General features: G+C 46.1%; 66 protein-coding genes (1 of these 66 cut by a window edge). 29 read left to right on the top strand and 37 right to left on the bottom strand.

Translation table 11 applies throughout. From position 1 onward, the window contains the following. The 3 genes from earP to JaK3_RS06085 all read left to right on the top strand — a co-directional run. Nucleotides 1-569, top strand: partial view of an elongation factor P maturation arginine rhamnosyltransferase EarP gene (earP, locus tag JaK3_RS06095; RefSeq protein ID WP_068322162.1) — the 3' portion only. The gene continues 502 nt to the left of window position 1, outside the view; only the last 569 of its 1,071 coding nucleotides appear in the window; its start codon lies off the left edge, out of view; it ends in the stop codon at nt 567-569. A gap of 87 nt (nt 570-656) precedes the next feature. After that, nucleotides 657-1,217 carry an elongation factor P gene (gene efp, locus JaK3_RS06090; RefSeq protein ID WP_068322160.1) on the top strand — a complete coding sequence of 187 codons (561 nt, stop codon included), beginning with the start codon at nt 657-659 and terminating at the stop codon, nt 1,215-1,217. 83 nt (nt 1,218-1,300) lie between these two features. Next, nucleotides 1,301-2,305, top strand: a complete 1,005-nt coding sequence (locus JaK3_RS06085) for a GNAT family N-acetyltransferase (RefSeq protein WP_161484700.1) — start codon at nt 1,301-1,303, stop codon at nt 2,303-2,305. On the opposite strand, the gene nagZ is transcribed toward JaK3_RS06085, so the two are convergent. The 17 genes from nagZ to JaK3_RS06000 form a co-directional block, all read right to left on the bottom strand. After that, nucleotides 2,302-3,375, bottom strand: coding sequence for a beta-N-acetylhexosaminidase (gene nagZ, locus JaK3_RS06080; RefSeq protein WP_068322153.1), 1,074 nt, complete (start codon nt 3,373-3,375; stop codon nt 2,302-2,304). The genes JaK3_RS06085 and nagZ overlap by 4 nt on opposite strands. A 9-nt stretch (nt 3,376-3,384) precedes the next feature. Beyond that, nucleotides 3,385-3,777, bottom strand: a complete 393-nt coding sequence (gene acpS, locus JaK3_RS06075) for a holo-ACP synthase (protein ID WP_068322151.1) — start codon at nt 3,775-3,777, stop codon at nt 3,385-3,387. Between the two features lie 22 nt (nt 3,778-3,799). Next, nucleotides 3,800-4,549, bottom strand: a complete 750-nt coding sequence (gene pdxJ / locus JaK3_RS06070) for a pyridoxine 5'-phosphate synthase (RefSeq protein ID WP_068322146.1) — start codon at nt 4,547-4,549, stop codon at nt 3,800-3,802. 12 nt (nt 4,550-4,561) lie between these two features. Further along, entirely contained in the window at nt 4,562-5,296 is a 735-nt protein-coding gene (gene recO / locus JaK3_RS06065) for a DNA repair protein RecO (protein ID WP_068322142.1), read from the bottom strand. 5 nt (nt 5,297-5,301) lie between these two features. Further along, the gene (era, locus tag JaK3_RS06060) at nt 5,302-6,195 is read right to left on the bottom strand and encodes a GTPase Era (protein ID WP_240480906.1); all 894 of its coding nucleotides are present in this window, start codon (nt 6,193-6,195) and stop codon (nt 5,302-5,304) included. Between the two features lie 44 nt (nt 6,196-6,239). After that, nucleotides 6,240-7,031, bottom strand: a complete 792-nt coding sequence (gene rnc, locus JaK3_RS06055) for a ribonuclease III (protein WP_068322137.1) — start codon at nt 7,029-7,031, stop codon at nt 6,240-6,242. A 5-nt stretch (nt 7,032-7,036) separates the two neighbouring features. Next, complete coding sequence (gene lepB / locus JaK3_RS06050; protein WP_068322132.1) at nt 7,037-7,843, bottom strand: signal peptidase I; 807 nt, start codon at nt 7,841-7,843, stop codon at nt 7,037-7,039. Next, nucleotides 7,843-9,648: a translation elongation factor 4 gene (gene lepA / locus JaK3_RS06045; protein ID WP_068322128.1), complete on the bottom strand. Its 1,806-nt coding sequence runs from the start codon at nt 9,646-9,648 to the stop codon at nt 7,843-7,845. The genes lepB and lepA overlap by 1 nt, the downstream gene beginning before the upstream one ends. Before the next feature lie 136 nt (nt 9,649-9,784). Further along, complete coding sequence (locus JaK3_RS06040; protein WP_205627513.1) at nt 9,785-11,209, bottom strand: DegQ family serine endoprotease; 1,425 nt, start codon at nt 11,207-11,209, stop codon at nt 9,785-9,787. A 74-nt stretch (nt 11,210-11,283) separates the two neighbouring features. Then, entirely contained in the window at nt 11,284-12,531 is a 1,248-nt protein-coding gene (gene fabF, locus JaK3_RS06035) for a beta-ketoacyl-ACP synthase II (RefSeq protein WP_068322121.1), read from the bottom strand. 21 nt (nt 12,532-12,552) lie between these two features. Beyond that, nucleotides 12,553-12,792 carry an acyl carrier protein gene (acpP, locus tag JaK3_RS06030; RefSeq protein WP_028819177.1) on the bottom strand — a complete coding sequence of 80 codons (240 nt, stop codon included), beginning with the start codon at nt 12,790-12,792 and terminating at the stop codon, nt 12,553-12,555. 101 nt (nt 12,793-12,893) lie between these two features. Then, a complete protein-coding gene (fabG, locus tag JaK3_RS06025) occupies nt 12,894-13,637 on the bottom strand; it encodes a 3-oxoacyl-ACP reductase FabG (protein ID WP_068322118.1) in 744 nt (247 codons plus the stop codon). Nucleotides 13,638-13,674: 37 nt separating this feature from the next. After that, on the bottom strand, nt 13,675-14,610 hold the full coding sequence (gene fabD, locus JaK3_RS06020; RefSeq protein ID WP_068322114.1) for an ACP S-malonyltransferase: 936 nt from the start codon (nt 14,608-14,610) through the stop codon (nt 13,675-13,677). A 58-nt stretch (nt 14,611-14,668) separates the two neighbouring features. Then, nucleotides 14,669-15,655, bottom strand: coding sequence for a beta-ketoacyl-ACP synthase III (locus tag JaK3_RS06015; RefSeq protein ID WP_068322111.1), 987 nt, complete (start codon nt 15,653-15,655; stop codon nt 14,669-14,671). Next, on the bottom strand, nt 15,652-16,665 hold the full coding sequence (gene plsX / locus JaK3_RS06010; RefSeq protein ID WP_068322108.1) for a phosphate acyltransferase PlsX: 1,014 nt from the start codon (nt 16,663-16,665) through the stop codon (nt 15,652-15,654). The genes JaK3_RS06015 and plsX overlap by 4 nt, the downstream gene beginning before the upstream one ends. A gap of 82 nt (nt 16,666-16,747) precedes the next feature. Further along, on the bottom strand, nt 16,748-16,927 hold the full coding sequence (gene rpmF / locus JaK3_RS06005) for a 50S ribosomal protein L32 (RefSeq protein ID WP_011902241.1): 180 nt from the start codon (nt 16,925-16,927) through the stop codon (nt 16,748-16,750). Nucleotides 16,928-17,032: 105 nt separating this feature from the next. Beyond that, complete coding sequence (locus JaK3_RS06000; RefSeq protein ID WP_068322105.1) at nt 17,033-17,608, bottom strand: YceD family protein; 576 nt, start codon at nt 17,606-17,608, stop codon at nt 17,033-17,035. A 43-nt stretch (nt 17,609-17,651) separates the two neighbouring features. Here JaK3_RS06000 and JaK3_RS05995 point away from each other — a divergent pair, with 43 nt between their 5' ends. After that, nucleotides 17,652-18,248 carry a Maf family nucleotide pyrophosphatase gene (locus tag JaK3_RS05995; protein WP_068322103.1) on the top strand — a complete coding sequence of 199 codons (597 nt, stop codon included), beginning with the start codon at nt 17,652-17,654 and terminating at the stop codon, nt 18,246-18,248. Nucleotides 18,249-18,273: 25 nt separating this feature from the next. Then, on the top strand, nt 18,274-19,044 hold the full coding sequence (locus JaK3_RS05990) for an SAM-dependent methyltransferase (RefSeq protein WP_068322101.1): 771 nt from the start codon (nt 18,274-18,276) through the stop codon (nt 19,042-19,044). 47 nt (nt 19,045-19,091) lie between these two features. Here the strand turns inward: JaK3_RS05990 and sppA are convergent, their stop codons facing one another. The 3 genes from sppA to JaK3_RS05975 are packed head-to-tail and all read right to left on the bottom strand — an operon-like array spanning nt 19,092 to nt 21,748. Then, nucleotides 19,092-20,039: a signal peptide peptidase SppA gene (gene sppA / locus JaK3_RS05985; protein ID WP_068322096.1), complete on the bottom strand. Its 948-nt coding sequence runs from the start codon at nt 20,037-20,039 to the stop codon at nt 19,092-19,094. Nucleotides 20,040-20,051: 12 nt separating this feature from the next. After that, a complete protein-coding gene (locus JaK3_RS05980) occupies nt 20,052-20,732 on the bottom strand; it encodes an HAD-IA family hydrolase (RefSeq protein WP_068322092.1) in 681 nt (226 codons plus the stop codon). 8 nt (nt 20,733-20,740) lie between these two features. Next, nucleotides 20,741-21,748 (bottom strand): RluA family pseudouridine synthase, encoded by a 1,008-nt coding sequence (locus JaK3_RS05975; protein WP_068322090.1) that lies wholly within the window; start codon nt 21,746-21,748, stop codon nt 20,741-20,743. A gap of 464 nt (nt 21,749-22,212) precedes the next feature. Between JaK3_RS05975 and JaK3_RS05970 the strand changes: the two genes are divergently transcribed. From JaK3_RS05970 to JaK3_RS05950, 5 genes are all read left to right on the top strand, one after another. Then, complete coding sequence (locus JaK3_RS05970) at nt 22,213-24,855, top strand: Rne/Rng family ribonuclease (protein ID WP_068322085.1); 2,643 nt, start codon at nt 22,213-22,215, stop codon at nt 24,853-24,855. Between the two features lie 93 nt (nt 24,856-24,948). Next, nucleotides 24,949-26,076, top strand: a complete 1,128-nt coding sequence (moaA, locus tag JaK3_RS05965) for a GTP 3',8-cyclase MoaA (protein ID WP_068322081.1) — start codon at nt 24,949-24,951, stop codon at nt 26,074-26,076. Beyond that, nucleotides 26,076-26,681, top strand: a complete 606-nt coding sequence (gene mobA / locus JaK3_RS05960; RefSeq protein WP_068322078.1) for a molybdenum cofactor guanylyltransferase MobA — start codon at nt 26,076-26,078, stop codon at nt 26,679-26,681. Before moaA ends, mobA begins: the two co-directional genes overlap by 1 nt. Beyond that, on the top strand, nt 26,678-27,994 hold the full coding sequence (moeA, locus tag JaK3_RS05955) for a molybdopterin molybdotransferase MoeA (protein WP_068322075.1): 1,317 nt from the start codon (nt 26,678-26,680) through the stop codon (nt 27,992-27,994). The genes mobA and moeA overlap by 4 nt, the downstream gene beginning before the upstream one ends. Before the next feature lie 12 nt (nt 27,995-28,006). Further along, nucleotides 28,007-28,300 (top strand): hypothetical protein, encoded by a 294-nt coding sequence (locus tag JaK3_RS05950; RefSeq protein WP_068322073.1) that lies wholly within the window; start codon nt 28,007-28,009, stop codon nt 28,298-28,300. 101 nt (nt 28,301-28,401) lie between these two features. Here the strand turns inward: JaK3_RS05950 and JaK3_RS05945 are convergent, their stop codons facing one another. Continuing rightward, a complete protein-coding gene (locus JaK3_RS05945) occupies nt 28,402-29,385 on the bottom strand; it encodes a 2-hydroxyacid dehydrogenase (RefSeq protein WP_068322543.1) in 984 nt (327 codons plus the stop codon). Between the two features lie 148 nt (nt 29,386-29,533). Between JaK3_RS05945 and fdxA the strand changes: the two genes are divergently transcribed. From fdxA to JaK3_RS05925, 4 genes are read left to right on the top strand one after another with little or no spacing between them, the layout of a single operon-like run. Beyond that, on the top strand, nt 29,534-29,857 hold the full coding sequence (gene fdxA, locus JaK3_RS05940; RefSeq protein ID WP_068322070.1) for a ferredoxin FdxA: 324 nt from the start codon (nt 29,534-29,536) through the stop codon (nt 29,855-29,857). A gap of 19 nt (nt 29,858-29,876) precedes the next feature. Beyond that, complete coding sequence (locus tag JaK3_RS05935) at nt 29,877-30,923, top strand: NAD(P)/FAD-dependent oxidoreductase (RefSeq protein WP_068322067.1); 1,047 nt, start codon at nt 29,877-29,879, stop codon at nt 30,921-30,923. 45 nt (nt 30,924-30,968) lie between these two features. After that, on the top strand, nt 30,969-31,763 hold the full coding sequence (locus tag JaK3_RS05930) for a thymidylate synthase (protein ID WP_068322059.1): 795 nt from the start codon (nt 30,969-30,971) through the stop codon (nt 31,761-31,763). A gap of 11 nt (nt 31,764-31,774) precedes the next feature. Then, nucleotides 31,775-32,263 (top strand): dihydrofolate reductase, encoded by a 489-nt coding sequence (locus tag JaK3_RS05925; protein ID WP_068322056.1) that lies wholly within the window; start codon nt 31,775-31,777, stop codon nt 32,261-32,263. A 75-nt stretch (nt 32,264-32,338) separates the two neighbouring features. Here JaK3_RS05925 and JaK3_RS05920 read toward each other — a convergent pair whose 3' ends face one another. Further along, the gene (locus tag JaK3_RS05920; RefSeq protein WP_068322054.1) at nt 32,339-33,181 is read right to left on the bottom strand and encodes a peptidylprolyl isomerase; all 843 of its coding nucleotides are present in this window, start codon (nt 33,179-33,181) and stop codon (nt 32,339-32,341) included. Nucleotides 33,182-33,265: 84 nt separating this feature from the next. On the opposite strand from JaK3_RS05920, the gene JaK3_RS05915 reads away from it, so the two are divergent. After that, a complete protein-coding gene (locus tag JaK3_RS05915; protein WP_068322052.1) occupies nt 33,266-33,886 on the top strand; it encodes an SOS response-associated peptidase in 621 nt (206 codons plus the stop codon). Here the strand turns inward: JaK3_RS05915 and JaK3_RS05910 are convergent. Then, nucleotides 33,883-34,209 carry a hypothetical protein gene (locus JaK3_RS05910; protein ID WP_240480900.1) on the bottom strand — a complete coding sequence of 109 codons (327 nt, stop codon included), beginning with the start codon at nt 34,207-34,209 and terminating at the stop codon, nt 33,883-33,885. The genes JaK3_RS05915 and JaK3_RS05910 overlap by 4 nt on opposite strands. 58 nt (nt 34,210-34,267) lie before the next feature. Here JaK3_RS05910 and JaK3_RS05905 point away from each other — a divergent pair, with 58 nt between their 5' ends. Next, nucleotides 34,268-35,158 (top strand): transporter, encoded by an 891-nt coding sequence (locus tag JaK3_RS05905; RefSeq protein WP_068322047.1) that lies wholly within the window; start codon nt 34,268-34,270, stop codon nt 35,156-35,158. 13 nt (nt 35,159-35,171) lie between these two features. Here the strand turns inward: JaK3_RS05905 and JaK3_RS05900 are convergent, their stop codons facing one another. Beyond that, on the bottom strand, nt 35,172-35,765 hold the full coding sequence (locus JaK3_RS05900; protein ID WP_068322537.1) for a protein-methionine-sulfoxide reductase heme-binding subunit MsrQ: 594 nt from the start codon (nt 35,763-35,765) through the stop codon (nt 35,172-35,174). A gap of 150 nt (nt 35,766-35,915) precedes the next feature. Between JaK3_RS05900 and JaK3_RS05895 the strand changes: the two genes are divergently transcribed. Then, a complete protein-coding gene (locus JaK3_RS05895; RefSeq protein ID WP_068322043.1) occupies nt 35,916-36,131 on the top strand; it encodes a hypothetical protein in 216 nt (71 codons plus the stop codon). Here JaK3_RS05895 and JaK3_RS05890 read toward each other — a convergent pair whose 3' ends face one another. Both JaK3_RS05890 and JaK3_RS05885 read right to left on the bottom strand, forming a co-directional pair. Then, nucleotides 36,132-36,422 (bottom strand): 4a-hydroxytetrahydrobiopterin dehydratase, encoded by a 291-nt coding sequence (locus tag JaK3_RS05890; protein WP_068322040.1) that lies wholly within the window; start codon nt 36,420-36,422, stop codon nt 36,132-36,134. Nucleotides 36,423-36,433: 11 nt separating this feature from the next. Next, nucleotides 36,434-37,159, bottom strand: a complete 726-nt coding sequence (locus JaK3_RS05885; protein ID WP_068322038.1) for a pseudouridine synthase — start codon at nt 37,157-37,159, stop codon at nt 36,434-36,436. Between the two features lie 91 nt (nt 37,160-37,250). Between JaK3_RS05885 and JaK3_RS05880 the strand changes: the two genes are divergently transcribed. Beyond that, on the top strand, nt 37,251-37,784 hold the full coding sequence (locus JaK3_RS05880; RefSeq protein WP_068322036.1) for a DUF2889 domain-containing protein: 534 nt from the start codon (nt 37,251-37,253) through the stop codon (nt 37,782-37,784). 17 nt (nt 37,785-37,801) lie between these two features. Then, nucleotides 37,802-38,596, top strand: a complete 795-nt coding sequence (locus tag JaK3_RS05875) for a hypothetical protein (RefSeq protein ID WP_240480899.1) — start codon at nt 37,802-37,804, stop codon at nt 38,594-38,596. A 9-nt stretch (nt 38,597-38,605) separates the two neighbouring features. Here JaK3_RS05875 and JaK3_RS05870 read toward each other — a convergent pair whose 3' ends face one another. The 5 genes from JaK3_RS05870 to JaK3_RS05850 form a co-directional block, all read right to left on the bottom strand. Beyond that, nucleotides 38,606-39,529 carry an MBL fold metallo-hydrolase gene (locus tag JaK3_RS05870; protein WP_068322026.1) on the bottom strand — a complete coding sequence of 308 codons (924 nt, stop codon included), beginning with the start codon at nt 39,527-39,529 and terminating at the stop codon, nt 38,606-38,608. Between the two features lie 3 nt (nt 39,530-39,532). Continuing rightward, nucleotides 39,533-40,099, bottom strand: coding sequence for a lipocalin family protein (locus tag JaK3_RS05865; RefSeq protein ID WP_068322025.1), 567 nt, complete (start codon nt 40,097-40,099; stop codon nt 39,533-39,535). A 2-nt stretch (nt 40,100-40,101) separates the two neighbouring features. Then, the gene (gene msrP, locus JaK3_RS05860; RefSeq protein ID WP_068322024.1) at nt 40,102-41,064 is read right to left on the bottom strand and encodes a protein-methionine-sulfoxide reductase catalytic subunit MsrP; all 963 of its coding nucleotides are present in this window, start codon (nt 41,062-41,064) and stop codon (nt 40,102-40,104) included. Between the two features lie 56 nt (nt 41,065-41,120). Next, nucleotides 41,121-41,528 (bottom strand): BLUF domain-containing protein, encoded by a 408-nt coding sequence (locus tag JaK3_RS05855; protein WP_068322023.1) that lies wholly within the window; start codon nt 41,526-41,528, stop codon nt 41,121-41,123. 110 nt (nt 41,529-41,638) lie between these two features. Beyond that, on the bottom strand, nt 41,639-43,873 hold the full coding sequence (locus tag JaK3_RS05850; RefSeq protein WP_068322021.1) for an NADP-dependent isocitrate dehydrogenase: 2,235 nt from the start codon (nt 43,871-43,873) through the stop codon (nt 41,639-41,641). A 236-nt stretch (nt 43,874-44,109) separates the two neighbouring features. Between JaK3_RS05850 and JaK3_RS05845 the strand changes: the two genes are divergently transcribed. Next, a complete protein-coding gene (locus JaK3_RS05845) occupies nt 44,110-45,306 on the top strand; it encodes an MFS transporter (RefSeq protein WP_068322020.1) in 1,197 nt (398 codons plus the stop codon). Here the strand turns inward: JaK3_RS05845 and JaK3_RS05840 are convergent. After that, on the bottom strand, nt 45,303-46,319 hold the full coding sequence (locus JaK3_RS05840) for a DUF6352 family protein (protein ID WP_068322017.1): 1,017 nt from the start codon (nt 46,317-46,319) through the stop codon (nt 45,303-45,305). The two genes, JaK3_RS05845 and JaK3_RS05840, sit on opposite strands and share 4 nt — an antisense overlap. Nucleotides 46,320-46,406: 87 nt before the next feature. Here JaK3_RS05840 and JaK3_RS05835 point away from each other — a divergent pair, with 87 nt between their 5' ends. Further along, nucleotides 46,407-46,754 carry an FKBP-type peptidyl-prolyl cis-trans isomerase gene (locus JaK3_RS05835; RefSeq protein WP_068322009.1) on the top strand — a complete coding sequence of 116 codons (348 nt, stop codon included), beginning with the start codon at nt 46,407-46,409 and terminating at the stop codon, nt 46,752-46,754. A 69-nt stretch (nt 46,755-46,823) separates the two neighbouring features. Here JaK3_RS05835 and JaK3_RS05830 read toward each other — a convergent pair whose 3' ends face one another. Next, nucleotides 46,824-47,783 carry a transglycosylase SLT domain-containing protein gene (locus tag JaK3_RS05830; RefSeq protein WP_240480898.1) on the bottom strand — a complete coding sequence of 320 codons (960 nt, stop codon included), beginning with the start codon at nt 47,781-47,783 and terminating at the stop codon, nt 46,824-46,826. Nucleotides 47,784-48,324: 541 nt separating this feature from the next. On the opposite strand from JaK3_RS05830, the gene JaK3_RS05825 reads away from it, so the two are divergent. After that, on the top strand, nt 48,325-49,350 hold the full coding sequence (locus JaK3_RS05825; protein WP_068321995.1) for a DNA/RNA non-specific endonuclease: 1,026 nt from the start codon (nt 48,325-48,327) through the stop codon (nt 49,348-49,350). Here the strand turns inward: JaK3_RS05825 and JaK3_RS05820 are convergent. Further along, nucleotides 49,342-49,584 carry a DUF3820 family protein gene (locus JaK3_RS05820; protein WP_068321992.1) on the bottom strand — a complete coding sequence of 81 codons (243 nt, stop codon included), beginning with the start codon at nt 49,582-49,584 and terminating at the stop codon, nt 49,342-49,344. The two genes, JaK3_RS05825 and JaK3_RS05820, sit on opposite strands and share 9 nt — an antisense overlap. Nucleotides 49,585-49,735: 151 nt before the next feature. Here JaK3_RS05820 and JaK3_RS05815 point away from each other — a divergent pair, with 151 nt between their 5' ends. From JaK3_RS05815 to JaK3_RS05795, 5 genes are read left to right on the top strand one after another with little or no spacing between them, the layout of a single operon-like run. Then, nucleotides 49,736-50,650: a DUF6662 family protein gene (locus JaK3_RS05815; RefSeq protein ID WP_068321989.1), complete on the top strand. Its 915-nt coding sequence runs from the start codon at nt 49,736-49,738 to the stop codon at nt 50,648-50,650. A 12-nt stretch (nt 50,651-50,662) separates the two neighbouring features. Beyond that, entirely contained in the window at nt 50,663-50,842 is a 180-nt protein-coding gene (locus JaK3_RS05810) for a hypothetical protein (RefSeq protein WP_068321987.1), read from the top strand. An 8-nt stretch (nt 50,843-50,850) separates the two neighbouring features. Next, a complete protein-coding gene (locus JaK3_RS05805) occupies nt 50,851-51,423 on the top strand; it encodes an FMN-binding protein (protein ID WP_068321984.1) in 573 nt (190 codons plus the stop codon). After that, on the top strand, nt 51,420-52,244 hold the full coding sequence (locus JaK3_RS05800) for an FAD:protein FMN transferase (RefSeq protein WP_068321981.1): 825 nt from the start codon (nt 51,420-51,422) through the stop codon (nt 52,242-52,244). Before JaK3_RS05805 ends, JaK3_RS05800 begins: the two co-directional genes overlap by 4 nt. Beyond that, complete coding sequence (locus JaK3_RS05795; RefSeq protein WP_068321978.1) at nt 52,241-52,666, top strand: spermidine synthase family protein; 426 nt, start codon at nt 52,241-52,243, stop codon at nt 52,664-52,666. Before JaK3_RS05800 ends, JaK3_RS05795 begins: the two co-directional genes overlap by 4 nt. 5 nt (nt 52,667-52,671) lie before the next feature. On the opposite strand, the gene JaK3_RS05790 is transcribed toward JaK3_RS05795, so the two are convergent. Continuing rightward, nucleotides 52,672-52,983 carry an ArsR/SmtB family transcription factor gene (locus JaK3_RS05790; RefSeq protein ID WP_068321975.1) on the bottom strand — a complete coding sequence of 104 codons (312 nt, stop codon included), beginning with the start codon at nt 52,981-52,983 and terminating at the stop codon, nt 52,672-52,674. Between the two features lies 1 nt (nt 52,984). Continuing rightward, nucleotides 52,985-53,857, bottom strand: coding sequence for an MBL fold metallo-hydrolase (locus JaK3_RS05785; protein WP_068321972.1), 873 nt, complete (start codon nt 53,855-53,857; stop codon nt 52,985-52,987). Nucleotides 53,858-53,948: 91 nt separating this feature from the next. On the opposite strand from JaK3_RS05785, the gene JaK3_RS05780 reads away from it, so the two are divergent. Both JaK3_RS05780 and JaK3_RS05775 read left to right on the top strand, forming a co-directional pair. Further along, a complete protein-coding gene (locus JaK3_RS05780; protein ID WP_068321969.1) occupies nt 53,949-54,767 on the top strand; it encodes a sulfite exporter TauE/SafE family protein in 819 nt (272 codons plus the stop codon). A gap of 59 nt (nt 54,768-54,826) precedes the next feature. Continuing rightward, complete coding sequence (locus JaK3_RS05775) at nt 54,827-55,327, top strand: hypothetical protein (RefSeq protein ID WP_068321966.1); 501 nt, start codon at nt 54,827-54,829, stop codon at nt 55,325-55,327. A gap of 57 nt (nt 55,328-55,384) precedes the next feature. Here the strand turns inward: JaK3_RS05775 and JaK3_RS10605 are convergent. Further along, nucleotides 55,385-55,492 (bottom strand): ABC transporter ATP-binding protein C-terminal domain-containing protein (locus JaK3_RS10605; protein WP_477742859.1); only part of this gene is annotated, 108 nt, incomplete at its 5' end.

Here is a 55,492-nt window from a genome sequence, read left to right as displayed (position 1 = left end):
TCAAAACTGTCTGGTCTAACTTACGGCCTGGAGCAAAGCGAATCAGTGTTTTTTGCTACCCAGGGGCGCCGCTAAAAAAATGGCTAGAGAACTTAGGTAGCCTTGGTGAAGAGGTTGATATCTTGCTAGCTCATGGTCATGCGGAGCAGCTCAACTTATATGGCGAACAACCTATCTCGCTACCAAGAAACCTACAACTAATCTCCATGCCATTCGTTTCTCAGGATGAATACGACTGGGTGCTTTCACAGTGTGATTTCAACATTGTGCGTGGAGAAGATTCTTTTGTACGTGCACAACTGGCAGGCAAACCATTTATTTGGCACATCTATCCCCAGGAAGATCGCGCTCATGAAGTGAAATTAGCTGCTTTTTTGGATCTCTATCTTGAGGAGGCTAGCCAAGAATTAAGGCTGGCCACTATTGCCGCAATGACCTGGGCAATGCCAAGTGAATGGTTTGGCAAGCTAGGAGTCTGGGATGCGCATGCTAAGCACTGGCGTGCCCATTTACTCGAAAAACAAGCGGATGGCGGCTTGCCAGCACGTTTAATCCGCTTTGTCGCCTAATCCCAAGCAATAAAGGCTTGCGGGCGGTTACAATCTTGTTTTTGATAAAAACCGCAGAAAAATAGCTCTGCCCCCAGGAATAGCAAGATGAAAACAGCACAAGAACTCCGCGTTGGTAACGTAGTAATGATCGGCACTGATGCCCAGGTCGTTTTAAAAGCCGAATATAGCCGCTCTGGCCGCAACTCCTCTGTTGTGAAAATGAAATTTAAAAACTTGTTAACTGGCGCGCCGAACGAAGGCGTTTACAAAGCCGATGACAAATTTGATGTTGTGATTCTCGACAAGAAAGAGTGCACATATTCTTACTTCGCAGATCCAATGTATGTATTTATGGATGGCGACTACAACCAATACGAAGTTGAAGCTGAGTTCATGGGTGACGCATTGAATTACCTCGAAGAAAGCATGCCATGTGAAGTGGTGTTCTACGAAGGTAAAGCTCTTTCAGTAGCAATGCCAAACTCATTGGTTCGTGAAATCATTTACACTGAGCCAGCAGTTAAAGGCGATACCAGCTCTGGCAAAGTATTGAAGACTGCAAAATTAGCAACTGGCTATGAATTGCAAGTTCCATTGTTCTGCAACACTGGCGACAAGATTGAAATCGATACTCGTACAGGCGAATACCGTAGCCGCGCTAACTAATTTTTAACTAGTTAGCTACGATGTTAAAAGCCCGGCTTGCCGGGCTTTTTTATTTTCCGAGTACAAGTCATAATGCTCAGACTATGACCAATGAGATCAACTTTGATATCGCTTCCTTAGGGCCGACAGATATAACGCCGCTAATTGACTGCGTAAGACGGTGCTACGGGGAAAGTTATCCTAACCCAGTGATGTATGACCCATCGAAGCTTAAGGAAGCAATTGATACAAAATTGATGCATTCGGTTATCGCAAAACTCCCCAACGGCGAAATCATTGGCCACTGCGCCCTTACCTTTGATGGCCCCCAAAATACTTCGCCAGAAGCTGGGAAGATGATGGTTGACCCGAATTACCGAGGTCATCAAGTTGCCGAAAAAATGGCTCAGAAACGAATTGAAATTGCACGTACTCTAGCGCTTCCGGGGTTTTGGACTGAGTGCGTAACCAATCACCCCTACAGCCAGCATGAAATGATTGCATTCAATGCGAAAGAAACCGGTCTCTTTATTGGCGATATGCCATCGACCATTGCCATGAAGGGATTGGAAAATCACCCCGATACCAGAATGTCATTGCTCGCTTTTTACCTATCTATTGAGGATCGGCCACATACCATCTACCTCCCAAGCAACCATACGACACATACTCAAGAGCTCGCGCAGGACTTAAATCTAGATCGCAAGGTCTTAGTTTCAAATCAGGCCGGCAAAGGCCAAACCATCATCAATACAGTTGTTAACTCCGGTATTCAAACTGCCAATATTTCTGTAGAACTGATAGGCAACGATTTCCTTCAAGCGGTAGAGAACCAATTAAAGAGTATTCAAGATTTAAATCTTGCCTCTATTTACCTAGACTTACCCATCGAGCAAGAGGCTGCGTCTAAGGCTTTCGAGGACTTAGAAAAGCACGGTTTTTTCTGGGGATCTTGGATGCCAAACTACTCAAGTAAAAGCGATGTAGTGCGCCTGCAAAAAATTAATCAAACGGTTAACGTTGATGAAATTGTTTGCGCAAGACCGCAAGGAGACAGTGTCAAAAGCTATGTTGTCTCAGAATGGAAACGCACCCAGAAGTCCGCTTAAATTAAATTAAGCTGTTCCAGCAACCCCTTGGCATGTTCATACTGGGACTCACTTTGGAGTTCTTGCCAATTTAGGGCAAGAGCTGTTGGCATGAGTTTATTCAATCGCCCTCTTGACTCTTCCAGCTTGGCTTTTGAAACCTTTAACTTACTTAATAACTGATCAGCAAGATCCGGGCGATTACAGATCAGCACTGCATCACAACCAGCATCTAGCGCCAGTTCCGCACCCTTAACTACTGACCCGGCAACACTCGCGCCTTCCATCGAAAGGTCATCGCTAAAGATCACTCCCTCAAAACCCAATTCTTGGCGCAAGATAGAGTGGAGCCAAACTTTAGAGAAGCCAGCTGGGTTCTTATCTACCTTTGGATAAATCACATGCGCCGGCATCACTGAAGCCAAGCTGAGATCAAGCCACTCATAAGGCTTGGCATCATCGTTCAAGATCTCTTTCAAGCTGCGCTCATCCACTGGAATTGCCACATGTGAATCAGCTTCAGCCCAACCATGGCCTGGAAAGTGTTTGCCACAGTTCGCCATACCAGCAAGGCGCAAACCTTCATTCAAACTTTTCGCTAGAGCAAAAACAATTTGTGGATCACGACTAAAAGATCGATCACCGATCACACAGCTTCTACCAAAATCCAAATCCAGAACCGGTGTAAAACTGAAATCTACACCACAGGCACGTAATTCAGCTGCCAGCACATAGCCACAGGCAGTAGCTGCTGCCATAGCGATCGCAGCTGACTCCGCAGCATGAGACGATTTATTTTTAGCGCTCCATAATTCACCCAATTTACGCATTGCTGGAAGATGGGTAAAGCCATCAGTCCTAGCGCGCTGCACTCTACCGCCCTCATGATCAATCGAAATCAAGACATCAGGACGTAGTTTTTTAATAGCGGCGGTAAGTTTTGTGAGCTGCTGACGATTGGCAAAGTTACGACCAAACAATATGACGCCCCCAGTCAGTGGATGCAAAATGCGTCTACGATCTTCAGCATTTAATTCCAAACCAACTACATCTAAAGTGATTGGGCCTGGGGCCATCTTTGACTTACTCATCTTTTCCTCTTATTTTTGAGTAACAATTACATGCGCAATTGCCATATCTTGTTCATCACTTACCGTTACGTGAGCTTCCCAATTTTTTTCTTGCATGAATTGCGCCAGCGCACCTAAATAGCTCGTTACCGGCTTGCCACTTGGCTCATTCAAAGTTTGAAGCGAGCGCCAAGTCATCGGCATTCTCATGCCAAGCCCGATTGCTTTTGAAAAGGCTTCTTTCGCCGCAAAACGCGTAGCTAAAAAGGCAATTCCACGCTTATGATTTCTAGCGAGGCGATGCTGAAATACCAGCATCTCTTCTGGACCCAGAATTTTTTCAGCTAAGCGGCCATTCGTGCGATCGTAAGCCGCTTGTAAGCGCTCAATCTGCAGAATGTCTGTGCCAATACCAATGATCATTTTTTTATTTTGTAGCTATTGATTATTCTTTCGCGAGCGCTCTACCCTGAGCCATCAAGGTTTTCATATCGATGATTGCCTTTTGCCAGCCTTTGAACAGGGCCTCAGCAACAATAGCGTGGCCAATATTGAGCTCGGATAATTCCGCAATTGCTGCGATAGGCTTTACATTCCCCTCATGCAAACCATGACCAGCATTGACTCTCATGCCAATACTTTTTCCAAAGACTGCAGCCTTACGAATACGCTCCAATTCTTTCGCCTGATCGGCGCCCGATAAATCGGCGTAACGACCAGTATGTAACTCAACCACAGTCGCGCCCACATCTTTAGCTGCCTGAATTTGCTTCTCTTCGGGATCAATAAATAATGACACCCGAATGCCGGCATCGACCAATTTCTTTGTGGCTACTTTTACTGCATCGAAATGACCCAAGACATCCAATCCGCCTTCAGTTGTCACTTCTTCACGCTTTTCTGGAACTAAGCAGACATCATGCGGCTTTACTTGGCAGGCGATGTCAATCATCTCAGGAGTGACTGCGCACTCTAAATTCATGCGGGTTTTAATCAGTGGTCGTAAGGCCAGTAAATCAGCATCCTTAATATGACGACGATCTTCACGCAAATGCAATGTAATGAGATCTGCGCCAGCCTCTTCAGCCAAAGCTGCTGCCCTTAATGGATCGGGATAGATCGTCCCACGCGCATTACGCAAAGTGGCGACATGGTCAATATTGATGCCTAGTTCAAGGCTTGGATGGCTGCTCATCTCTGTAGATTACTAGATTTTCTTCAGATCAATCAAAATTTGACGCGTAGTGAGCACTTGATCCTGCAAATGTAAGCCCAACAGAAAACGCATTAACTGCTTACTTTCCGAGAGAGTCTCTGAATCGGAAAAATCACCAACAGCAATCGCCAATAAGGATTTTCCAGTCAGGACTGGCCAGTGCCCCGGATCATCGACCTGGACGGGACGAACACCACGCTCAGGCTGATAAACATACTGCTCATGAGCCAAAGGTGCCTCATTAGTTTCAACGCAGCGATCTAATGCTGCGGCATAACCAGTCTCCTGCAAGAGTGATAACTCAAAAGGACGTAGGATTTCTTCTAAGCCCTTGGACTCAAACTCTAAATTTGATAAGGCATTAATCGTTTCTGCATAGCGGTCATAAAGCTTTTCGTAATCATCTTCACGCGCTAAAAACTTCACAAGCAACTCGTTCAAGTAGAAGCCGCAAAGCAAGGCATCTCCAACTAAAGAGGGCATGCCACCTACCCACTCAGATTTCGTTAAGGTACGCAGCTCAGATTTACCGCTCCAAGAAACCAGCAATGGCTGAAAACGCTGCAATACAGGTCTTAGTGTTGAATGCGGACGTTTAGCACCTTTGGCAATTAAGGCCATACGGCCATATTGCCGTGTAAATACATCCAGAATTAAGCTCGTCTCTTTATAAGGGATGCTGTGTAATACAAAAGCAGGTTCGTCAGCAACTCGAATCGAGGCCATTGAATTTATTCCAGCCCTTGCGCCCGCAATTCGGCGCGATCATCAGCCCAGCCACGCTTGACTTTCACCCAAGTCTCTAGGAAAACTTTTCCATCAAAGAGCTTTTCCATGTCGATACGGGCATCAGTAGAAATCTTTTTCAGACGCTCGCCTTTTTGACCAATGATCATAGCCTTATGACTATCGCGATCTACCAGGATAGTTGCTGCAATACGGCGCATCTTACCGTCCATCTTGAACTGATCGATCACTACCGTGCTGGTGTATGGCAACTCCTCGCCAGTAAAGCGGAATACTTTTTCACGCAAAATCTCAGCAGCCAAGAATCGCTCACTGCGATCGGTGATGGTATCGCCATCGTACACGGCTGGCGCCTCGGGCAGATAGCCCTCAAGCACGTCTAACAATCTCTCAATATCCCCTGGACTCTTTGCACTCATCGGAATAATTTCAGCAAACTCGCATTTTTGGTCTTCGTGACCACCTAATTCACACCAAGGGCGAGCCATATCTTTAATGAAGTTCAATAAGGCCTGATCGCGCTCTGATGGCGTCTGAAAACGGCTATTAAACAAATCCAATTTATTGAGTACCAGCACTACCGGTAAATCATCCGGGAGCAACTTCAAAACTTTTTTGTCATCCTCACCAAAGTAGCCAGCCTCAACCACAAAGCAAGCCACATTCACATCCTGCAATGCAGTCGTTACTGTGCGATTAAGCGCTTTGTTTAAGGTATTCATCAAACGCGTCTGAAAACCTGGCGTATCGATAAATATGAACTGAGCTTCTTCACGATTCTGGATACCCAAAATACGATGGCGCGTAGTTTGCGCTTTACGAGAAGTAATACTGATCTTCTGACCAACCAAGGCGTTGAGCAAGGTTGATTTACCCATATTAGGACGCCCAACAATGGCGATAGTGCCGCATCTAAACACGATTAGCCCTTCAGCTTAAGATTGAACTGCTCTTCGGTCACTTCTTTTTTTGCTGCTTTCTTTTTCGCTGACCGAGTTTTCTTGGGTTTGCGAGATTCTTGTGGCAAGGCTTTAAGCATCGCTATTAAGGCTAATTTAGCTGCAGCCTGCTCAGCAGCGCGACGTGAAGCGCCTTCGCCTTTCACTGCCACCTTATGACTAGGAATTAAACATTCCACCTCAAATTGCTGATTATGCGCAGCGCCAGTAGTGCCAGTAACGTTATATGCTGGTAAAGGCAACTGATAACTCTGTAAACATTCTTGCAAAAGTGTTTTATCGTCTTTGCCCAAGGTTTTTGGATCAACGTGCTCTAGGATGATGGAGTAGAGCTTGCGCAAGCTTGCCTTGGCCGCTTCAAATCCACCATCCATAAAGATGGCGCCAGTAACTGCCTCTAAGGTATCAGCCAAGATTGATGGGCGACGAAATCCACCGCTCTTCAACTCACCCTCACCTAAGCGCAAGTAATCCGATAGGGATAGTGTTTGAGCAATTTCATATAAGGCCTGCTGCTTTACTAAATTCGCACGCACACGAGACAAATCACCTTCATCTAAATCGGAATAACGTTCATATAGCATCTCTGCTACTACGCAATTGAGAATAGAGTCGCCCAGAAACTCTAAACGCTCGTTGTTTTTCTTGCTATGACTGCGATGAGTTAAAGCTTGGTTCAGTAACTCAGGCTTCTTGAAGGTGTAGCCAAGGCGCTCTTGCAGCGGTCCAGTTTCGATAACGGCGCGCGCATTCATGATATTTACTCGAATCCGCCTATGCGACCAAGATTGCCGAGATTAAGCCAAACAAAGAAGGCTTTACCCACAATGTTTTTATCTGGCACAAAGCCCCAATAACGAGAGTCTGCACTGTTATCGCGGTTATCACCCATCGCAAAGTAATGACCTGCCGGTACTTTACAAGTCATGCCTGACTGTTGATATTGGCAGAATTCAGAACCGGGAAAACGTTCAGTGGGAAATACAGTAGCCGGACGATCTGGGTCATTCAGGATCTCATGACGATTGCCGCCTAAGTCCGCAGGAAAAGTTTCCGTGAAACGTTTGGCATAGCGCATATTCTCTGGATCAAGATAAGGCTCGCCACCACTATATTGCAATGGTTGGCCATTGATGGTCAGGCGTTTATTTTCATAAGTGATTTTATCGCCTGGAAGGGCCACTACACGCTTAATGTAATCTACTGACTCATCACGTGGATAGCGAAACACAACAACATCACCACGCTTAGGTGTGCCTAGGTCGACTACCTTTTGATTGAGCACAGGTAGACGAATTCCATAGGTAAATTTATTCACCAAAATGAAATCGCCAATTTGTAAAGTCGGAATCATTGATCCAGATGGAATCTTGAACGGCTCAGCAATGAAAGAACGCAATACAAACACCGCACATATAACCGGGAAGAAGCCTGCGGTGTATTCAAGCCATAAAGGCATGCGATCGTTGCCTGCCAAGCGTCTTTGCGGAGCAAAGTGCAATTTATCAGCAACCCAGGCGATACCAGAAATAATCACCAGGATAAAAAGGACTAGAGCAAAGTTCATTAATCTTCCACCTGCAAAATAGCTAAGAAGGCCTCTTGTGGAATCTCCACATTACCCACCTGCTTCATACGCTTCTTACCTTCTTTTTGCTTCTCTAATAACTTGCGCTTACGGGAGATATCACCGCCATAGCACTTAGCCAGAACGTTCTTACGTAATGCTTTGACGTTTTCACGAGCAACAATATTGCTGCCGATCGCCGCCTGAATAGCCACATCAAACATTTGACGAGGAATGATGCCGCGCATCTTCGCTACAACCTCACGACCGCGATGTTGGCTATTACTACGGTGAACAATGACAGAGAGTGCATCAACGCGTTCGCTATTAATCAGGATGTCGACTTTCACCACGTCAGCTGGACGATATTCTTTGAACTCATAATCCATCGAGGCATAGCCACGTGAGATCGACTTCATTTTGTCAAAGAAGTCCAAAACAATCTCTGCCATTGGTAGTTCATAAGTGAGCTTGACCTGGCGGCCTAGGTAATTCATATCCATCTGTATACCGCGCTTACCAACGCACAAAGTAATAATGGAACCCACATACTCTTGGGGCATGTATAAATTGACTGTCACGATAGGCTCAAGAATCGTATTGATCTTGCTAGCCTCAGGCATCTTCGACGGGTTATCTACAGAGATAATTGAACCGTCCGATTGCTCTACCTGGTACACCACCGTTGGAGCGGTAGTGATGAGATTCATGCCGTACTGACGTTCTAAACGTTCTTGCACAATCTCCATGTGCAACAAACCTAAGAAGCCGCAACGAAAACCAAATCCAAGCGCTTGTGATACCTCTGGCTCATACAAGAGAGAAGCGTCGTTGAGTTGTAGCTTTTCTAAAGACTCGCGTAGCTGATCGTATTCACTCGATTCAACTGGATATAAACCCGCGAATACTTGGGGTTTAACTTCTTTAAATCCAGGCAATGGCTCAGACGCAGGAACACGACCTTGTTGTCCAGGAGAATGTGTGACAGTGTCACCAACCTTAGCAGCCTTTAATTCTTTGATGCCAGCAATCACAAAGCCCACTTGACCGGCAGATAGCTCAGGGCGATCTACTGACTTCGGACTAAACACGCCTACGTGCTCAACTAAATGGCTTGAACCGTTAGCCATTAAAGTAATTTTTTCTTTTGGTTTTAAAGTGCCGTTCACAACGCGCACCAGCATGACAACACCAACATAGTTATCAAACCAAGAGTCAATAATCAAGGCTTGTAATGGATCTGTTGCATTACCTTTTGGCGGAGGCACTCTAGCAATCATTTCTTCGATTACATCCTGAACACCCAGACCTGTCTTGGCTGAACAGGTTACAGCCTCTGAAGCATCTATACCAATCACATCTTCAATTTCTTTTTTAGCGCGCTCAGGATCAGCCTGCGGCAAATCAATCTTATTGAGAACCGGAACAACCTCAACGCCCAACTCAAGAGCCATGTAACAGTTAGCAACTGTTTGCGCTTCAACACCCTGGCTAGCATCAACTACTAATAAAGCACCTTCACAGGCAGATAAAGAGCGGCTAACCTCATAGGAGAAGTCGACGTGACCTGGGGTATCAATCAGGTTAATGTTGTAAGTCTTGCCATCTTTGGCTTTGTAATTTAAAGCAGCGGTTTGCGCCTTAATCGTGATGCCACGCTCACGCTCAATATCCATTGAGTCGAGAACCTGGGCTTCCATTTCGCGATCAGAAAGACCGCCACAGAGTTGAATAATGCGATCAGCAAGCGTCGATTTGCCGTGATCGATATGGGCGATGATAGAAAAATTGCGGATTAAATCCATAGCGTCTTAATAGGTCATTCAAAAAACGCCTTGTCAGAACGCACCACAATGATGCGCTGCAAAAAGTCGTCTTAAATTGATTGTAATGGGTGGCGCCCAAAAGGCGCCAAACCCCATTTCTAAGCCCAAAATAGGGTTATTTAGGTCTTACGGGGACTACCAAAGTGCTATCAGCACGGCGTATAAAGACCGGGACGGCCTTGTTAGCATCCAGGCCCTTAACTAGAGCCTCAAACTGCTTAACGCCCGTAATATCGGCATCTGCAACCCGAATAATGACATCTCCAGGTCGAATTCCAGCCCTGGCCAAGGGACCCTCCCCTAAACCGGTAACCTCAACACCACTCTTGATATTCAAATCCTTCTTTTTGCTATCGGATAGCTCACTTACAGCAACCCCAAGGGCATTTGCGCTATTGCTATTTGGAGCTGGAGCATCCGACTTCTTATTTGCCGCCTGAGTAGATTCGGCATCAGTTACGGTCACGGTTAAATCACGAGTACCGCCCTTTCGCCAAACTTGCACTGGCACTGAAGTACCTGGCTTAGTTTCACCAACCACTCTTGGTAAGTCAGTTGATTTAGCAATATCGCGCCCATTGAAACTCAGAATCACATCACCAGATTCAATTCCACCTGCAGCAGCTGGTCCACCTGGCTCAACGTTACGAACGTATGCGCCACGCGGCTTACCCAAACCTAAACTCTCAGCAACATCTTTGGTCATCTCGCCCAAAGCAACACCAATACGACCGCGGGTCATCTTGCCATTGGTACGCAATTGATCGGCAACACGCATCGCCTCATCAATCGGAATAGCAAATGAAATTCCCATATAGCCACCAGAGCGACTAAAGATTTGTGAGTTGATACCAATTACCTGACCGGCGGTATTTAATAAAGGGCCACCAGAGTTACCTGGGTTAACCGCCACGTCCGTCTGGATGAATGGTAAGTAGTCGCCAGTATCACGACTCTTAGCAGACACAATCCCTGCGGTGACCGTATTCTCAAGACCAAATGGGGAGCCAATCGCTAGAACCCACTCACCCACACGCACTCTTGAAGAATCGCCCAAAGGTAACTTAGGTAAATCACGAGCATCAATTTTGACAACAGCAACATCAGTGCGTTTATCCATACCGAGTAACTTTGCTTTGAACTCGCGCTTATCGGTCAAGGTCACATAAATAGTTGTAGCACCCTCAACCACGTGCGCGTTTGTCAAAATTAATCCATTGGATTCAATAATGAAACCAGAGCCAACACCACGATCTGCTTCTTGCGGCTTACCGGGATTTGGTTGCGCTTGTTTTGGACCATTCGGCAATCCAGGAATAGGTACACCAAAGAAGCGGCGGAAGAATTCCGCTTGATCTTCAGGCATTCCAGGTATGCCACCTTGAGCTTGCTGAACCACCACTTTTTCAGTGGTACGAATATTCACGACCGCTGGACTGGCACGCTCAACCAAATCGGCAAAATCAGGAATCGTTACCCGAGGATTTTGTGCAGAGACAGGTTGAATAAATGCAAACTGCCCAAGACTAAAAATAGTCATGAGCGCAATTAAGTACTTTTTCATAATGCTATAGACCTACTTGGTAAAGACCAACAGTGGAGATACTAAGAATATTAGGTCAGTTTGCCAAAAATCAAGGTACCGTTAGTACCCCCAAAGCCAAAATTGTTTTTGACTGCATGGTCTATCTTCACATCCCTAGCAGTATTGGCGCAGTAGTCCAAATCACACTCAGGGTCTTGATTAAAGATATTGATAGTAGGTGGCGACTTCTGGTTGTGGAGGGCCAGGATCGTAAATACAGACTCCAAGCCGCCAGCGCCTCCCAAAAGATGACCGGTCATCGACTTAGTGGAATTAATTAAAGCCTTTTTGGCATGATCGCCTAAAGCTGCCTTAATAGCCTCTGTTTCATTCTTATCACCTAGCGGTGTAGAAGTTCCGTGAGCATTTAAGTATTGAATTTGATCTGGATTGAGCTTGGCATCGCGCATTGCATTGACCATGCAACGACGTGGGCCATCCATATTTGGAGCAGTCATGTGATACGCATCACCACTCATGCCAAAGCCTAATAGTTCGCAATAGATTTTTGCGCCACGTGCCTTAGCGTGTTCGTATTCTTCAAGCACTACAACGCCAGCACCTTCGCCAAGAACAAAACCATCGCGGTCTTTGTCCCAAGGGCGTGATGCAGTTGCAGGATCATCATTGCGTGTGGAGAGCGCTCTTGCAGAAGCAAAGCCACCAACACCCAAAGCAGAGATTGTAGATTCAGCGCCACCAGCCACCATGACATCAGCATCGCCGTACTGAATTAAACGTGCGGCCAAACCAATGCTATGCAAACCCGTTGTACAGGCAGTCACTGCAGCAACGTTTGGACCTTTGAGACCAAACAAAATACTGAGATGACCAGAAATCATATTGATGATTGAGCCTGGAACAAAGAAAGGTGAAATACGACGAGGGCCACGAGCCAAAAGCTCAGCGCCTGTTTCCTCAATCATTGGGAGGCCACCGATACCGGAGCCAACCATCACACCTACGCGCTCGGCGTTTTGTTCTGTGATCTCTAAACCACTGTCGCGAAGAGCTTGCGTACCAGCAGCGATACCATAATGGATAAAGGTATCCATATGGCGCGCCTCTTTGGCAGAAACATATTCTTCAACGTTGAAATCTTTCACCTCTCCAGCGAAATGAACGCTAAGCGGAGTGTGGTCAAACTTGGTGATGGTAGCAATACCTGATTTGCCCGCGAGCAAATTAGACCAAGCTACATCAACTGAATTACCAACAGGTGAGATGAGACCAAGGCCGGTGACTACTACCCGGCGTCGGCCATTTGATGCTGACACAGTAATACCTAGGCTAGGGAATTAACCCTGAGCTTTTGATTTAGCGAAGTCGATCGCGAGCTGAACTGTGGTGATCTTCTCAGCTTCCTCATCAGGAATTTCGATGCCGAATTCATCTTCCAAAGCCATAACCAGCTCAACAGTGTCAAGAGAGTCAGCGCCCAAGTCGTTCACGAAAGAAGATTCATTCTTGATGTCTCCTTCTGCGACGCCTAATTGCTCAGCGACGATTTTCTTAACGCGTTGTTCGATGTTGTCCATTAATTTCCCCAGGGGTTGTAAAAACGATGAAAAGGATTTTATCAGTTCGGCGGACCGAATTAGCAAATTCGCCTAAAAATGATCAAATCCTAGCTTTGCCGTTAGGCTAAATATAGTCCGCCATTGACGTGTAGGGTATTACCCGTAATATAACCAGCCGCCGGAGAGGCCAAAAATGCCACTGCCTGGGCTACATCCTCGGGGCTACCCAATCTAGCCAAAGGAATGTTCACTTTTAGGGCATTTTGCTGCTCTTCGCTCAAAGCGCGGGTCATATCGGTATCAATAAATCCAGGAGCCACGCAATTCACGGTGATGTTACGGCTACCGATTTCGCGAGCTAGGGCACGAGTCATACCAGAAACACCTGCTTTTGCAGCTGCGTAATTTGCCTGACCAGGATTTCCCATATGGCCAACAATAGAAGTGATGTTGATAATGCGACCTCCACGAGCCTTCATCATCGGACGCATCACCGCTTGAGAAAGGCGGAAGACAGAACTTAAATTGGTATCAATCACATCGGTCCATTCATCGGACTTCATGCGCATCGCCAAGTTATCGCGCGTAATGCCAGCGTTGTTTACCAAGATATTGATGCCGCCATATTCTTTCACGATCAAATCAATAATTTCTTCACAAGCATTTGGTGCGGTGACATTCAATACCTTACCCGCACCACCAGAAGCTTTCAGTCGCTCATCAATGGCTTTGGCACCACTTTCCGAAGTAGCCGTGCCAATGACTTTGGCACCGCACTTTACTAACTCATCCGCAATTGCTTGGCCAATACCGCGTGAGGCACCAGTTACTAAGGCAATTTGTCCGCTTAAGTCGAGATTCATATTTGTCTTCCGCTGTCTTATTTCTGTAATCTGGATTTTATTTAAGGCTTGCGAGAACTTCAGTCAAGCTAGCTTCATCAAACACTGGCACGCCAGTAACTTGATCATTAATACGCTTTGTCAGGCCAGCCAATACTTTGCCAGGACCGCACTCGACCACTTGAGTGATGCCTTGACCAGCCATCGCCTGAATCGTTTCTTGCCAACGCACAGGCTTAGCTGCTTGACGCACCAAAGCATCTTTAATGGCGATCGGATCATTCAGGATTTCGACATCCACGTTATTGATAACAGGAATGCTTGGCGCTTTAAATTCAATATTTGCTAAGTAGCCCTGGAGCTTTTCCGAAGCAGGCTGCAACAAAGAGGAGTGGAATGGTGCGGATACTGGCAACGGTAAGGCGCGCTTAGCACCGGCCGCTTTTAATAACTCACATGCTTTGGTAACAGCGTCGCTTGCACCAGCAATCACGACTTGTCCAGGCGCATTAAAATTCACTGCCTCAACTACGCCTCCAGAAGCGGCGCTGGCCTCAGCACAAACCTTAATCACGGTCGCATCATCTAAACCCAAAATAGCAGCCATACCACCGGTACCGACTGGAACGGCGCTTTGCATAGCTTCAGCACGAAAACGCACCAAAGGCACAGCATCTTTAAATGCGATTACGCCAGCCGCAACCAAAGCAGAATACTCACCAAGACTATGACCCGCCATAACCTTAGGGGCAGCGCCACCGGAAGCTAACCAGGCGCGATAAAAGGCAACGCCAGCAGTCAGCATCACAGGCTGTGTATTGGTTGTCAAAGACAATGCTTCAGCAGGACCTTCAGCAATAAGCTTTGTGACATCCTCACTCAAGGCATCAGATGCCTCTTGCAATGTTGCACGTACTTCTGGACGCTGCGCAATGGAGTTGAGCATGCCAACAGATTGAGAACCTTGACCGGGGAATACAAATGCAAATGTCATGTGATTAATTCGCTAATGAAAGAAATTAAAGAGGTGGATAAATAAAAGTGAATTGTTCTTAGTATTTAATGGCTACCGCGCCCCAAGCAAAGCCACCACCAACGCCTTCTAATAAAAGATGTTGGCCACGCTTAATTTGTCCGGAACGCACACCAGAATCTAATGCCAACGGAATCGATGCGGCGGAAGTATTGCCATGCTCATGCACAGTCACAATCACCTTATCCATAGACATGCCCATCTTCTTGGCAGTGCCTTCCATGATGCGAATATTTGCCTGATGCGGAACTAGCCAGTCAATTTGCTCAGGCTTGAGGTTGGCTTTATCAAGCGCCTCATGAGCGACTTGCTCTAAAACTTTCACAGCCAATTTGAATACTGCTTGGCCATCCATCGTCATAAACGGTGAACCGTGCACTTCGCCATTACCAGCGCGACCAGGAACACACAAGATATCGCGCTGACTACCATCAGCATGCAATGCCGTAGAAAGAATGCCAGCCTCTTTGGAGGCCTCAAGCACAACCGCTCCAGCGCCATCGCCAAACAAGACACAAGTGCCGCGATCTTGGAAATTCAGAATACGCGAGAAGGTTTCAGCGCCAATCACCAAAACTTTTTTGTATGAACCAGAACGAATAAAAGCATCTGCAATTGCAAGCGCATAAGTAAATCCAGCACAAACCGCCTGCACATCGAATGCCGCACAAGAAGTATGTGCACCTAATTTATCTTGAACTACACAAGCAGTACTTGGAAAGCCACCCAAATGATCAGGTGTAGAAGTAGCCAAAATAATGAGATCTAAATCTTCAGAGGTAATCCCAGCGCTACTGAGAGCGGCCTCTGCAGCCTTTACCGCTAAATCACTTGTGAGCTCATTCTCAGCAGCAAAGTGACGCGCAGAAATTCCGCTACGCGTCTTAATCCATTCATCACTTGTCTCCAGGCCAGTTTTGGCGAGGCGCTCTACCAAGTCCTGATTAGTTAGACGCAGTTCAGGAAGATAGCTTCCAGTGCCAGCTACTCTTGCAAAGATACTCATACTTTTGTCTCCACCACAAAGGCTGCGGCAATGCGCTCTACCATGCGATTCTTTGCTGCTTCATAAGCGCGATCTAAGGCAAAGCCAAATGCATAACTGTCTGCGGAACCATGACTCTTAATCACGCAGCCGCGTAACCCTAACAATACCGCACCGTTATAACGACGATGATCAACGCGCTTACGCACTCTGAGCAAAGGAACCATTGCGCAAATTGCCATTAACTTAGTCAACAATGAACGATTAAATTCTTCACGAATCATTCCGCTCATCATCTTAGCCAAGCCTTCGCTAGCCTTTAATACAACGTTACCCACAAAGCCATCGCACACCACAATATCAGTGGTGCCCTTAAAGATGTCATTGCCTTCTACGTTGCCATAAAAGTTTAAGGAAGTTTGACGCAGTAGCTCGCTGGTTTGCTTAACCACTTCATTACCCTTAATTACTTCTTCACCAATATTGAGAAGGCCAATCGAAGGGTTTTGTTTGCCATCGACCACTTGCACCATCACGTTGGCCATTTGGGCGAACTGAACCAAGTGCATTGGCTCACAGTCAGCATTCGCGCCCAAATCCAGCATGGTCGTGCCACGCCCCAATTCATTAGGAATGGCAGTAGCAATTGCAGGACGATCAACGCCCTCAAGGGTTTTTAAGATGTAACGAGAAATCGCCATGAGCGCGCCCGTATTACCGGAAGAGATGACTGCATCAGCAGCACCCTCTTTAACCTGCTCAATAGCAACACGCATTGAAGAATCTTTTTTGCGACGCAAGGCAACCTCAATGGGGTCATCCATCAAGACAACTTCACTAGCGGGAATAATTTGAATTCGCTCCATTGGAGCTTTAGGAGATTTACTCAAGACTTGCTTGATTAAATCGGGATCGCCTACCAAGGCAATCTTCACATCTGCATGTTTTTCTAGAAAATCGCAGGCAGCTGGAACCGTCACGACGACTCCATGATCTCCGCCCATGGCATCAATAGCAAGAGTAACGCTCATAAACTCATTGATTGCTGCAAGTGATTTATCCAAGAAAAAAGCGGCTTTTACTGGAGCCGCTTCTATCTGTTTAGACTAAAAATTAGTCGTTTTTAGTTTTAACAACTTTACGACCACGATAGTAGCCGTTAGGTGAAATGTGGTGGCGCAAATGAGCCTCACCAGTTGTGGCTTCAACAGCCGTAGCAGGTGCGGTCAAAAAGTCGTGCGCACGATGCATGCCACGTTTGGAAGGTGATTTTTTGTTTTGTTGAACGGCCATATTGAACTCCTAAGCAAGGCGACATTCTAGCATGGAAAAGCACCTAAATGCTTGATTCATTGACAAAACATACTCAAAACAACAACTGAAATAAAGTCACTGATTTCAGTTTTTCTTCATATTTTTCAATATGTTAAAGGGATTTTCACGCTCATTTGGCATCTCTTCATCACCCTCATCCCCAAAAGTAGAGGCATGGGGCTCACAAAAGCCTTCTGGATGCTTAGGAATCAGGGGCAAAGACAGCAAAACCTCATCCTCAATGGTTTCCAAGAGATTGAATTGCTGATTTACCACCAAAGGCTCTTGCTCTTCATCCTCCAAGGGATAGGCGTCAGCCTCTTCGTCAGTGGTCACAAGGACAAAGCGCCGCTTTTCTTCCATATCCACTGCGCAATCCTGTAAACAGCGCTGGCAGACTAGGTGCAGACGGCCTTTTAGCCCTAATTCGAGGATTTGATGCGGCTCACTACCAGGCGATTCTTCAAAATGCGTTTGAACCGACCAGTTAAACCCGTCACCCGGATTGATGGTTGAAGCCTCCTCAGCCACTCTTGGCAGATCCGGGATGCTTAAAAAACCAGCACCCTTATAAGATTGAGGGGCACAAAAATCTATCCTCTTCAAGGCGCTAGGCTCAGAAGATAGTTCGACTTGAGGTAAAACTTGATTACGATTCATAGCATCAGTCTAAATGAAGCAGCACTAGAAAGCACAGAATACGATGAGTAGCGTCCAAAACCCACCCCTGATTCTGGGGTCTACCTCCAAATATCGCCGCGAACTTTTAGAGCGCCTGCGGATTCCTTTTGAAATCATTTCACCAAAGGTAGATGAAACACCTCTCACTGGTGAGAGCACTCTTGATTTAGCAATGCGTCTCGCACGTGCAAAAGCAGCTGCGGTTGCCAATGAACATCCCGATGCTTGGGTAATTGGTTCTGATCAAGTTGCAGATCTTTGTGGCGCAGCAATTGGTAAGCCGGGTAATTTCGAACGAGCACTAGCGCAATTACAACTCATGCGTGGTCAAACAGTCATTTTCCAAACTGCTCTATGCCTGATGAAGGGTGATACCCAAACTACCTTATGCATTCCTACCGAAGTTACCTTTCGCAAACTTCCAGACAACATCTTAGAGGCCTACTTACTTGCTGAAGAACCATATGATTGTGCTGGTAGCGCCAAGTCTGAAGGCCTTGGTATTAGTCTGCTGGAATCCATTAAGAGCGATGATCCTACTGCACTCATTGGCCTACCTCTCATTGCATTAACAGGCCTACTGCGCGATGCAGGCTTTGCAATTCCATTAAAAAACTAAGTAATAAAAATAAAAGAAGTTATTTATGAGCAAACTCGGCACTCTGTATTTGGTTCCAAACACCTTGGGCGATGACGGCCGCGTTGAACAACTACCTAGGGTGCTTCCTGCAGAAACGATTGCGCAATCAGCCAAGCTCAAACATTGGATTGTGGAAGACGCTAAAACAGCACGCGCCCTATTAAAAGCAATTGATTCTGTTTCACCCTTAGTCTGCACTATTCAAGAAATGCAGATGAGCGAATGGCGAGGTGCGGCGCGTAATGCAAAGTATGGCGACTCAGTAAAACCTGCTGATCTTCTGAAGCCTCTGCTTGCCGGAAACGATATGGGCCTCATGTCAGAAGCGGGAGTACCTGGCGTGGCTGATCCAGGCGCAGAATTGGTTCTGGCAGCACATAAGTTGGGTGCACAAGTAAAACCATTGGTTGGACCAAGCTCAATTTTGCTAGGACTAATGGCTAGCGGGCTCAATGGCCAGCGCTTTGCATTTCAGGGGTATTTGCCTCATGACACTCATGAGCGCACAGCAAAACTGAAGCAGCTAGAAGTTGAGTCTCGCAAATTACAACAAACGCAAATTTGGATTGAGACGCCCTATCGCAATACTGCCATGTTGATGGCATGTATTAATTCACTGGCACCGCAAAGCTTGTTGTGTCTTGGTGTAGACCTGAGTCTTCCATCTGAAATGATTACCACTCTATCGATTGCAGACTGGCGTAAACGCTACCCGAATGAAGCTGCATGTGCCTCATTACAAAATCGGCCAACAGTATTTCTACTATTGGCCTAAGTCTTTAATGCTTTAGTTTTACTTTTTACTTTTTGTTTTTTGTTTTTTTATTTCAAATCAGGTGCCTTAACCAACGCTTTACCAGCAGCGGCTCCAGCTTCCGCACCAAAGCGTTTAGCAACACGTTCAGCAAAATTCTCTTTCATGGTGTAGTCCAGAATATCGGGCGCCTTAAAGACATCGCGCGCAACGGTATCAACCGTGCCATAACCGTCAACTAAACCAATCTTGACTGCTTGCTCGCCATTCCAAATACGTCCAGAAAATAAATCCGGAACATCTTTTAAGCGATCGCCTCGGCCCTCTTTAACTACCGCAATAAATTGTTGATGAATTTCATCAATCATGGTTCTGACCATTTCTACTTGCTTTGGATCCTCCTTGCTAAATGGATCCAGCATGCCTTTATTGGAGCCAGAAGTAATCATGCGGCGAGTCACGCCTAACTTATCCATTAAGCCTGTAAAACCAAAGCCTTCCATGATCACGCCAATGGAACCTACCAAGCTCGCTTTATCTACCAAGATTTGATCTGCTGCTACAGCAACGTAGTAACCGCCAGATGCGCAAATGTCTTCTACAACTACATAAAAAGGTTTTTTGGGATAAAGCTTACGCAGACGATGAATCTCGTCATTAATCATGCCAGCCTGCACCGGCGATCCGCCAGGACTATTAATACGCAATACAACACCGGCACTGCCTTCATTCTCAAACGCCGCCAATAAAGATGAATTGACATCCATTGCATTGGCCATTGAACTAGAGGAGATTTCTCCTTCAAGAGTTACTAGTGCGGTATGTTTTTCAACCCCCATCCCTTTACCCGGAAGATGAAAATCAAATATCGATAGCAAGACACCCACGATCACTAACAAAGTCAGGACTCGCAATACAGCCTTCCAACGACGCGCTTTACGAGTCTCTTTTAAATTCTCTAACAAGAGATGCTCTAGAGCCTGACGCTCCCAATTTGGGTTTGGATTGTTTTCCATCTTTTTACTTCCTTAGTGTTGCAGGTTATTTTTAAGCCATTGCGAAAGCTGCGCAACATCATCAACATGCACTAATGATGGCGATTCTTTCAGAGTGCTTGGTGGATGGGCGCCATAAGTAACAGCTACAGCATCTACACCAGCATTAGCAGCCATGTCCAAGTCATGCGTGGTGTCACCAATCATCAGCATGCGGCGCGTGGGCACCTGGGTTACATCCGATAACTCCAGCAACATTCCCGGATGGGGCTTAGAGAATGACTCATCAGCTGTACGGGTCTCATGAAAGAGATGGCCAATCTGATGATGCTTGAGAGAGCGATCTAAACCTACGCGAGATTTACCTGTAGCTACACCTAACAAATATTGCTGGGCATGCAATTCTTCTAAAAGCTCACGAATGCCAACAAACAAATCGAGCTCGTGATCTTTTGCTAGGTAGTGATATCGAAAACGTTCAGTCAACTTTGGAAAATGAGCCGGCTCAATCCAAGGAACCGCTCTTCTCAATGAGTCCTGAATTCCCAAGCCAATCACTGAACTAGCTAAGGTGTCATCTGGCGCCTTAAAGCCCAAATCACGACAAGCCTGCTGAATGCAATGCACGATCGTTGGAGTGGAGTCCATAATAGTTCCATCCCAATCCCAAACAATTAGGTCATACGGTCTATTTAATTTATTTGTTTGAGGCATTTTTATTTTTACTGCTCAAAGGTTTTCATCATGGCGGTAAATTCTGGGGGCAATGGTGATTCAATGCGCATCTTTTCACCAGTGCGTGGATGTGTAAATCCAGCTAGATGGGCATGTAGATAAAGGCGCTTGGATTTAATCAGCTTATCTAAATCTTCAAAGCCATACTTATCGTCACCCAAAATCGCGTGACCCAACTTTAGTAAATGCACTCGAATCTGGTGAGTGCGCCCCGTCTTCAGTTGCGCCTCAGCCAAGGTAATAGTGGCATCCTCACGCTTAAGCGTTTTAGTCACTCTTAATGCGGTATGACTTGGCAACCCATCTGGATCAACTTTCACACGGCGTTCGCCATTCGGGAGTAGATATTTGTGCAATGGATACTTGAGCTGCATGGTTTGCGCGCCCTGAACAATTCCACCATGTGCAAGCAAGTAATAGCGCTTATCCGTTTGACCTTCGCGAATTTGGCGATGCAGCTCAACCAATGCACTACGCTTTTTAGCCAAAAGCAAAACGCCTGAGGTATCTCGGTCTAAGCGATGTACTAATTCCAAAAATTTGAGTTCGGGGCGAGTAATACGAAGGGTTTCGATGACACCCAGAGCAATGCCTGAACCTCCATGCACAGCCAAACCGGCTGGCTTGTTCACTATTAAGAGTGCTTCATCCTCAAACAGAATCGGCATTTTGTCTGAATAGCCATGCGCCCGAGACTTGGTTTGGGCAGAGTTAACAGCGGCCATTTGGGCTGGTTCGGCAATGCGAACCGGGGGGAGGCGCACCACATCACCCTCAACCAGTCGGGTTGTTGGTTCAGCCCGCTTTTTATTAACCCGGACCTCGCCAGATCGAATAATCCGGTAAACGTGGCTTTTTGGCACCCCTTTAGCCCAACGCAGCAAATAGTTATCCAAGCGCTGGCCAGCCTCTTCCGGACCAATTGTCTGGAGGTGGACTGCTGCGGGAGCGGAGGTTTTTACCTTGGAAGGCTTAGAAATGGGTTCAGATTTCATGATTTATCTCTCTTGTGACCCCGGCGGGGGACGACAAGGGACTCAACAATACCCCATTGTCACGCAACTTGTGCCGTATAATCAACGCTCTAGCCAATTTATTGGCCCGAGACCAACCTGAAGTCAGGTTTGAATCGTGGAGCTTGGAGTCGCCCTTTAAAAGACTCCCGGGGTTGCCCCTCCCCCGTTGTAATGAGGCGCAGGGTTGGTGTGCCGTATGCCGCGACCCGCGATTAGAAGACAGTTTTCAGGCGCGCGCCTGCATTGATGACCTAAAGGAGGTCTCTGCGGCGATCGTCAAGTGTGGCACCGATTTAACCAACCGTTAACTGGGTGAACTAAGCAAAAAGTGCTTAGATTTGCATGATCCACACTCATAAACCGCCTTAGGCTCAGTCCTAAGTGGTATTTAACTTGTCCCCTAACGCAGCGCGCAAGGTCACCCTCCCCCATAGGAGAGTGTTATGAAACGCATGTTGTTTAATGCAACTCAACAAGAAGAGTTGCGAGTTGCCATCGTTGATGGTCAAAAACTCATTGATATCGATATCGAAGCTGCCGGTCGTGAACAACGCAAAGGCAATATCTACAAAGGTGTCATTACCCGTATTGAACCTTCCCTTGAGGCCTGCTTTGTCAATTACGGCGAAGAACGTCATGGCTTCTTGCCATTCAAGGAAGTTGCCCGTAGTTACTTTAAAGAGGGTATCGACGTCCGCAATGCTTCCATTAAGGATGCCCTGCGCGAAGGTCAGGAAATCATTGTTCAAGTAGAAAAAGAAGAGCGCGGCCAAAAAGGCGCTGCCCTCACCTCCTTTATCTCCTTGGCAGGCCGTTATTTGGTTTTGATGCCAAATAACCCACGTGGAGGTGGTGTATCCCGCCGTATTGAGGGTGAAGACCGTCAAGAACTCCGTGAAGCCATGTCTCAATTAGAAGTAGCTGATGGCATGAGCATCATTGCTCGTACCGCAGGTATTGGTCGCGATGCTACTGAATTGCAGTGGGACCTAAGTTACCTTATGCAATTGTGGAAAGCGATTGATGAAGCCGCTAAAGGCAACTCAGCACCATTATTGATCTACCTCGAATCTAGCTTGGTGATTCGCGCAATTCGCGATTACTTCCAACCAGATATCGGCGAGATCCTCATCGATACCGATGATATCTACGAACAAGCTGCTGCATTTATGTCTGTTGTAATGCCAGACAACTTGCCACGCGTGAAGCGCTATCAAGATGATGTGCCTTTGTTCTCACGTTTCCAAATTGAGCATCAAATTGAAACTGCGTACTCACGCACTGTGCCATTGCCATCAGGCGGCGCAATCGTGATCGACCACACTGAAGCTTTGGTTTCAGTGGACGTGAACTCAGCACGTGCAACTCGCGGCTCTGATATCGAAGAGACTGCAACCCGCACCAACTTAGAAGCTGCTGATGAAATCGCCCGTCAAGCACGTTTACGTGACTTGGGTGGCTTAATCGTCATTGACTTCATTGATATGGAATCAAGCAAGGCTCAGAAGGATGTAGAGAATCGCCTACGCGACGCTCTACGTCATGACCGTGCCCGCGTTCAAATGGGCAAGATCTCCAAGTTTGGCTTGATGGAAATGTCACGTCAGCGCTTACGTCCAGCCCTATCTGAAGGTAGCCATGTAACTTGCCCACGTTGTAATGGCACTGGCCACATTCGTGACACTGAATCTTCTGCACTGCAAGTTCTGCGCATCATCCAAGAAGAAGCAATGAAGGAAAACACAGCAGCGATTCATACTCAGGTGCCTGTCGAAGTGGCTGCATTCCTCTTGAATGAAAAACGTGCTGAAGTGATCAAGATTGAGACTCGCTTCAAAGTGAACGTCTTGATGGTTCCTAATAAGCATTTAGAAACACCGCATTACAAACTAGAGCGTTTACGTCATGACGATCCACGTCTTGATGATCAAAAAGCAAGTTATGTCATGGCTGAAGAAGCTGCGCGTGAACTCGAGACAGACACAACCGTTAGCAAGAAAGATGCTGATGTCAAAGTGCGTCCTGAGGCTGCAGTTAAAGGCATTACACCAACACAACCAGCACCAATTAGCCAACCACGCCCTGCTCGTACTGAAACAGTAAAAGCAGAAAGCTCCGGTGGTTTCTTTGGATTTATTAAGAGCCTCTTTGGCTCATCACCAGCGGTTGAAGAAAAACCTGCACCAAGCAATAACCGTGGCCGTAACCAAGGCCGTAATGGCAATGGCAGTGATCGTAATCGCGGTCGCAATCGTCGCGGTGAACGCACTGAGCGTCCAGCAGCAACTGCAGCCGAGGGTGCTCCAGCAGAAGGTGGCAACAACAATCGCGGACGCAACAACCGTAACGGCAATCGTAATCAAAACGGTCCTAAGCCAGAACGGCAAGAAGGTAATCGCAATCAAGCCAATGCTGCAGCAGTAACACCTGCAACAGAAGCTGCTCCAGGCAGTGAAGCCACCACAGGCGCAGATGGTGAAGAGCGTCGTGGTCGTGGTCGTAATCGTCGTGGTCGTGGTCGTGGTCAGCGTGAGCGTGGCGAACGCACTGAAGGCGGTAACGATGCAACTGCACCAGCAATAGCCGCTTCAGCAAGTCCTTTTGCGGGCCCTCCAGCAGGAATGGCTGGCGCATCTGCAAGCATGCCGATTCAGAACCTTGCTAATAGCTTTGGAAATGCAAAACCTGCTGCGGAGAAACAAGAAAGACAAGAGCGCACACCACGTACTCCACGTCAATCCAATCGCCCTGCACAAAACACTGCACCTGCGTCAGCTCCAGCTACCCAAGCCGCAGCGCCTGTTGCAGTAGTAGCTGCCGCCTCAGTAGAAGTCATTAGCAAGCCTGCTCCAGCACTTCCTAAGGTTGCCTTCCAGGCGCTTGAGGAAACTCCTTTGCATAGCGTTGTGCAATCCGCCGGCATGATCTGGGTTGCTACAGACTCATCAAAGCACGCTGAAGCTCAAAATCAGATTCAGGCTGAGCCTGTGGTACATAACTTAGGCAGAGCGCCTAAGCCTGCTGCCCAGCTTCCTGACGGCCCAATGGTTTTAGTTGAAACCGGCGGCCAAGAAAAAACGGTCTAAGCCATCTAAAGCTTTTTCTCCAGACTGCCATTTATCCCAAAAGGATATTTGGCGGTTTGGCAGAAACCCCGTTTCACAGCCATAATTGCGAACATGGTTGAAAAAGTAATCCCAAAGGTAATTCCTATACGACTTGATGAAGGCAAAGGCCTGACGCCATCTATTGGCGCGCAGCTTGTCACGCCTCATGGCCATACCAAAGATACTCGTGGGCGCACCTTAAGAGATCTACGCATATCTGTCACTGATCGTTGTAACTTCCGCTGTACCTATTGCATGCCTAAAGAAGTCTTTGATCAAAACTATCCATATCTTGCTCACAAAGAATTACTAAGCTTCGAAGAAATCGCTAGACTCACTTCTATCTTTTCCACCTTAGGTGTTGAAAAAATTCGACTTACTGGTGGCGAACCCTTGCTTCGTAAAAACTTAGAAGTGCTCATCGAGATGCTGGCAAAAATTCCGACATCCGATGGCAAGCCGCTAGACCTCACCCTCACCACTAACGGCAGTATCTTGCGGAAAAAAGCTGCAGCTTTAAAAGCAGCTGGCCTGCACAGATTAACTGTCAGCCTTGATGGCTTGGATGACGCCATCTTCAAGAAAATGAATGATGTCGATTTTCCGGTGGCTGATGTGCTCGATGGAATTGCCGCAGCCCAAGAGGTTGGCTTTCAGAACATCAAAGTTAATATGGTAGTGAAAAAAGGAACCAATGATCATGAGATCGTTGCGATGGCCAAACACTTCAAGGGCAGCGGCGTCATTCTGCGCTTTATTGAATTCATGGATGTTGGCAGTTCTAACGGCTGGAACATGGAGCAAGTACTCCCCTCTAAAGAAGTCATTGCCAGAATCAATGAAGTCTTTCCACTTGAGCCTATTGAGGCAAACTACGCTGGCGAAGTTGCTCAGCGCTGGCGCTATGTCGATGGCTCAGGCGAGATCGGAGTGATCTCTAGCGTCACGCAGACCTTCTGTCATGAATGCTCTAGAGCGCGCATCTCCACTGATGGACAAATGTATCTGTGCCTCTTCGCTAATGAAGGTTTTGATTTCAAAACATTATTGCGCTCTGGTAAATCTGATTTAGAAATTGCCAACGCTGTCATGAATACCTGGGCGGCCCGTGAAGACCACTATTCTGAGATTAGAGGCTCCAATACTGCAAAGCTAGCCTCCGGTAATCGCAAGGTTGAAATGTCTTATATTGGTGGTTAATGATTTCAACTAAAGATATTACTGGACTCATACTTGCTGGCGGTCGCGCACAACGCATGGGTGGCATCGATAAAGGTCTAATTCCATTTCATGGCAAACCACTGATCGAGTCAGCTATCGCAAAGCTCAAGCCGCAGGTACAAACCATTGTGATTAATGCCAACCGCAGCATCACAAAGTACGCGACTTATGGCTACCCAGTCGTCATGGATGAGACTCCTGATTTTTCAGGACCTCTAGCTGGATTCTCAGTAGGCTTGAAGGTCTGCAGGACGCCTTACCTACTGACATCACCATGCGACTCACCGTTACTCCCCAATAATCTCGCTGAGCTATTAGCTGTCGAGATGGGGCGTGGTGACTTTCAATTGGTTTACGCCTCCAGTAAAGAGGCAGATGGTAAGGTCTGGGCACAACCCGTTTTCTGTTTGATGCGCAGCAATTTACAAGATTCCTTGGACCAATTTCTACAAAAAGGCGATCTCAAAATTGATCGTTGGTTCAAAGAGTTGCGCAGTAGTACGGTGGTTTTTGATGACCCTCTAGTATTTGCTAACGTCAATACTCCTGACGAACTCAAAAAACTTGAAGAAGTGTCTGCATGAGTCACTCCCCAAATCAACCCATTCTTTTAACTTCATCACTGCATGTTGATGATGCTCGCAAAGCAATTGCAGCGTTAGTAGATGACCTCATTCAAGAGTCCAGAGCAATTAATGATCCTGCTGATATTGAAACAGTAGCTCTAGACAAAGCCATTGACCGCATCCTAGCTGTGGACCTACTCTCACCAATTGATGTCCCTGCTGCAGATAACTCAGCGATGGATGGCTTTGCATTTGATGGAAAGTGCCTTGATACGACTAGTCCAACAATTTCATTGCGGATTGTGGGCACTGCCTTTGCAGGCAAACCTTATGACGGCACGATTGGATCTGGCGAATGCCTCAAGATCATGACTGGCGCGGTGATGCCTGCCGGCTGCGATACAGTAATTCCACAAGAGTTCACCACTACAAAAGACGAGCTCACCATTGAATTTAAACAAGATCAACTAAAGCTTGGTGAGAACAGACGCTTACGTGGCGAAGATCTGCAACAAGGCAAACCCGCTATTGCTGCTGGCCGCCTGCTCCGCCCATCCGACTTAGGTCTCGCAGCTTCTTTGGGTATTCCAACGCTCCAAGTAAAACGAAAACTGAAGGTAGCTATTCTGTCTTCCGGTGATGAGCTGCGCTCTTTAGGTCAAGCATTGGATGCTGGCAGCATTTACGATAGCAATCGCTATAGCCTCACAGGCTTACTGAATCGATTGAATCTAGAAATCATTGATTACGGTATTGTGCGTGATGATCCCGCCTCTTTGAAACAAGCCTTTATTGAGGCTGCTAACAAAGCGGATGTCTTAATTTCTTCTGGCGGTGTTTCAGTTGGCGAAGCAGATTTCACAAAACAAATCATGCAAGAGTTAGGTGATGTTGGCTTCTGGAAAATTGCCATGCGACCAGGGCGACCAATGGCATTTGGCGTACTCAAGCCAGTCGCTGGAAAATCACTCGCTCGCAAAACCCTCTTCTTTGGTTTGCCCGGAAACCCAGTGGCAGTCATGGTGACCTTTTATCAATTTGTTCGTGCTGCCCTTTTGCAACTTAACGGCGCCAATCAAATACAGCCGCCATTGACTCAGGCTATGGCCGAGGCCCCTATTCGGAAAAAGCCCGGTCGCACTGAGTTTCAGCGCGCCATCTTGGGACGTAGTGCTGATGGCAAGCCAACAGTCAGATTAACTGGCAGCCAAGGTGCGGGAATCTTACGCTCCATGAGTGAAGCAAATTGCTTTGTCATTCTGGGTCACGAACAGGGAAATATTGCTGCTGGAGACTGGGTAGATATAGCACTTTTTGATGGACTGCTTTAAGATTGCGTCATCATGAAACTTACCAAAAAAGAACTAGTCTTCCTCGACCCAATGCATACCGCCAAAACCTTAGTTTTGGTTTACCTCTGCTTCTCCGTTCCAATCGTTTTATTGGCATTGTTTGTTGCCTTCATTCGTGATGGCGCCATCCCTGGATTTACCGTGCTGTCAGCGCTGATTCTCAATGCCTTACTGGGCTTTGGATTACTGTGGATCGCATGCAAAGTCTACAACTGGGTTGCAGGCAAGTTCGGTGGTATTGAATTAGCAATGCGCGAGCTACCAGAAGAAATCGAAGCAGAATAAAAGGGTCAATATCCGGAGTTACACTCCAAGCAATAAAGCCGAGTTCTCACTCGGCTTTATTTTTTACTACTTAGTTTTACTACTTAGTTAATCTAATTTAACTAAATTTTATAAACTTCCGCATTAATCAAGCTGGGTGGTTTTTTACCATCAAGCGCGGCACGCAAGTTATCTACCGCTAGATCAACCATCGCTCTGCGTGTTTTTTCTGTTGCACTTGCAATGTGCGGAGCCAACACAACATTGCTCAACTTGAGTAACTCCGGATGCACTTTAGGCTCGCCCTCAAACACATCCAGACCAGCTGCAAAAATGCGGTTTTCTTTGAGGGCTTGAGCAAGAGCTGCGTCATCCACAATACCGCCGCGGGCAATGTTTATCAAGGTTGCAGTCGGCTTCATGAGAGCGATTTCTTTGGCACCAATTGTGTGGTGACTTTCGGCGCTATAGGGCAATACCAAGACAACATGATCTGCAGTGCGCAGCAATTCTTCCTTAGAAACATACTTTGCGCCGCAGGCTTTTTCATCAGCATCGGATAGATGGCTGCGGTTGTGATAGATCACATTCATTCCAAAACCTAACGCACGCTTGGCAATGCCTTGACCGATACGACCCATGCCAATAATGCCAACGGTGCTGTGATGCAAATCCATGCCAAGGGGGTTATTCACAATCGACCACTTATCCCAATGCCCCGCACGCACCCAGTGCTCTGATTCAGTAATGCGTCTTGCAGTTGCCATCAGTAGCGCAAACCCAAAGTCAGCAGTTGTATCCGTCAATACATCGGGAGTATTGGTGGCCATCACTCCTGCAGCAGTAATTGCTGGAACATCAAAATTGTTATATCCCACTGAAATGTTAGCTACGATCTTTAAATCTTTGGCATGCGCTAGTGCATTTGCATCAATTCTTTCGCTGCCCGCTACTAAAGCCCCTACAACTCCCGAGAGTTCTTTTTGCAACTCTTCTGGACTAAAAATGCGATCCTCTTGGTTGGACCGCACATCAAATGACTCCTCCAGTTTGGCCAAAGCCTCAGGAAAAATGGCTCTTGCCACCAAAATTTTGGGTTTTTGCATGTTTACTTGGGTATTGGGCTGTGTATTCATAGGGGAACTTTACCTCAAGTAAATTAACCCTTTAGCCTGAAAAATAGGCTATTTCGGCTAAAATTGAGGTTTTATAACCTAGCACCCAGCTTTTTGGGGCTCTTGAAACAAAATCGCCATGACTTACGTTGTTACCGAATCTTGTATCCGCTGCAAATATACCGACTGTGTTGATGTTTGCCCAGTTGACTGCTTTCGCGAGGGTCCCAATTTTTTAGTGATCGATCCAGATGAGTGCATCGATTGCGCGGTTTGTGTTCCAGAGTGCCCAGTAAACGCTATTTATGCTGAAGATGATGTGCCTGGCGATCAACAAGCATTCATCAAACTCAATGCTGAACTCTCCCCTTCTTGGACATCCATCACTAAGTCCAAAGCTGCTCTTCCAGATGCTGAAGAGTGGAAAGACGTTAAGAACAAACTAGACCAGCTAGTAAAGTAATTTTCTAGCAAAAGTATTCGTGTCAAACTCACCCACACAAACCGATGCTGTCATCATTGGCGCCGGTCCTGTGGGTCTCTTTCAGGTATTTGAGTTAGGCCTACTAGAAATAAAAGCCCATGTAATTGATTCACTGCCAGAAGTTGGCGGCCAATGCATCGAGCTTTATCCTGACAAACCAATCTACGATATTCCCGCTATTCCAGTTTGTACTGGACGCGAGCTCACGAATAATTTGCTTAAACAAATTCAGCCATTTGATGCACAGTTTCATCTTGGTCAAGAAGTAAGCAAGCTAGAGCAGCAGGCTGATGGTCGCTTTCTAATTAGCACCTCGCAAGACAAACACTTCCTCAGCAAGACCGTATTCATTGCTGCCGGCGTTGGGGCTTTCCAGCCTCGCACCTTGAACCTAGAGGGCATAGACCGCTTTATAGGCAAGCAACTTTTTTATCACGTTAAAAGTCCTGAGCAGTTTGCAAACAAAAGAATTGTGATTTGCGGAGGTGGTGATGCCGCACTAGATTGGGCAATTCATTTTTCTGAAATTGCTGCCAGCGTGACATTAATTCATCGCCGTGATGATTTTAAGGCGTCCCCCAAATCAATTGCAAAGATGCGTGAACTTTGTGCGAGCAACCAAATGCAATTGCTTATCGGACAAGTGACTGCTTACGAAGCACAAGATGATCGACTTGCGGAAGTTACCTTCACCAATATTGACGGCGAGAACAAGCAGATCCCACTCGACGATCTTTTGGTATTTTTTGGCCTCTCCCCTAAATTAGGACCCATCGCTGATTGGGGCCTCAATATCGATCGCAAACAAATTTGCGTGGATACCCAGAAATTCCAAACCAGTATCCCTGGCATTTATGCGGTCGGCGACATCAATGTCTATCCGGGCAAGAAAAAACTCATTTTGTCTGGATTTCATGAGGCAGCTCTGGCTGCCTTTGCAGCCGCAGAGTACCTCAACCCAGAAAAACAGATTCCACTCCAATACACGACCACTTCGCCTAAGCTCCATAAGGCCCTGGGAGTGAAGTCGCCCACATTCGAGTAAGCTATCCCTAATCCGTCTACATATAACTACATTTAGCTGATACATATGCGCCAATATCACGATCTCATGAAAGAAGTCCTCGCCAAGGGGGTCCAAAAATCCGATAGAACCGGAACTGGCACAGTCTCCGTATTTGGACACCAAATGCGCTTTAATTTGGCAGATGGCTTTCCGATGGTAACCACCAAGAAGCTGCATCTCAAATCCATTATTTATGAATTACTCTGGTTCCTCAAAGGAAGCACAAACAATAATTGGCTGAAGGAGCGTGGTGTTTCCATTTGGAATGAATGGGCAGCACCCGATGGTGATCTCGGTCCAATCTATGGTTATCAGTGGCGTTCATGGCCCGCACCAAATGGTCAGCACATCGATCAAATCTCTGAAGTAGTGGAGACCATCAAAAAGAATCCAGACTCACGTCGCATTATTGTTTCCGCATGGAACGTTGCTGATATTCCCCGCATGGCTTTAGCACCTTGCCATGCCTTCTTTCAGTTTTATGTAGCAGATGGCAAGCTGTCATGCCAACTCTACCAACGCAGCGCGGATATTTTCTTGGGTGTGCCATTTAATATCGCCAGCTACGCCTTGCTCACTCATATGATGGCGCAACAATGCAATCTAGAGGTGGGTGACTTTATTTGGACTGGTGGTGATTGTCATCTATACAGCAACCACTTAGAGCAGGTAGAGCTTCAGTTATCTAGAGATTTCTTCCCATTACCTAAGCTCAATATTTTGCGCAAGCCTGATTCAATTTTTGATTACGAGTTCGAAGACTTCGAGATCGTAGGATATGAATCTCACCCTCACATTAAAGCTCCTGTAGCTATTTAAGAATTAAGCATATGACTCAACCTGCCATCTCCATGATTGTTGCGCGCTCACGTAATCACGTGATTGGACGCGACAATCAAATGCCCTGGAAGATCTCTGCTGATTTGCAATTCTTCAAACGTGTCACGATGGGCCACCCTGTCATCATGGGTCGTAAGACCTGGGAATCCATTGGTCGCCCGCTTCCCGGCCGTCGCAATATCGTGGTGAGCCGCAATGCAAACTACCCAATAACCGGTGGTGAATTAGTTGGATCTCTGGATGAAGCCTTGAAGAGTCTGAGCGAATTTCCCCGGGTCTTTGTTATTGGCGGCGAACAACTCTTTACCCAAGCATTTGATAAGGCCGATCGTCTTTACATCACTGAAATTGATTTAGATATTGAAGGTGGAGACACCTTCTTTGAGGTGCCTAATGTATCCGACTGGAAAGAGGTAGATCGAACTCCTGGATCCGAAGGTGATATCACCTTTAGCTTCATTACCTTGGAGCGCAAATAAAAAGGGCCCTGCTGAACCGTCCAGCTTTTGGGGGTCGGTTCAGCAGGGTCCTTTTTTCTTCAGCGTAAATTCTTATTACTGAACAATAATCTTTGCATCTTTTGCGAGTTGACTTAAAAACTCAAACTGCTTTCTTTGCGTCATACCAGCACGAATAGCTGGCTTTGCTTGTTCAAATGAAGGCGGCTTGCTCGACTTTTTATCTTCCAATTTGATCAAGTACCAACCTTGCTGCATCTGGATTGGTACAGGGGATACTTGCCCTTTAGAGAGCGTGATAAGCACAGATGCCAGCTGAGGGGCAACCTGACCAGGCTGGATCCAACCTATTGCTCCACCTTGAACTTTATTTGGGGCCAAGGAAACGCTCTTGGCAACCTTATCAAATGACTCGCCCTTTTTGATACGCGCCAAAGCAGCTTGTGCATCAGCTTCAGTCGCCACAGCGATGTCACTGACTTTATATTCCACAATCATCCCTTGGGGGCCTAAAGATGCAATTTCACGGTTGTATTCAGCCTGAACATCCGCATCGGTGATTGGGTTTTGAGCCATATAAGTAGATAGCTCAAGATCAGCTAAATAATTTTGGCGAATCATCGCTAGCTGGGTATTGGCCTTTTCTGAATTGGCTAAACCATCTTTTTCAGCTTGTTGAGAAAGTAACAACACCTCAACAAACTTCTCAATTACAGCGCCACGTAACTGAGGTGATTCTTTTTGACCCTGAGATATAGCGGCCCTGATTCCTTGCTCAACCATATCATTAGTAATTAGGGCGCCATTAACAGAGGCTGCAACATTAATTGGCAAACCGCTTTGCTGCGCAAATGAGCTGCTAACAAAAGCACTGGCTAAGATACCGGCAGCAATTAAGCGCACTACTATTGGATTAAATGCAGAGGAAAAAGGGTTCATAAGGGGGAGATCTTTCTAAAATTTAGCCTCAATACTACCAGCTGGCATGAGCTCAATCTCAATAAGCCACAGTAAAATAGTTGCATGTGTGTTCAATACCTCACTACGGTCAATACAGATTGGGTTAAAACCCACTTTGATCTGGATTTACCGGCGTCTCCAGCGCATGATGTATTTCCAACTTATCCAGGAGCCATCGTCCTCAAAAGTCACAACACTGGACGCACTGCAACTGGCTTAGCTCGCTTTGGCTTATTGCCATCCTGGGCCAAAGAGGAAACCTTTGGAAGAAAGACATACAACGCCAGGGCTGAAACTGTTTCTGAGAAACCATCTTATAAAAATGCATGGATAAAACGGCATTACGCATTAGCTTTAGCAGATGCTTTTTATGAGCCTTGCTATGAATCTGGTGCAGCAGTACGCACAGCCGTTAAACAAGCAAATAACGAGCCAATGGCGATTGCCTCAATCTGGGATACCTGGACCGAGCCAGAAACCGGAGAGCTCATCGTCTCATTTTTCATGCTCACGATTGAAGCTAGCAATCATCCAGTAATGAAGCGCATGCACAAGCCTGAGGATGAAAAACGTAGTGTGGTTCCGTTACGTCCCGAGCTTTTTAATGCATGGCTTAATGCTACACCAGAAGAAGCGCAAGCATTACTTCAGTTGGAGTCAATCCCAGAGCTTGTACTTGCCTAGAAAGTTAAAACGGGCTTGGTCGTTTGATAGGGGTCAGCCGATTGCATTTCTAATGCCTCAGCTTCCTGTTCACCCTTAGGCTGGTTATAGAATTTTGAATCTAATGCACGCTCTTTAGATAGGCGAAGATCTTCTGCTCTTGGATCCACTGGGCCAAAAGGCCCCTCCACCGGAGAAAGTGTCTGACTATTAAACTCTTTAATCTGCTGCGGGGTATATGGTGAGTTCGTTGTGGAGCCAGGTGGCAAAGGAGGCGCTTGAGTACAGGCCACAATACTCATCAATATCATGCAAGGCACTAGCCGAAGGGCGTATATATTCATACAGCCCATTGTATGGTAACTACATGCATCTTGTTTTTATATTAATTACAATACTCCGATGAATTTATACCGCATCATCGCAACCATCCTATTGATGCTTCCATCAATCTGCTTGGCTATTGATTTGCAGCCAAATGACATTGTTGCCCCACTACCAGGCAAAAATCATGCAATGATCAGCTACGTTAATTCAGAGAGTGGCACTTACTACCGAAATGGCTCAGCCGTTTCAAGTAGACCATTTGGTAGTCCTGATATTGGCATTCAATCAGCGATTGCTCGGCTAAGTACTAGCTACTCCATTACCAATTTACCCGCCATCTCTTATCTACAACTACCTTACGGCACCATTAAGCCAGCTGGATCAATGGCATCATCTCCCGCTAGCACTGGCATTGGCGACCTTACATTTGCAACAGCTATTTGGCCGTATGCCGATAGAGAGAAAAGAAGATACTTTGGCGTTGCTGGATATCTAACAGCGCCGACCGGCAGCTACAACAGTCAACAAGCTTTTAATCTTGGTGAAAACCGCTATAGGTCAGATATTCAGATGGGCTATCAGCAGCCTATTATTGGGAATTTAGACGGGATGGTTGCCGTCGATACCATGTGGTTTGGAGGCAATAGCCAATGTGCTGCAGCCTGTTTATCTGCAAGCAACACCTCCTTAAATCAGAAACCTTTAACCACCACTCAGTTGGGCCCAATTTACAAGTTCAATCAAACTTATACACTGGGTGCCTCCTATTTCTATGTAGCTGGTGGCGCAACGACTATTGGCAATACCTATCAAAATAATGTTGTTAACACTCAGAGGTTTTTGCTCAGCGCATTAGCTTACTACCCCTTTGGCAGAATTAGCCTGCAATATGGACGTGATACAGAAATCAAAAATGGTTTTGTAGAAACGCGGCGCCTTGCTATTCGTTATACGACTGAGTTTTAAGTTCTCAGATCGCTTAATTTCTGAGCCTTTGCAGAAAGCTCTTTACGATTGGCAAGCGACAAGCAAGCAATGCCAAAATGACTGCTCCGTAGATTGAGACAGTATCCAAATCATTTTTACCAGCCTTATGCCACCAATAGTGGGCTATTGCAGTACATGCAATGATGTAGACCAGCTTGTGTAATACAGACCAGCGCCCTCCTAGCTGACGTACCGACCACTGGTTAGATGTAATAGCTAAGGGAGTAAGGAGCACCAACGTCAGAAAGCCCATCGTAATAAATGGGCGCTTAACAACATCACTCCACATTGATTGAATGTCTAGATTTTGATCTAACCAAAACCAGATAGAAAAATGGATACAGGCATAAAAGAAACAAAATAATCCCAACATCCGACGCAGCTTAATCCAAACAGCCCAGCCCGTTATGAGGCGCAAAGGCGTCATGGCTAGAGTAATACACAGAAAGACAAGCGCCCAAGTTCCCGTTGAGCGGGTAATGAATTCAATAGGATTGGCGCCTAGATCGCCATAAATACCAAGCCAAACCAGGCGGGCCAGCGGCACCAAGCAGAAAATGAAAATGGCTGGTTTTAATAACTTCATAAATAGCACTTTAAACCAAGCTAAGCGAAGAACTGATAGATGCTTTTTGCCATTAAGACGAAACAATAACGGACGGAATAATGACAAACTATTTAGACCTATCGATTTAGGCTGTAATTTGCTATCCTGAGCGTTCAATTAAGGATAAATATGACCGAAGAAAACCAAACCCAGAACGATGAAGACTTTGACTATGGGTGCGAGTGCGCAATGACCTTGCTCAACGAGCCCACTGAGGATCGCCTAAACGACTTAATTGATGAGCTTGATGAAGATGGCATGATCTCCACCGAAGTGGTCTATGGCTTACTCGCAACCATCCTCATGAGCATGAATGAGGAAGAGCATGAAGGCGACGAGCACTAATTAATTAGGACTCACTTGGGAGGCAAAAGCATCCATTGCTTTTGCCAACTGAATATCTAACTTGGTCAGTGCGCCAGCCGAATGAGTTGATAGAGATACCGATACCTTATTCCAAGAATTTGACCAATCGGGATGATGATCAATTTCTTCTGCGTACTCGGCGCACAGAGTCATGAATTCAAACGCTTGCTTAAAGTTTTTAAAGACAAACTCACGCTGAATTGTCTTGCCCTTACCCTCTAGAGTCCAAAGAGGAATTTCGTTTTCTATATTTAAGCCGTCAACGATCAAAGCAGACTCCTTTAACTAGCAACACTTTGTGAAAGCTGCTTTAAATCTTGTGGGTATAGCCAACGCCATTCACCCTCTGCCAGATCGGCAGGCATTTGATAGGTACCAATTTCAGTGCGATGCAATTGGGCAACGTGATTGCCGACCGCAGCCATCATACGCTTCACCTGGTGATAGCGCCCTTCAACAATCGTCATTGCCAAAATATGTTCTGAGATTTGCTTGCACGCAGTCGCAAAGCAGGGCTTTGGATCATCATCTAATACAACACCATTTAACAAGTGATCGATTTGTTTCTGGGTAATGGGCTCTGGCGTAGTGATTTGATATACCTTACCAATATTTTTCTTCGGAGTAGTCATCTTGTGGATAAATTGACCATCATCGGAGATTAAGAGGAGGCCAGTAGTGTCATAGTCAAGGCGCCCTACGCATTGCAAACCTCTTTCAACAAAGGGGCTAGGTAATAAACTATAGACACTAGGATGATGAGTCGTTTTATGTGAGCACTCATAATTAGCTGGCTTATTAAATGCTAAATATGCCTTCTCGTGATACTCCCAATCCTTACCTTCTACATTGAGAATCAGGTTCTCGGTAGCAATTCTTTCTTCTGGGTCTTCAGCCAATACGCCATTTACCTTCACCAGCTCGGCATACACCAAATCACTGCAGTAGCGACGAGTACCAAAGCCTTGGCTAAAGAGAATCTTTTCGAGAGAAATAGGTTTTGCCATATGCTGCAAAGAATACTACAGCGCAAGATTACTTTGAGCCCGTCAATTCATTATCATTAGGAATTCACGCCACTACATAAGACAATTGCCCATGTTATCCACCCCAAAACCTCGCTCCTTATTACACACCCGAGAAATCACATTTCAGGGGTATGCACGAGAGGATGGGCTGTGGGATATTGAAGGGCATCTTAAGGATTTCAAAACCAATCCCTTTCAAACCAGTGCAAAAGTCTGGCAGCCTGGCGAGGCGTTTCATGACATGTGGGTACGCGTCACACTTAATAAAGAATTTGTGATTCAAGATATTGAAGCAGTCATGGATGGTCATCCACACGCAGAGTGCACTGCTGTCATTCCACCAATGGACTCACTCATTGGAGCTCAGATAGGTAAAGGTTGGCGCAAGACAATAGATACACATCTTGGTGGCATTAAGGGCTGCACTCATTTACGCGAACTGCTCACTAGTCTTGCCACCGCAGCCTATCAATCTATTCCGGGAGCATTTTTCGATCCCTCTGGAGAAAAGCCGCCACTCTACTTGGGTACCTGTAAATCCTGGGACTTTAATGGCCCAGTGGTGATGCGCGTCTTCCCCAAATTTTATCGCTGGAAGCCTTAGACCTTAAGCAAACCCATATGATATTTCTGCGCACACTGACTTTTTTGTTGCTATGTATTTCTACTGCTTTAGCGTGTGCAGCTGAGCAACCTTCTACGCCCATTCTGGGTCTTGTTAATGCGTCTCAGGATAGATCTGAAAACCGTATCCTAGAATTCTGGGGCTACCATGAATACGACGGCTCGCAAAACTATGCCGACACACTGAAGTTACGTTACTACAACCCTTTAAATATCGGCGATTGGCATGGCACGCTCAGACTTGACACTGCTTATACAGCTGCTTATGGCCCTCTATTGCCGGCGCAATCCACTGGCACGTATTCTGCAAACAATGCAATGGTCACGATATGGGGCGGCAAGGCAGGCTGGTTTGGCAATGTAGGGGCACGAGTAGTGGCGCCGCTCAGTGATGTAGGTCAATGGCTAGCTGGCCCTCAAGTAAGCACTTCGTTCACACCTGCTGGCAGCAGCAAAAGTCTTCTGGCAGATATCTCGCCATTAGCGCGCTACATGATCGGATTTAATGCAAAGGCGCCGTCAGGCTTTTCCCCGCCGCCTTTAGCAAGCCGTCTTGAACTATATCCAACGGTTGGCGTGAACTTAGGGCCTAGCACTCAAATTCGCTTTTGGGATGAAAACGGCGCCGTCTATAACGCAGCGGGTGGCGGTTGGTTTGTGCCAATTGATGCCATGGTCACTCAACGAATCAATAAAAATCTTTTACTTGCTATTGGCGGCGCAAAGCAAGTGGTTCAAACCTACCAGCTCTACAACTGGACAGTGTACGGAAAAGTCTCTTTTACTTTTTAAATAAACCAATCAAGCAAGATCAACCAAAGTTTCACCTTCTAATTTTGCCGCGCCCGATTTAACCAAAGACCTGGGTAGCCATTGGGTAAATTCATCCATACTCATATTGAGTAGTTTTGCAGCGCTGATCAGCGCTGGCGTATTAGCAATCCAATCATTCACTTGCTGCATCTCACGACTACGCCACTCTAATAGACGATATTTCAGTAAGACTTTAGCGCCGTGACGGGCATTACGATCTGGGTCAGATGCTAAATAATCTAATCTTGATCGTGCTGTAGCAAGAGACTTAGCAACATCGGAAAATGGCGCGCCATGACCTGGAATTACCAAATCAATCGGTAGGGCCTCAATGAGGTCTAAAGTTTGCGCCACTTCCTCAAATCCAGACTCCCCCCAGAGCTCAGGGAAAATCACCCCGAAGCCCTCTTCCCATAGAGCGTCAGCTGAAATCAATATCCGATGATCAGCTTGATAGAGCATGATGGAATGGGGGTCATGACCTGGCGCAGCCAATATCTTCCAAAGATATCTTCCCAACACAATTTCCTCGTCAGGAACCAAAACATGATGATGAGAAAACTGTGGGCATTCTTGCCCTAAGTTGTCATAACTTAATAAAGCGCTATCCCAATTTTTGACTGCCATGTCTTCAGCCACTGGAATATAGACCTCACAATGAAATGCCTCTGCTAAAGCAGCATTTCCACCGCAATGATCAGAGTGAAGATGCGTATTCACCAACTTATTTAATGTACTTAAGCCATGTTTTTTAATGGCACCACTCACTAAATCCAAGGTCATTTTTTGGTGAGCGCAATAACCTGAGTCTACCAAGGAGACATCATCCTTGCCATAGTGGAAAATATTATTCGCGGAGAGCCACCCTCTTTCAAAAACTTCAATACCAGGTGGCAATAAATGCGCTGTCATACTTTAATTTTTTAAAGGAGCTGCTTGGACTGTTAGCTCCAGCTTACGCACATCAAACTGCTGATCCCGTATGCGCTGCAGCGTTTCGTCATAGATTTTTTTATCCAATTGCGGTGTTCTCGACAGAATCCAGAGGTATTCACGGCGTGGATCACTCACTACTGCCACTTGATATTGAGGATCTAGATCAATTACCCAATAATCACCCCACACCAAAGGTATAAAAGCCAACCAAGCAGGTGCAAAGCGCACCTCCAACTTAGGTGAGTCTTTTGACCCTATTTGGCGAGCGGTACCTTCTGCCTCAGACATATCACCTTCAGCAGTTTTGCAGCTATTCAAGACTTTAATAGTGCCGTCGCCCCTAGCGGAATAAACCGCTTTGGTATTGCTGGCGCATTTCTTCTGAAACCAATTAGGGTATTTAGCAATCTCATACCAAGTACCCAAATAACGCGGGACATCCAGAGAGGGAATTGTCTTTACCGCTACATCAGACGTCTGACTATAAGCAGAGAAGCTAGTTAAGAAAATACAAGCGCCAAATAATGCTGAATATATTTTGTTCATTACTAATAGTACTTCTTCAGATCCATACCGGTATACATGCTGGCTACCTGATCGCCATAGCCATTAAACATTTGGGTTTTAATCTTGGGTGCAAACATTCCCTTAGGATCGCCAATACGACGCTCCATTGCCTGGCTCCAGCGTGGGTGATCTACTTGAGGATTGACGTTGGAATAGAAGCCGTATTCTCTAGCGTCAAACTGACTCCAGCTGGTCTTGGGCATTTCTTCAGTAAAACGAATCTTGACAATTGACTTGGCGCTTTTAAAGCCGTACTTCCAGGGCACCACAATGCGGACTGGAGCACCGTTTTGCTTTGGCAGAACCTCACCATATAAACCCAAGGTGAGAAGCGTGAGGGGATTCATAGCCTCATCCATACGCAAGCCTTCACGGTAAGGCCATTCAATAATGTTGCTTTTAACTCCCGGCATTTGCTTGCGATCAGCCAAAGAAACAAACTCCACATACTTTGCAGATCCTAGGGGCTCCACTTTATTGATCAACTTAGAGAGTGAATAACCATCCCAAGGAATGACCATAGACCAACCCTCGACACAGCGCATCCGATAAATACGCTCTTCGATTGGCGCCAACTTGAGCAGCGCATCAATATCGAGCGTCATTGGCTTTTTTACCAAGCCTTCAATTGATACTGTCCAAGGACGAGTTTGCAAACTTCCAGCATGGGCTGCAGGATCTTCTTTGTCCGTACCAAATTCATAAAAGTTGTTATAGCCAGTGACAAACTTATATGGCGTGAGACCTTCTTTCTCAGCAAACGCTGGGTTCAGTGTTGCCGCTAACTTATCTGGGGTTGCTGCAAGTGCCTGCCTTGAAAACCAAGGAGCCAAGGCCATGCCAAATCCGCCTGCGGCTGCTGTCTTAATGAGATTTCTGCGGTTTTCAAAAACAGCCTGTGGAGTAATGTCACTCGCAAGAATAGTCTTATCGATAAAACGCATAACGCACCCCTTGGGAATGTAATGCTCCTATTTTGCTACCGATAGGTTTTTCTTGCTTAAGTCTGGCTGGTGCGCATTTTATTCATTAAGGCAAGGCTGTGTTTATCCATGCCGCCGACCATCTCAGCAAGAGCTGGATAGTCTCGAGTGAGCGTTTCACCACCATAGAAGCGGAGTAACCAATCCGGGTAACTGCGCTCTGAAATTTCACGAATTTCTAAAAGCTCAATCCGATGATGACGCTTGTCTTCCTGAATGCGATTCCAGGCCTTCATCACGCTTGCGCGCTCACCTTCAATAATTTGACCAAACTGCTGGTTGTCATATAAGAGAATCCCAGAAATACCATTTGTCTGATTAAAAGCGCGAGCTGACTCTAGCAAACGCATTAAGCCAAGAAAAGACATATCCGAGACTGCTTCGCTCAGATAACCCAATTCAACCAGGTCTTTTGGTCTTGGCATCGCTCAACAATAGTAAATGGGGGATTTATAAATAAAAAAGGCAAACCCGAAGGTTTGCCTTTAAATATTAAAACTAATGAGAAAAAATAGATACTGAGCGCTTCTACCTATTAACCTCTTGCTGCCTTGAGGGCTGCATTGAAAGTTGGGCTTGGGCGCATTACAGCCTTGCACTTCTCGGAATCCGCCACAAAGTAACCACCGATATCTACTGGCTTGCCTTGAACAGCCTTGAGCTCATCTGCAATCTTTTGCTCGTTCTCAATCAATGATTTAGCCAGAGGCGCAAAGAAAGCTTGCAATTCTTTGTCTTCAGTTTGAGCGGCCAAAGCCTCAGCCCAGTACATTGCCAAGTAGAACTGACTGCCACGGTTATCCAACTCACCAGTACGTGGTGAAGGTGACTTGTTGTTGTCCAACAATTTGCCAGTGGCTTCATCTAATGTACGCGCTAAGATTTTCACTTTCTTGTTACCTGTCTTATCGCCGATATCTTCAAGAGATACCGCTAGAGCCAAGAACTCACCAAGTGAATCCCAACGCAAATGATTTTCTTCTACCAACTGTTGAACGTGCTTTGGAGCAGAACCACCCGCACCAGTTTCAAACAAGCCGCCACCGGCCATCAAAGGGACGATAGACAACATCTTTGCGCTGGTACCCAATTCCATAATCGGGAACAAGTCCGTGAGGTAGTCACGCAAAATATTACCTGTCACAGAAATAGTGTCCTTGCCACGAATCACACGCTCTAAGGTGTAACGCATTGCACGAGTCTGGGACATGATCTGAATATCAACGCCTGTGAGATCGTAATCTTTAAGGTAAGTATTTACCTTCTTGATCAACTCAGCTTCATGTGGGCGGTACTCATCAAGCCAGAATACTGCTGGAGTATTAGAAAGACGTGCACGATTAACAGCCAACTTGACCCAGTCACGAATTGGGGCATCTTTAACCTGACACATACGCCAGATATCACCCTCTTCTACATTTTGCTCGAGTAATACAGTGCCATCATCAGCAACGATACGAGCTACACCAGCCTCTGGAATTTCAAAGGTCTTGTCATGTGAACCGTACTCTTCGGCTTGTTGAGCCATCAAGCCCACGTTTGGAACAGTACCCATGGTAGTTGGATCAAAGTTACCGTGTGTCTTACAGAAATTAATCATTTCTTGATAGATGCGGGCAAAGGTACTTTCTGGGATAACTGCTTTGGTGTCATGCAAACGACCATCCGCGCCCCACATCTTGCCGCCAACACGAATCATGGCAGGCATAGAAGCATCCACGATCACATCGCTTGGGGAATGCAAGTTGGTAATGCCTTTAGCAGAATCAACCATCGCCAATGCTGGGCGATGTTCGTGGCAAGCGTGTAAGTCTTGAATAATTTCTTCGCGCTTAGATTCTGGCAAAGTTTTAATCTTTTCGTACAAGCTGCTCATACCGTTATTGGCATTTACGCCCAACTCTTCAAACAACTTCGCGTGTTTAGTAAAGGCGTCTTTGTAGAAAATCTTCACAGCGTGACCGAATACGATCGGGTGTGAAACCTTCATCATCGTGGCCTTAACGTGCAAGGACAACATCATGCCGGTCTTGTAAGCGTCTTCGATTTCTTTCTCGTAGAACTCGCAGAGTGCTTTTTTGCTCATATACATGCTGTCGATGATTTCGCCAGCTAATAATGAGACCTTTGGCTTGAGGACGATTGTCTTACCGCTCTTGGTCACCAAGTCCATCTTCACATCGCAAGCTTTAGTCATGGTCATTGACTTCTCGCTAGAGTAGAAGTCGCCGCCATGCATATGAGAGACGTGCGTACGGGAAGCTTGGCTCCACTCACCCATAGAATGTGGGTTTTTACGTGCGTAGCGTTTTACTGCGGGTGGCGCACGGCGGTCTGAGTTACCTTCGCGCAATACTGGGTTAACTGAGCTACCTAAACATTTGGAATAGCGAGTACGGATAGATTTTTCTTCATCCGTTTTTGGATCTTCAGGAAAATTAGGGATCTTGTAGCCTTTTGCTTGCAACTCTTTAATAGCTGCGAGCAACTGAGGAACTGAAGCACTAATGTTTGGCAACTTAATGATGTTCGTGTCAGGCAATAAAGTCATTTTGCCGAGCGCGGCCAAGTTATCAGGAACTTGTTGCTCAGGAGTCAGGCAATCAGAAAACTCAGCCAAGATACGAGCAGCAACAGAAATGTCACTCGTCACAATCTCTACGCCAGCAGGTGCCGTAAAAGTACGAATAATTGGCAGAAATGCGCAAGTCGCCAAAAGTGGCGCCTCGTCTGTCAGCGTATAAATAATCTTTGATTTCTCTGAAGCCATGAATGTTTCCTCAATTTTGAAAAAATTACAGAGTCAGGTTTTTACCCTGTCGCCCTCAAATCCCCATTTTGCAAGTCGCTTTTAGCGCACTTATTGCCAATGAAGCGAGTCTTCCATTTTAAATCATTGGACTTGGCAAAAATGGTGGTTTTGACCCTGAAAATGCTTGATAAAGGCCAATTTAAGGGAATCCACCAAGCCAACTGTTAAGGCAAATTCACCGTAAACTGCAAGCCATGACCAGCAAACATCCCTTACTCAACAGAAACCTGGTACTGCTGATCATTTGTCAGGGGCTATTTCTAACCAATAACGTCACTTTTATTGCCATTAATGGGCTAGTAGGTCTTAGTCTCGCCCCAGTAAGCTGGATGGCTACTCTGCCGGTTATGGGTTATGTAGTTGGGGGCGCCTTTTCCACCTCCATCGTAGCCAAATCTCAGAACTACTTTGGGCGTAAGATTTCCTTTCAGCTGGGCCTGCTGGTGGCAATGCTGTCCGCACTTTTATGCGCCTATGCTGCTGTGAGTAAAAACTTTTGGCTTTTGGTCATGGGTACCTTTATTGCCGGCTACTACAGCGCCAATGGTCAGCTTTATCGCTTTGCTGCAGCAGAACTGACAGACCTAAAGCAGCGTAACAAAGCCGTTTCTTGGGTGCTTGCCGGTGGCATCCTTGGCGCTGTTATCGGACCTAACCTTGCCTCATGGACACGAGACCTCTTCGATACTGCTTTTCTGGGCGCCTACCTGACCCTCTCCATCGCAGGCTTCATTGGCATCTTTGTGATGCAGTTCATTCACTTCCCCCAAGAGTCAAAGACTCAACACTCACTATCTGATGGGCGCCCATTAAGTGTGATTCTTCGTCAGCCTGTATTTGTGGTTGCCATCATTGGTGCAGCTTTAGGTTACGGGGTGATGAATCTATTAATGGCGGCCACGCCTTTAGCGATGCAGATCTGCGGGCTGCCATTCTCGGAGACCGCCTTAGTTCTAGAGTGGCATGCGATTGGTATGTTTGCGCCTGGATTTTTTACGGGCTCCCTTATTCAGAGATTTGGGACATTAAAAATTATGGGTGTCGGAGTGCTACTGAACTTCATCTGTATCGCCATTGCGCTTACCGGCACTGACCTGCATCAATTCTTTATTGCATTGTTTTTACTGGGCGTCGGCTGGAACTTTTTATTTACTGGCGCCACTTCTTTGGCAATGACCGCCTATCAACCTAACGAACGAGACAAAGCTCAAGCAGCCATTAACTTCTTTGTCTTTGGCACCATGGCTTTCACCTCTTTTGGTTCAGGCGCCCTCGTCACCTCTCATGGGTGGAGCATTCTGAATTGGGGATCACTGATTCCCGTAGCGATCACTGGTCTTGCGCTTTACTGGCTTGCTCAACAGCGTAAAAATTCACAGGCTCCAGCTTAAGAAGCTTTTGCCAACGGCAAGTTAAATAGCAAGTTTTGAGGTTTTAACTTGAGCTGCTGCTGATCATTCATGGCAATAGCCATATAGACCGGTTTGCCTGCTTGAACCTTGGCTACAGCAGCCTCGTCAATAAAGTCCAGCCGGAATAAGCAAATGACTTTTTGCAGCTCATCCGCCTCAACCAACTCTTTGTTGTAGAGCTTATTCAGAATTTCAGTTGCAGCCGCATCCAAGCCCACATGCCATGACCATTTAGGATCGCTAATTTGCTGCATAGGCGTTATGCGAACACTGGCACCTAAAAAATGCTTGGCCCATTTTTCTAAAACACGGCAAAAACGATTAATAGGTTCATGCCCAAAATTGAGTTGCACTGCCAAATCGAAATCTTCATTACGCGACCAATACTCATCCGCATTGTCTTCATGGAGCACATCTAGATCAGCCGACCTCATGGTCATCGACTTGCCCTTTAGCAAATCCATAATGTTGCCCGTATCGCCAGCTTGAGCATTACGAGCGACCACCTCTTCATCAGCGCCCATCACGATGCCATCTTCAATGACAGTAATTTTCTGATTTCTGAAAAAGATCTCTCCCATGCGCACCTCTAATGGATGCGCTTCATCACCCAAAATATGTCTGATAAAAATTTGGGCTAGTAGAGATATGAACAAAGGCGGTACATCCACCCCCTCACCTTTGAAGAGGCTCATATAAAAGGCCTCTAGAGAGCTAGCTGACAATAGGCGCGCTCTATAACGCAACCAAACGCGATAGTTCTCCTGAATGTCCTCATCGGCCATTGCAGCAATGTCTGCTTCAACCACTTCAGCGCGAGGGTTATCTGTCAGACGCTGATGTAAGGCCCGCTCAGCATGGCAAGATTCTGGCACTAGCGCTAGCTCAGGCCTTGCCATATATGTGCGCAAAAAGTCGTCTGTGACCAGCAACTGGCGATCGGGACTGATTGCCAGAGTTTTATATGCGGAATTTGCCCAATAATTTGTCATACGTTTTAACTAAAGTTAGCGTGCTATCAGAATTTATAAAGCTCAGAATATACTAGCCAGTCAATTTGCGTGAAATAGGAAAACATCATGAGTGAACTCAAAAAAATCGATACTGTTGTTGGCGAAGGAAAAGAAGCTACAGCAGGTAATCATGTGGACGTACATTACACCGGCTGGCTATATGACGAGAAAGCTGCTGAACACAAGGGTCAAAAGTTTGATAGCTCATTAGATCGCGGTCAACTGTTTAGCTTTCCATTGGGTGCTGGCCATGTGATTAAGGGCTGGGATGAGGGCGTTGCTGGTATGAAAATTGGTGGCAAACGCACTTTGATTATTCCTTCTGAGATGGGCTACGGACCACGCGGTGCTGGCGGCGTTATCCCTCCAAATGCAACTCTCGTATTTGATGTGGAATTACACGGTGTTAACTAAGAGATCTTACTGAGCAGTAAAGCAAAAGCCACCCTCGGGTGGCTTTTTATATTTTGTAATTCTGAAATCTTAAGAGCGGATGTCTTTGCCATTCAAGGTTAAGCGATTTGTTGAGCGGTTTTGGCACAAGCTAATGAGGCGATTTCTTTCTGCCATAACCTTGTCAGCGTAACCACCGTCATCCTCAGCGTTGGCAGCGCCTACGTAGTACTTCAAGCCATTGCGTAATGAACCCGCTGTAGCAATCAGATACTTCAGGATATAAGCGCCAACACGAATGTTGACCTCTGGCTTAACTGCCTCAGAGGTTCCCCCAAAAATTGCATACTTATCTTTATGCACTGAAGTCATCACCTGCATCAAGCCTTCGGCACCAGCGTGACTCTTAGTGTTGGGATTGAAGTTGGATTCCACAGAAATTACCGCCAACAAAAGAACTGGATCAATGTTGACTTCTTTGGCAATCAAGATGGTGTTAGAAACATACTCTTCAATCTTGGAGCGATCGAGGCTGTATTTCTTTTCAAAGAAATCTGCCACCGCCCGTTGGTTCTGCAGGGAACCCATGAGGTTGCTATCTAAGGCCTGGGGGTCAATCTTGGAAGTTGGAATGCGATCAGACAAATGAGAGATCGACTTCACCTGCATTTGGGCTACAGAAGGCATCAATAAAGCAACTGTCTGCTGCTTAGCACTTGCTAGGCCGGTAGTGGCTGACAACTTGGATTTGTTATAGATCACTGCTGCGATTTCAGTATCTGAAGCTGGAGCAGCAGCAATCTCGCTGGAGTCCTTGTTCTGGTTGAGCATCTCAAAGCCATTGCTCCAAACCATGTGACGGGCTTCGTCTGGGACCAGAATACGGGCTAGGTCGAAAGCACCAGCGTTAGTGCCATTGCCCGAAAGCCAAAGACCAACCACCATAAATACAGTAACAACGAGTAAGCCATTAATGACTCGATAGACCGGAGCCATGGCATGCGCTAGCAGCTCTTTGGCAACCAACATGCTTGGTTGCGGATTCTGCATATCGCTCAAATTGTTAGATAAACATTTACTCATTCATTGTTTGCAAGACCTCAAAAAACTGGACTACCGTTTTATGCTGCATTGCAATATCTAAAAAACATGGGTCATCCTAAGAAGATTCTTATATCAAGTCAAGAATAAAGAAGCAATAAACCATAACTTATTGATCTAGAAATCAGGGAGTTCCCGAACATACACCCCAAAAATCATATATAAGTTAATAAAATCAATCACTTACAAAAGTTAGGAAGCGCTAATTTCACTCTATAAAAAAATAGATAAAACCGGACTTTTTTGCGATTTTCCTAAAAAATGGAAGCTCAAAAACCATATATCTAGTGTTTTCACGCCCCGCTATTTCTACTGGTAGTAGGCGACAAGGGCCTATTGCAATGAGCTATCAACCAAGGCAGATACAGTGATAAGCGCCTCTTAAGACAAAGAATATCGGTAGCCATGTCCAGTTTTCTTATTAGCTACGGAGCTAGCTCTAGATAAAAAGTTGGCATCGCCTTTGGGAGAGGTCCTACACTTAGAACCCATGAAGTTTCTGCGCAGCCTGCTAGCCCTTGCAGCTCTCTCTATCTCACTAAATACTTTTGCAGCCTTTGATGATTGCAAGGATCTATTTCCTCGCCAACAAATACCAGTCAGCGCCCAAGTTGGACGTGACCTCTGCTTCGACAGCTTTGCTATTTATTACTCCCCGCAGGATAAGAAACCTATCTACACGGTTGAGAAACTCAACAAAGAACAATTTTCTGCCCCGCACCCGCGCAGAAGTAATCAGTTTTACGAAGAGGCCAGATTACTCTTCTCTGAACGAGCCTTACTCTCAGATTACCGTGGTAGCGGCTATGACCGCGGTCACAACGCACCTGCCGGTGATATGAGCAACGAACGCTCAATGGCTCAATCATTCTCACTGGCGAACATGATGCCCCAGGCAAGACAAAACAATCAGGGCATCTGGGCAAAAAATGTAGAAGAGCCTACACGAGCCTACGTTAAAAGAGCTACCGGTGATGTTTATGTATTTACTGGTTCCACCGGTAATAGCGGCAGCATTGGCAGGGGTCGCGTGACAATTCCGAGTCATCTCTTCAAACTGGTTTATGACCCCAGCAAAAATAGTGCTTGGGCTTATTGGATTGAAAATACCAACGAAGCCAATATGACTCCCCCAATTAGTTATAAAGAGTTAGTACAAAAAACGGGGATTGATTTTCAATTATCTGGAATTGATGACACTGTTAAGCCAGATGCCATAACGTCAGAACCATTGAAAACACAGGGTCAGAGGCCACTCATAGGTGGCTGGTATCCAGTATTTTTTGATGCATATTCCTCAAGCAAGCTCAATGGAGTCATTGACAGCATCAAGGCCGGCAAGGTGGAGAGCATCCAAGTTCAATACGATCGCAATGAGAGTCTCGCGAAACAGATCGTCTTACAAATTGAATCTCAAACCCATCTCAAGGCAACCTTGATGCAAAGCAGTCCACCAGAGTCTGCAACAGTGACCTACGAACGCAATCGCGTCACCCTCATTATTCGCTCAAAGTAATTTAGATTTAGCCGTCAGGCCATGCGCCCGTTGGATTGGTGCCAACAATCCTCGCAAACCATTGTGATCCAAGGTGTACATCAACTCTAGCAATTGACCCAACTCGCTCTTAGGGAAACCTTCGCGCGCAAACCAAGCCAAATAATTCCCCGGCAAGTCTGCCAAAGCACGCCCTGCGTACCTACCAAAAGGCATCTTCATCAAAACCAGTTTTTCTAGGGACTCAGCGTTCATCTAGAGAAATCTTACAAGCAAACAAGAATGAGCTTATAGATTCCACCATTTTTGAGGCTATGGTCATTTATTTAGTTGAGAATCATTCTCATTTAGTGTTATATTGATAACCATTCTCATTTAGAATTTTAACCATCAACCTCAAATCACCATGAAATTGACCATTAATAGACTCCTCGCTTTCAGCATCTTTCTGCTTGCCACTCTTCATTTTTCTTTTGCCCATGCTGGTGAGGGCGCATTCGGCTGGATTTACACCTTAGATTTGCAGCCCAAAGGAAAGCTAGAGTTTGAGCAGAGACTGCAACTGAATAAGCAACAGGCATCGGGAACCTACGATGCATGGACCGCAAGAACAGAATTGGAGTATGGCTTAACTAATGATCTGCAAGTAGCAGGCTATATCAACTCTTACTACACCAGCGCCAATCAAAATTACACCAATCCAGAGGCCTGTGGCGACTCCCCAACCTGCACTGGCGGTTATGGCGTACCCTCTTCACATGACCCTGCTACAGCCTATAAAAAAAGTGGCATCGAGGGTGGATCTCTTGAGGCAATCTATCGCATCACCAATCCAGTAACTTCACCTGTCGGCGTAGGTCTCTACCTTGAACCTACTTGGGGAAGAAATAAGGACGAATTAGAAGCAAGACTTTTACTGCAATCAAATTTTATTGATGATCGCCTAATTTTGGCAGGCAACGTCGTGGTCGCCAATGAACGTCTGAAGTTTATTGAAAACGGTAATGTTCCTGAATCGATGCTGGACTTCTTAGTTGGTGCCAGCTATCGCTTCGCCCCAAAATGGTCCGCCGGAGTAGAAGCACGTTTTCATAATGACTATTCCGAGTTGAATTTACGCAATCAAGTGCAAAGAGCAACGTTCGTCGGCCCTAATCTGCACTATGCAGCAAAAGATTGGTGGATAACGGGTGCATGGCGCTATCAAATTGCAGGCGGCACTTGTATGGGTGGCGGTGAAGCGGAATGTTCAAACGCACGCGTTTGGGATAGCCACTCAGTAAATGAATTCATCGTCAAAGTTGGCTTCCCCCTCAATTAAAAGAAAGAGTTTATGGAAATTCAGAATCTACTAGTAGCAGCGCTCACCCACTTAGTCAGGTTTCAAGCGACACAATGCCAAACTGCCAAGCAACGAGCGCTGATGATGTTTGAAAAGCTATCCACTCTTCAAGGCGTCAACCCAGAAATCCAAGCGCTTTGCAATGATGCAAATGAATTACTCACCGTATAAACGAACTCATGATTTGGAAACCGAACCCATTGGCCCTTATTGGCCTGGCAATGATGAGCGCACCCATCATTGCGCATGCAAAAATTTACGTTTCTGTAGAGCAGGCGCAGAAGATTCTCCTTCCCAATAAAGCGCTCTCAAAGACACCCATCATCATTACCGATGATCTGCAAGACAAGATGCGTGCGGCATCTAGCATTCGCCATCCTTTTCAAGGAGATCGCATCTGGAGAGCATCTGACGGGAGTTGGCTAGTCATTGATGAAGTGGTTGGCAAGCACGAGATGATTACCTATGCAGTTGCCATCAATCCTAATGGCAGCATCTCCGGTATCGAAATACTGGAGTATGTAGAGTCTTATGGCTATGAAGTGGCTGAGGCGCAATGGCGTAAGCAATTTATTGGCAAGACTGCGAATGACCCTATTAAGCTCAATCAAGACATTCAAAATATTGGAGGTGCCACCCTCTCTTGCAAGCACCTCACTGATGGTGTGAAGCGAGTAGCTGTTTTATATGAGTTAGCTCTAAAGAACACTTCTTCGCCAAGCCTCCAAACCCAAACTATTAAAGCAAAATGATTCGTTGCAAACCCCAACTGGGCACTTTTGTAGAAATCTCCATTCGAGAGAATGAAGATGGATTGGAAGCGATTGAAAACGCCTTCAATGCAATTCAGAAAGTCCATGACCTCATGGGGTTTCATAACCCTGAGAGTGAACTCAGTCTAATCAATCAACTTGCCCATAAGGAAGCTGTTGAAGTTCATCCGTGGACAGCCCGAGTGATTAAGATTGCCAAAGAAGTGTATTTGGCTTCAGATGGCTTATTCAATTGTGGCATTGGCCATCGCCTCGTTGCTGCAGGCTTATTGCCGCGACACATCACCTTCACAAACCATGAGCTTGGCGGCATTGAAGATATTCAGTTTTTGGCACCTGATCTCATCAAATCAGATCGACCAGTCTGCCTAGACCTTGGTGGAATCGCCAAAGGGTTTGCAGTGGATATGGCAGTAAGGGTTTTAATCTCCGAGGGAATAACATCGGGATCCGTCAATGCAGGTGGTGACTTACGGGTATTTGGCAAAACCGCCCTACCTATTCAGATTCGTGATCCAAAGCTTCCCGAAAAGTTGATTGAGATTGGCTCCTTAAAAGATGGCGCCATTGCAACAAGCAGTCTTTACTTTGCAAAAAGAGATCAACAGTTAAGCCACATCATTAATCCCCTAGCCCAGCATCTTTCTGAAGTACACGCTGAGGTTTTGGGCTCATTCTCAGTTCTTGCTAAAGAGTGTGTCTATGCAGACGCTCTCACCAAAGTTCTAGCCTTATCCAATAATGAGTATCACCCCTGTTTCACGCGCTTTTCAGCGCAAGCCCTGAGAATTGCCGCATGAGCCGCCTTGGGAAAATGCCGAACTGGCAAAGAAAGTTTGTGATTGTTGGGATGATGGCTTGCTCCATCACGGGCCTTATGTATCTACTCGGCCATCAATTTCAGATACAACGAACCATTCTTGGCACCCACAGCATCCTGGCTGCCCATGGTATTGCGGCTATGCTGGCAACCCTAGCCCTTGGCTCGGCACTGCCATTTCATATCAAGGCGGGCTATAAGTCCAACAGGAAGCGCTGGAGTGGCTTTAGCCAATTAAGCTTTATGGCAGTACTTCTCGTTACTAGTGCGCTCTTGTATTACGGCCCCGAGGAGATTCGTGACGTAACTGTCGATACCCACTGGATGACCGGCTTACTCTTCTTTGTTATTTTTTTGTTACATGCATTTCAAAAACTGCGTAGCACCAACCCGCACAGCTAAAGAACTTACTTCTTGCAATAATGCTTATAGAGCAGACTCATGACTGCTACAGCTACTTCACTAGCTAGAGAATAGTAAATTTGCTTACCCTCTCTGCGCGTCTTTACTAACTTTTCTTTGCGAAGGACTGTTAATTGCTGTGATAGCGTAGGCTGATGTAGATCCAAAGCGGCCTCTAACTCGCTGACACACTTTTCGCCTTGGCCAATCTCACATAAGAGCATCATACGGTCGCTGTTAGATAAGACTTTCATTAGCTTACAGGCGTCAGCAGCTGATGCCTGCATTTTCTTAAGCTCGGATTTAGTAATGGTCATATTAAAGAGCGTTTAAAGGAATTTTTAAATAGGATTTGCCATTAGATTCTGGCTCTGGAAAATGGCCTGCACGTATATTGACCTGAATGGATGGCAATATCAGAGTAGGCATATCTAGAGTTGCATCGCGCTGACTGCGCATTTGCACAAATTCCGCCTCGCTTATTCCATCGTGCACGTGGATGTTGGATTTCTTCTCCTCACCCACCGTTGTGCAATAGGCTTCAGGACGATCTGTAGGTGGATAGTCATGACACATATATAACTTTGTCTCATCGGGGTAAGCCAATACTTTCTGAATAGACCGATATAAAGTCTGAGCGCTACCACCCGGAAAGTCGCAACGCGCCGTACCAACATCTGGCATGAAGAGTGTGTCCCCAACAAATAGCGCATCCCCAATTTCATAAGCCATGCAAGCAGGTGTATGGCCAGGCACATAAAGAGCCTTTAAGGAGAGAGCGCCAAATTGCAAAGACTCACCATCTTTTAACAAGTAATCAAACTGGGATCCATCAATAGCAAATTGCTCGCCTAGGTTAAAGACACCTTTAAATACGTTTTGCACATTAGTAATATGGTCGCCAATGGCAATCTTACCGCCCAATTTATCCTGAATATAAGGTGCTGCGGTTAAGTGATCAGCATGAGCATGGGTTTCAAGTATCCAAGTTAACTGCAATTGTTCGCCTTGAATAAAGCTAATGACTTCGTCAGCAGACTGAGTAGATGTTCTGCCTGACTTCGGATCGAAGTTCAATACGGAGTCTATGACTACGCAGGGGCTTTTCTTGCCCGCATACACCACATACGTAAAAGTCCAGGTTTCTGGATCAAAAAACGCCTTAACGTCAGCACTCGATTTTGGGTTCACGGCACACTTTCCTAAAGATATCGTTATTACCGCTCAAAAAGAACAATTGATATATATATTTATATATTATCTTAATATAAAATTAATTGCAATGGACTACTCAATTTTCATCAGCCCCGCCCTAGGCCTTATCGTAGGTTTATTGATGGGCCTTACTGGCGCAGGAGGCGGCATTCTGTCTGTGCCTTTACTCGTTTTTGTCTTGCATCTTCCGGTAGCCGAGGCGGCACCAGTTTCTCTTTCCGCCATTGCACTCTCTGCAGGTGTGGGCGCACTACTAGGATTGAAAAATAAAATTTTGCGGTATAAAGCAGCTGGCTTCATGGCGTTATTTGGACTTCTCCTCTCGCCACTAGGTCTTTGGTTAGCGCAAAGAGTTCCTAACGCTCCGCTACTAATTCTTTTTAGTGCTACGCTATTTTTAGTCTCAACCCGCTTACTACTTCAAGCCAGAAGAGAAATTCTTCAGCTCCCCAAGAAAAATAGCAAACCACCTCCATGCTTGCTGAATCCAGAAGTCGGTAAATTGAGTTGGAATATTCCCTGCGCAAGATCTCTTATGTTCGCCGGAGGTTGGGCTGGCTTCTTATCGGGACTATTGGGTGTTGGTGGTGGCTTTGTCATTGTCCCGGCGTTGAAGCGCTATACAGACCTACCAGTGCAATCGATTGTTGCTACCTCGCTAGGTGTCCTTGCCATCATCTCTGGCGGTGGCGTAGTCTTTTCTGCTGTCTCAGGTAATTTAGATCTATCAGTTGCAGCGCCCTTTTCTTTAGGGGCTTTATGCGGCCTTCTGATTGGAAGAGCGCTAGGTAAAAAATTAAGCGGGCCAAGGCTGCAACAAATCTTTGCCATACTCACCTTTGGCGTTGCAGTCAGTCTTACTATCAAGGGTATTAACGCCTTATGAGAAAGCCCCTCCAATCCCTTCTATATATACTAGTAATCGGTCTTTTGGGAGTTCTGCTGATGTCCATAAATAAACCAAGCTCTTTGCTATCAAGCTCTATTAGTTCGATTTCTGGCACAGTGAGTAATCTCAATAATGAATTGCTCGAATACGTTAACCCTGAAAAACCCACTCACGACCATTCCTCGGTCTACTACAAGCGCTTTTTTATCTCTAAATTTAATTTAGGCGATAAGGCCATCCAAGCTACGTTTTCAGCGCCGATGCAGATTACTGATGGCGATCAAATTACAGTAGCCGGATACCAAAAAGGCGAGTCCCTTCAGGTTCTTGCCTATAAAAACCAAACCCAACAAGTCAGTAGTAATGAAAATTGGATCATCCTTGGACTCGGGGCACTCTTCTTTTTTGCCGTAGCGATTGGCTTACTCAATAGCGAATTGGTTGCTGAAGGCGCATTGATACCCAAGCTCTTTTTGTTTGGATTTACTGTAGTAGCTATTTACATGGGGTATCGCGCCCTGCTGATACGAGAAGCGGTAAAGCTCTTAGCTAGCTAAAAAGAAAAAGCCCTTATTGCTAAGGGCTTTTTTATTACCGGTAGTTTGAATAACTACTTAGTGGCCACCACCCAAGTAAGCTGCTTTCACAGCAGGATCATCCTTGAGCTTAGCAGCAGGTCCATGAGTAGCAATCTTACCGTTCTCAAGAACATAACCGTAGTC

The organism is Polynucleobacter yangtzensis (assembly GCF_001595965.1).
In the GTDB taxonomy this organism is placed as follows: Bacteria; Pseudomonadota; Gammaproteobacteria; order Burkholderiales; family Burkholderiaceae; genus Polynucleobacter; species Polynucleobacter yangtzensis.
This window is presented reverse-complemented; position numbering and strand designations above follow the sequence as displayed.

Bases quoted from the DNA above. Each gene is read 5' to 3' on its own strand.
- efp (WP_068322160.1), top strand. From the start codon at position 657: ATGAAAACAGCACAAGAACTCCGCGTTGGTAACGTAGTAATGATCGGC.
- JaK3_RS06085 (WP_161484700.1), top strand. From the start codon at position 1,301: ATGACCAATGAGATCAACTTTGATATCGCTTCCTTAGGGCCGACAGAT.
- nagZ (WP_068322153.1), bottom strand. From the start codon at position 3,375: ATGAGTAAGTCAAAGATGGCCCCAGGCCCAATCACTTTAGATGTAGTT.
- acpS (WP_068322151.1), bottom strand. From the start codon at position 3,777: ATGATCATTGGTATTGGCACAGACATTCTGCAGATTGAGCGCTTACAA.
- pdxJ (WP_068322146.1), bottom strand. From the start codon at position 4,549: ATGAGCAGCCATCCAAGCCTTGAACTAGGCATCAATATTGACCATGTC.
- recO (WP_068322142.1), bottom strand. From the start codon at position 5,296: ATGGCCTCGATTCGAGTTGCTGACGAACCTGCTTTTGTATTACACAGC.
- era (WP_240480906.1), bottom strand. From the start codon at position 6,195: ATGGGTAAATCAACCTTGCTCAACGCCTTGGTTGGTCAGAAGATCAGT.
- rnc (WP_068322137.1), bottom strand. From the start codon at position 7,031: ATGAATGCGCGCGCCGTTATCGAAACTGGACCGCTGCAAGAGCGCCTT.
- lepB (WP_068322132.1), bottom strand. From the start codon at position 7,843: ATGAACTTTGCTCTAGTCCTTTTTATCCTGGTGATTATTTCTGGTATC.
- lepA (WP_068322128.1), bottom strand. From the start codon at position 9,648: ATGGATTTAATCCGCAATTTTTCTATCATCGCCCATATCGATCACGGC.
- JaK3_RS06040 (WP_205627513.1), bottom strand. From the start codon at position 11,209: ATGACTATTTTTAGTCTTGGGCAGTTTGCATTTATTCAACCTGTCTCT.
- acpP (WP_028819177.1), bottom strand. From the start codon at position 12,792: ATGGACAACATCGAACAACGCGTTAAGAAAATCGTCGCTGAGCAATTA.
- fabG (WP_068322118.1), bottom strand. From the start codon at position 13,637: ATGAATCTCGACTTAAGCGGACAAATTGCCTTAGTAACTGGTGCCTCA.
- fabD (WP_068322114.1), bottom strand. From the start codon at position 14,610: ATGACATTTGCATTTGTATTCCCCGGTCAAGGTTCTCAATCTGTTGGC.
- JaK3_RS06015 (WP_068322111.1), bottom strand. From the start codon at position 15,655: ATGAGTATCTTTGCAAGAGTAGCTGGCACTGGAAGCTATCTTCCTGAA.
- plsX (WP_068322108.1), bottom strand. From the start codon at position 16,665: ATGAGCGTTACTCTTGCTATTGATGCCATGGGCGGAGATCATGGAGTC.
- rpmF (WP_011902241.1), bottom strand. From the start codon at position 16,927: ATGGCCGTTCAACAAAACAAAAAATCACCTTCCAAACGTGGCATGCAT.
- JaK3_RS06000 (WP_068322105.1), bottom strand. From the start codon at position 17,608: ATGAATCGTAATCAAGTTTTACCTCAAGTCGAACTATCTTCTGAGCCT.
- JaK3_RS05995 (WP_068322103.1), top strand. From the start codon at position 17,652: ATGAGTAGCGTCCAAAACCCACCCCTGATTCTGGGGTCTACCTCCAAA.
- JaK3_RS05990 (WP_068322101.1), top strand. From the start codon at position 18,274: ATGAGCAAACTCGGCACTCTGTATTTGGTTCCAAACACCTTGGGCGAT.
- sppA (WP_068322096.1), bottom strand. From the start codon at position 20,039: ATGGAAAACAATCCAAACCCAAATTGGGAGCGTCAGGCTCTAGAGCAT.
- JaK3_RS05980 (WP_068322092.1), bottom strand. From the start codon at position 20,732: ATGCCTCAAACAAATAAATTAAATAGACCGTATGACCTAATTGTTTGG.
- JaK3_RS05975 (WP_068322090.1), bottom strand. From the start codon at position 21,748: ATGAAATCTGAACCCATTTCTAAGCCTTCCAAGGTAAAAACCTCCGCT.
- JaK3_RS05970 (WP_068322085.1), top strand. From the start codon at position 22,213: ATGAAACGCATGTTGTTTAATGCAACTCAACAAGAAGAGTTGCGAGTT.
- moaA (WP_068322081.1), top strand. From the start codon at position 24,949: ATGGTTGAAAAAGTAATCCCAAAGGTAATTCCTATACGACTTGATGAA.
- mobA (WP_068322078.1), top strand. From the start codon at position 26,076: ATGATTTCAACTAAAGATATTACTGGACTCATACTTGCTGGCGGTCGC.
- moeA (WP_068322075.1), top strand. From the start codon at position 26,678: ATGAGTCACTCCCCAAATCAACCCATTCTTTTAACTTCATCACTGCAT.
- JaK3_RS05950 (WP_068322073.1), top strand. From the start codon at position 28,007: ATGAAACTTACCAAAAAAGAACTAGTCTTCCTCGACCCAATGCATACC.
- JaK3_RS05945 (WP_068322543.1), bottom strand. From the start codon at position 29,385: ATGCAAAAACCCAAAATTTTGGTGGCAAGAGCCATTTTTCCTGAGGCT.
- fdxA (WP_068322070.1), top strand. From the start codon at position 29,534: ATGACTTACGTTGTTACCGAATCTTGTATCCGCTGCAAATATACCGAC.
- JaK3_RS05930 (WP_068322059.1), top strand. From the start codon at position 30,969: ATGCGCCAATATCACGATCTCATGAAAGAAGTCCTCGCCAAGGGGGTC.
- JaK3_RS05925 (WP_068322056.1), top strand. From the start codon at position 31,775: ATGACTCAACCTGCCATCTCCATGATTGTTGCGCGCTCACGTAATCAC.
- JaK3_RS05920 (WP_068322054.1), bottom strand. From the start codon at position 33,181: ATGAACCCTTTTTCCTCTGCATTTAATCCAATAGTAGTGCGCTTAATT.
- JaK3_RS05915 (WP_068322052.1), top strand. From the start codon at position 33,266: ATGTGTGTTCAATACCTCACTACGGTCAATACAGATTGGGTTAAAACC.
- JaK3_RS05910 (WP_240480900.1), bottom strand. From the start codon at position 34,209: ATGAATATATACGCCCTTCGGCTAGTGCCTTGCATGATATTGATGAGT.
- JaK3_RS05905 (WP_068322047.1), top strand. From the start codon at position 34,268: ATGAATTTATACCGCATCATCGCAACCATCCTATTGATGCTTCCATCA.
- JaK3_RS05900 (WP_068322537.1), bottom strand. From the start codon at position 35,765: ATGAAGTTATTAAAACCAGCCATTTTCATTTTCTGCTTGGTGCCGCTG.
- JaK3_RS05895 (WP_068322043.1), top strand. From the start codon at position 35,916: ATGACCGAAGAAAACCAAACCCAGAACGATGAAGACTTTGACTATGGG.
- JaK3_RS05885 (WP_068322038.1), bottom strand. From the start codon at position 37,159: ATGGCAAAACCTATTTCTCTCGAAAAGATTCTCTTTAGCCAAGGCTTT.
- JaK3_RS05880 (WP_068322036.1), top strand. From the start codon at position 37,251: ATGTTATCCACCCCAAAACCTCGCTCCTTATTACACACCCGAGAAATC.
- JaK3_RS05875 (WP_240480899.1), top strand. From the start codon at position 37,802: ATGATATTTCTGCGCACACTGACTTTTTTGTTGCTATGTATTTCTACT.
- JaK3_RS05870 (WP_068322026.1), bottom strand. From the start codon at position 39,529: ATGACAGCGCATTTATTGCCACCTGGTATTGAAGTTTTTGAAAGAGGG.
- JaK3_RS05865 (WP_068322025.1), bottom strand. From the start codon at position 40,099: ATGAACAAAATATATTCAGCATTATTTGGCGCTTGTATTTTCTTAACT.
- msrP (WP_068322024.1), bottom strand. From the start codon at position 41,064: ATGCGTTTTATCGATAAGACTATTCTTGCGAGTGACATTACTCCACAG.
- JaK3_RS05855 (WP_068322023.1), bottom strand. From the start codon at position 41,528: ATGCCAAGACCAAAAGACCTGGTTGAATTGGGTTATCTGAGCGAAGCA.
- JaK3_RS05850 (WP_068322021.1), bottom strand. From the start codon at position 43,873: ATGGCTTCAGAGAAATCAAAGATTATTTATACGCTGACAGACGAGGCG.
- JaK3_RS05845 (WP_068322020.1), top strand. From the start codon at position 44,110: ATGACCAGCAAACATCCCTTACTCAACAGAAACCTGGTACTGCTGATC.
- JaK3_RS05840 (WP_068322017.1), bottom strand. From the start codon at position 46,319: ATGACAAATTATTGGGCAAATTCCGCATATAAAACTCTGGCAATCAGT.
- JaK3_RS05835 (WP_068322009.1), top strand. From the start codon at position 46,407: ATGAGTGAACTCAAAAAAATCGATACTGTTGTTGGCGAAGGAAAAGAA.
- JaK3_RS05830 (WP_240480898.1), bottom strand. From the start codon at position 47,783: ATGCAGAATCCGCAACCAAGCATGTTGGTTGCCAAAGAGCTGCTAGCG.
- JaK3_RS05825 (WP_068321995.1), top strand. From the start codon at position 48,325: ATGAAGTTTCTGCGCAGCCTGCTAGCCCTTGCAGCTCTCTCTATCTCA.
- JaK3_RS05820 (WP_068321992.1), bottom strand. From the start codon at position 49,584: ATGAACGCTGAGTCCCTAGAAAAACTGGTTTTGATGAAGATGCCTTTT.
- JaK3_RS05815 (WP_068321989.1), top strand. From the start codon at position 49,736: ATGAAATTGACCATTAATAGACTCCTCGCTTTCAGCATCTTTCTGCTT.
- JaK3_RS05810 (WP_068321987.1), top strand. From the start codon at position 50,663: ATGGAAATTCAGAATCTACTAGTAGCAGCGCTCACCCACTTAGTCAGG.
- JaK3_RS05805 (WP_068321984.1), top strand. From the start codon at position 50,851: ATGATTTGGAAACCGAACCCATTGGCCCTTATTGGCCTGGCAATGATG.
- JaK3_RS05800 (WP_068321981.1), top strand. From the start codon at position 51,420: ATGATTCGTTGCAAACCCCAACTGGGCACTTTTGTAGAAATCTCCATT.
- JaK3_RS05795 (WP_068321978.1), top strand. From the start codon at position 52,241: ATGAGCCGCCTTGGGAAAATGCCGAACTGGCAAAGAAAGTTTGTGATT.
- JaK3_RS05790 (WP_068321975.1), bottom strand. From the start codon at position 52,983: ATGACCATTACTAAATCCGAGCTTAAGAAAATGCAGGCATCAGCTGCT.
- JaK3_RS05780 (WP_068321969.1), top strand. From the start codon at position 53,949: ATGGACTACTCAATTTTCATCAGCCCCGCCCTAGGCCTTATCGTAGGT.
- JaK3_RS05775 (WP_068321966.1), top strand. From the start codon at position 54,827: ATGTCCATAAATAAACCAAGCTCTTTGCTATCAAGCTCTATTAGTTCG.